At 51.7% G+C, this 57671-nt stretch carries 52 protein-coding genes and 1 pseudogene (1 of these 53 running past the window's edge); 14 read left to right on the plus strand and 39 right to left on the minus strand.

What is annotated here, in order from left to right; translation table 11 throughout:
- The first annotated feature begins 399 nt into the window (after positions 1–399).
- Both FCS97_RS16535 and FCS97_RS07390 read left to right on the plus strand, forming a co-directional pair.
- The gene (locus FCS97_RS16535) at positions 400–552 is read left to right on the plus strand and encodes a hypothetical protein (RefSeq protein WP_156799567.1); all 153 of its coding nucleotides are present in this window, start codon (positions 400–402) and stop codon (positions 550–552) included.
- Positions 549–971 (plus strand): DUF3135 domain-containing protein, encoded by a 423-nt coding sequence (locus FCS97_RS07390; protein WP_138517827.1) that lies wholly within the window; start codon positions 549–551, stop codon positions 969–971. Before FCS97_RS16535 ends, FCS97_RS07390 begins: the two co-directional genes overlap by 4 nt.
- Here the strand turns inward: FCS97_RS07390 and FCS97_RS07395 are convergent.
- The gene (locus tag FCS97_RS07395; RefSeq protein ID WP_171035219.1) at positions 943–1653 is read right to left on the minus strand and encodes an SIMPL domain-containing protein; all 711 of its coding nucleotides are present in this window, start codon (positions 1651–1653) and stop codon (positions 943–945) included. The two genes, FCS97_RS07390 and FCS97_RS07395, sit on opposite strands and share 29 nt — an antisense overlap.
- Positions 1654–1764: 111 nt before the next feature.
- Between FCS97_RS07395 and FCS97_RS07400 the strand changes: the two genes are divergently transcribed.
- On the plus strand, positions 1765–2844 hold the full coding sequence (locus FCS97_RS07400) for an AI-2E family transporter (protein WP_138517829.1): 1080 nt from the start codon (positions 1765–1767) through the stop codon (positions 2842–2844).
- Between the two features lie 40 nt (positions 2845–2884).
- On the plus strand, positions 2885–4114 hold the full coding sequence (purT, locus tag FCS97_RS07405; protein ID WP_171035251.1) for a formate-dependent phosphoribosylglycinamide formyltransferase: 1230 nt from the start codon (positions 2885–2887) through the stop codon (positions 4112–4114).
- A gap of 107 nt (positions 4115–4221) precedes the next feature.
- On the opposite strand, the gene FCS97_RS07410 is transcribed toward purT, so the two are convergent.
- The 13 genes from FCS97_RS07410 to FCS97_RS07470 form a co-directional block, all read right to left on the minus strand.
- Positions 4222–5820 carry an ABC-F family ATPase gene (locus FCS97_RS07410; RefSeq protein WP_138517831.1) on the minus strand — a complete coding sequence of 533 codons (1599 nt, stop codon included), beginning with the start codon at positions 5818–5820 and terminating at the stop codon, positions 4222–4224.
- 89 nt (positions 5821–5909) lie between these two features.
- Positions 5910–6878 carry an LD-carboxypeptidase gene (locus FCS97_RS07415; protein WP_138517832.1) on the minus strand — a complete coding sequence of 323 codons (969 nt, stop codon included), beginning with the start codon at positions 6876–6878 and terminating at the stop codon, positions 5910–5912.
- A gap of 25 nt (positions 6879–6903) precedes the next feature.
- Complete coding sequence (locus tag FCS97_RS07420; RefSeq protein ID WP_212746457.1) at positions 6904–7674, minus strand: nucleoside deaminase; 771 nt, start codon at positions 7672–7674, stop codon at positions 6904–6906.
- A 94-nt stretch (positions 7675–7768) separates the two neighbouring features.
- A complete protein-coding gene (locus FCS97_RS07425; RefSeq protein WP_138517833.1) occupies positions 7769–8752 on the minus strand; it encodes a branched-chain amino acid ABC transporter permease in 984 nt (327 codons plus the stop codon).
- Positions 8753–8765: 13 nt separating this feature from the next.
- Positions 8766–9650, minus strand: a complete 885-nt coding sequence (locus tag FCS97_RS07430; protein ID WP_138517834.1) for a branched-chain amino acid ABC transporter permease — start codon at positions 9648–9650, stop codon at positions 8766–8768.
- Between the two features lie 73 nt (positions 9651–9723).
- Positions 9724–10929 (minus strand): ABC transporter substrate-binding protein, encoded by a 1206-nt coding sequence (locus FCS97_RS07435; protein WP_138517835.1) that lies wholly within the window; start codon positions 10927–10929, stop codon positions 9724–9726.
- A gap of 45 nt (positions 10930–10974) precedes the next feature.
- Positions 10975–11697 carry an ABC transporter ATP-binding protein gene (locus tag FCS97_RS07440; protein WP_138517836.1) on the minus strand — a complete coding sequence of 241 codons (723 nt, stop codon included), beginning with the start codon at positions 11695–11697 and terminating at the stop codon, positions 10975–10977.
- Positions 11697–12467, minus strand: coding sequence for an ABC transporter ATP-binding protein (locus FCS97_RS07445; protein ID WP_138517837.1), 771 nt, complete (start codon positions 12465–12467; stop codon positions 11697–11699). The genes FCS97_RS07440 and FCS97_RS07445 overlap by 1 nt, the downstream gene beginning before the upstream one ends.
- Positions 12468–12662: 195 nt before the next feature.
- The gene (gene guaA / locus FCS97_RS07450; protein WP_138517838.1) at positions 12663–14285 is read right to left on the minus strand and encodes a glutamine-hydrolyzing GMP synthase; all 1623 of its coding nucleotides are present in this window, start codon (positions 14283–14285) and stop codon (positions 12663–12665) included.
- Between the two features lie 56 nt (positions 14286–14341).
- Positions 14342–15334 carry a GAF domain-containing protein gene (locus FCS97_RS07455; RefSeq protein ID WP_138517839.1) on the minus strand — a complete coding sequence of 331 codons (993 nt, stop codon included), beginning with the start codon at positions 15332–15334 and terminating at the stop codon, positions 14342–14344.
- Positions 15335–15360: 26 nt separating this feature from the next.
- Positions 15361–16821, minus strand: coding sequence for an IMP dehydrogenase (guaB, locus tag FCS97_RS07460; RefSeq protein WP_138517840.1), 1461 nt, complete (start codon positions 16819–16821; stop codon positions 15361–15363).
- 89 nt (positions 16822–16910) lie between these two features.
- Entirely contained in the window at positions 16911–17267 is a 357-nt protein-coding gene (locus tag FCS97_RS07465) for an RnfH family protein (RefSeq protein ID WP_138517841.1), read from the minus strand.
- Complete coding sequence (locus FCS97_RS07470; protein ID WP_138517842.1) at positions 17267–17710, minus strand: type II toxin-antitoxin system RatA family toxin; 444 nt, start codon at positions 17708–17710, stop codon at positions 17267–17269. Before FCS97_RS07470 ends, FCS97_RS07465 begins: the two co-directional genes overlap by 1 nt.
- Before the next feature lie 101 nt (positions 17711–17811).
- On the opposite strand from FCS97_RS07470, the gene smpB reads away from it, so the two are divergent.
- Positions 17812–18261, plus strand: coding sequence for an SsrA-binding protein SmpB (gene smpB / locus FCS97_RS07475; protein ID WP_105029104.1), 450 nt, complete (start codon positions 17812–17814; stop codon positions 18259–18261).
- A 17-nt stretch (positions 18262–18278) separates the two neighbouring features.
- Here the strand turns inward: smpB and FCS97_RS07480 are convergent, their stop codons facing one another.
- From FCS97_RS07480 to ppsA, 3 genes are read right to left on the minus strand one after another with little or no spacing between them, the layout of a single operon-like run.
- Complete coding sequence (locus FCS97_RS07480; RefSeq protein WP_138517843.1) at positions 18279–19184, minus strand: SPFH domain-containing protein; 906 nt, start codon at positions 19182–19184, stop codon at positions 18279–18281.
- A 46-nt stretch (positions 19185–19230) separates the two neighbouring features.
- Positions 19231–19653, minus strand: coding sequence for an NfeD family protein (locus tag FCS97_RS07485; RefSeq protein ID WP_138517844.1), 423 nt, complete (start codon positions 19651–19653; stop codon positions 19231–19233).
- Positions 19654–19668: 15 nt separating this feature from the next.
- Entirely contained in the window at positions 19669–22017 is a 2349-nt protein-coding gene (gene ppsA / locus FCS97_RS07490) for a phosphoenolpyruvate synthase (RefSeq protein ID WP_246066115.1), read from the minus strand.
- A gap of 196 nt (positions 22018–22213) precedes the next feature.
- On the opposite strand from ppsA, the gene ppsR reads away from it, so the two are divergent.
- Positions 22214–23050: a posphoenolpyruvate synthetase regulatory kinase/phosphorylase PpsR gene (ppsR, locus tag FCS97_RS07495; protein ID WP_171035220.1), complete on the plus strand. Its 837-nt coding sequence runs from the start codon at positions 22214–22216 to the stop codon at positions 23048–23050.
- Positions 23051–23056: 6 nt separating this feature from the next.
- On the opposite strand, the gene FCS97_RS07500 is transcribed toward ppsR, so the two are convergent.
- The 17 genes from FCS97_RS07500 to rpsB all read right to left on the minus strand — a co-directional run bounded on the left by FCS97_RS07500 (position 23057) and on the right by rpsB (position 40119).
- Positions 23057–24730, minus strand: a complete 1674-nt coding sequence (locus tag FCS97_RS07500) for a cryptochrome/deoxyribodipyrimidine photo-lyase family protein (protein WP_212746458.1) — start codon at positions 24728–24730, stop codon at positions 23057–23059.
- Between the two features lie 47 nt (positions 24731–24777).
- Entirely contained in the window at positions 24778–25599 is an 822-nt protein-coding gene (locus tag FCS97_RS07505; protein WP_138517846.1) for a TrmH family RNA methyltransferase, read from the minus strand.
- Positions 25600–25607: 8 nt separating this feature from the next.
- Positions 25608–26264 carry a ribonuclease HII gene (locus FCS97_RS07510; protein ID WP_138517847.1) on the minus strand — a complete coding sequence of 219 codons (657 nt, stop codon included), beginning with the start codon at positions 26262–26264 and terminating at the stop codon, positions 25608–25610.
- Positions 26257–27426, minus strand: a complete 1170-nt coding sequence (gene lpxB / locus FCS97_RS07515) for a lipid-A-disaccharide synthase (RefSeq protein ID WP_138517848.1) — start codon at positions 27424–27426, stop codon at positions 26257–26259. Before lpxB ends, FCS97_RS07510 begins: the two co-directional genes overlap by 8 nt.
- Before the next feature lie 3 nt (positions 27427–27429).
- The gene (lpxA, locus tag FCS97_RS07520) at positions 27430–28218 is read right to left on the minus strand and encodes an acyl-ACP--UDP-N-acetylglucosamine O-acyltransferase (protein WP_138517849.1); all 789 of its coding nucleotides are present in this window, start codon (positions 28216–28218) and stop codon (positions 27430–27432) included.
- An 11-nt stretch (positions 28219–28229) separates the two neighbouring features.
- Positions 28230–28679, minus strand: a complete 450-nt coding sequence (fabZ, locus tag FCS97_RS07525; RefSeq protein ID WP_232222716.1) for a 3-hydroxyacyl-ACP dehydratase FabZ — start codon at positions 28677–28679, stop codon at positions 28230–28232.
- A gap of 37 nt (positions 28680–28716) precedes the next feature.
- Entirely contained in the window at positions 28717–29802 is a 1086-nt protein-coding gene (gene lpxD, locus FCS97_RS07530; RefSeq protein ID WP_138517850.1) for a UDP-3-O-(3-hydroxymyristoyl)glucosamine N-acyltransferase, read from the minus strand.
- Between the two features lie 9 nt (positions 29803–29811).
- Positions 29812–30333, minus strand: coding sequence for an OmpH/Skp family outer membrane protein (locus FCS97_RS07535; protein WP_138517851.1), 522 nt, complete (start codon positions 30331–30333; stop codon positions 29812–29814).
- Between the two features lie 20 nt (positions 30334–30353).
- Entirely contained in the window at positions 30354–32660 is a 2307-nt protein-coding gene (gene bamA / locus FCS97_RS07540) for an outer membrane protein assembly factor BamA (RefSeq protein WP_138517852.1), read from the minus strand.
- Positions 32661–32711: 51 nt separating this feature from the next.
- Entirely contained in the window at positions 32712–34055 is a 1344-nt protein-coding gene (rseP, locus tag FCS97_RS07545; RefSeq protein ID WP_138517853.1) for an RIP metalloprotease RseP, read from the minus strand.
- A gap of 13 nt (positions 34056–34068) precedes the next feature.
- A complete protein-coding gene (dxr, locus tag FCS97_RS07550; protein ID WP_138517854.1) occupies positions 34069–35268 on the minus strand; it encodes a 1-deoxy-D-xylulose-5-phosphate reductoisomerase in 1200 nt (399 codons plus the stop codon).
- A gap of 8 nt (positions 35269–35276) precedes the next feature.
- Positions 35277–36119 (minus strand): phosphatidate cytidylyltransferase, encoded by an 843-nt coding sequence (locus tag FCS97_RS07555; RefSeq protein ID WP_138517855.1) that lies wholly within the window; start codon positions 36117–36119, stop codon positions 35277–35279.
- Between the two features lie 24 nt (positions 36120–36143).
- Positions 36144–36932 (minus strand): undecaprenyl pyrophosphate synthase, encoded by a 789-nt coding sequence (locus FCS97_RS07560; protein ID WP_138517856.1) that lies wholly within the window; start codon positions 36930–36932, stop codon positions 36144–36146.
- Between the two features lie 7 nt (positions 36933–36939).
- On the minus strand, positions 36940–37500 hold the full coding sequence (frr, locus tag FCS97_RS07565; protein WP_138517857.1) for a ribosome recycling factor: 561 nt from the start codon (positions 37498–37500) through the stop codon (positions 36940–36942).
- Between the two features lie 66 nt (positions 37501–37566).
- On the minus strand, positions 37567–38277 hold the full coding sequence (pyrH, locus tag FCS97_RS07570) for a UMP kinase (RefSeq protein ID WP_138517858.1): 711 nt from the start codon (positions 38275–38277) through the stop codon (positions 37567–37569).
- A 115-nt stretch (positions 38278–38392) separates the two neighbouring features.
- Positions 38393–39283 carry a translation elongation factor Ts gene (gene tsf, locus FCS97_RS07575; protein WP_138517859.1) on the minus strand — a complete coding sequence of 297 codons (891 nt, stop codon included), beginning with the start codon at positions 39281–39283 and terminating at the stop codon, positions 38393–38395.
- Between the two features lie 80 nt (positions 39284–39363).
- The gene (rpsB, locus tag FCS97_RS07580; protein WP_138517860.1) at positions 39364–40119 is read right to left on the minus strand and encodes a 30S ribosomal protein S2; all 756 of its coding nucleotides are present in this window, start codon (positions 40117–40119) and stop codon (positions 39364–39366) included.
- 196 nt (positions 40120–40315) lie between these two features.
- Here rpsB and map point away from each other — a divergent pair.
- Both map and FCS97_RS07590 read left to right on the plus strand, forming a co-directional pair.
- Positions 40316–41134 (plus strand): annotated as a pseudogene (map, locus tag FCS97_RS07585) (type I methionyl aminopeptidase); the annotation flags it as partial.
- Positions 41135–41183: 49 nt separating this feature from the next.
- Positions 41184–43745 (plus strand): [protein-PII] uridylyltransferase, encoded by a 2562-nt coding sequence (locus FCS97_RS07590; RefSeq protein WP_425460744.1) that lies wholly within the window; start codon positions 41184–41186, stop codon positions 43743–43745.
- 30 nt (positions 43746–43775) lie between these two features.
- Here FCS97_RS07590 and FCS97_RS07595 read toward each other — a convergent pair whose 3' ends face one another.
- The 5 genes from FCS97_RS07595 to smc form a co-directional block, all read right to left on the minus strand.
- Positions 43776–44522, minus strand: a complete 747-nt coding sequence (locus FCS97_RS07595) for an S-methyl-5'-thioinosine phosphorylase (protein ID WP_138517861.1) — start codon at positions 44520–44522, stop codon at positions 43776–43778.
- Between the two features lie 3 nt (positions 44523–44525).
- Positions 44526–45401 (minus strand): UTP--glucose-1-phosphate uridylyltransferase GalU, encoded by an 876-nt coding sequence (gene galU, locus FCS97_RS07600; RefSeq protein ID WP_138517862.1) that lies wholly within the window; start codon positions 45399–45401, stop codon positions 44526–44528.
- Between the two features lie 76 nt (positions 45402–45477).
- Positions 45478–47472, minus strand: a complete 1995-nt coding sequence (ligA, locus tag FCS97_RS07605; RefSeq protein ID WP_138518216.1) for an NAD-dependent DNA ligase LigA — start codon at positions 47470–47472, stop codon at positions 45478–45480.
- Between the two features lie 74 nt (positions 47473–47546).
- A complete protein-coding gene (locus FCS97_RS07610; protein WP_138517863.1) occupies positions 47547–48629 on the minus strand; it encodes a hypothetical protein in 1083 nt (360 codons plus the stop codon).
- Positions 48626–52153: a chromosome segregation protein SMC gene (gene smc, locus FCS97_RS07615; protein ID WP_138517864.1), complete on the minus strand. Its 3528-nt coding sequence runs from the start codon at positions 52151–52153 to the stop codon at positions 48626–48628. The genes FCS97_RS07610 and smc overlap by 4 nt, the downstream gene beginning before the upstream one ends.
- Positions 52154–52337: 184 nt before the next feature.
- Between smc and queF the strand changes: the two genes are divergently transcribed.
- The 6 genes in view from queF to FCS97_RS07645 are tightly spaced (at most 15 nt apart) and all read left to right on the plus strand, a layout consistent with a single transcriptional unit that may run on beyond the window.
- Positions 52338–52757 carry a preQ(1) synthase gene (gene queF / locus FCS97_RS07620; RefSeq protein WP_040513619.1) on the plus strand — a complete coding sequence of 140 codons (420 nt, stop codon included), beginning with the start codon at positions 52338–52340 and terminating at the stop codon, positions 52755–52757.
- Between the two features lie 12 nt (positions 52758–52769).
- Entirely contained in the window at positions 52770–53954 is a 1185-nt protein-coding gene (gene dapC / locus FCS97_RS07625) for a succinyldiaminopimelate transaminase (protein WP_138517865.1), read from the plus strand.
- Between the two features lie 14 nt (positions 53955–53968).
- A complete protein-coding gene (dapD, locus tag FCS97_RS07630) occupies positions 53969–54799 on the plus strand; it encodes a 2,3,4,5-tetrahydropyridine-2,6-dicarboxylate N-succinyltransferase (RefSeq protein WP_138517866.1) in 831 nt (276 codons plus the stop codon).
- A gap of 15 nt (positions 54800–54814) precedes the next feature.
- Positions 54815–55159, plus strand: coding sequence for an ArsC/Spx/MgsR family protein (locus FCS97_RS07635; RefSeq protein ID WP_138517867.1), 345 nt, complete (start codon positions 54815–54817; stop codon positions 55157–55159).
- A complete protein-coding gene (gene prmB / locus FCS97_RS07640) occupies positions 55156–56070 on the plus strand; it encodes a 50S ribosomal protein L3 N(5)-glutamine methyltransferase (protein WP_138517868.1) in 915 nt (304 codons plus the stop codon). The genes FCS97_RS07635 and prmB overlap by 4 nt, the downstream gene beginning before the upstream one ends.
- A gap of 9 nt (positions 56071–56079) precedes the next feature.
- Positions 56080–57671, plus strand: partial view of an ABC-F family ATP-binding cassette domain-containing protein gene (locus tag FCS97_RS07645; RefSeq protein ID WP_138517869.1) — the 5' portion only. It continues 322 nt past the right edge of the window; 1592 of the gene's 1914 nt are visible here — the first part of the coding sequence; it begins with the start codon at positions 56080–56082; its stop codon lies off the right edge, out of view.

Consider the following 57671-nt stretch of genomic DNA (forward strand, 5'->3'; position numbering starts at 1 on the left):
TCGGTGTCCTATCCTGAGGTAGGCTAGAGGGTTACAAAAAATATTTCTTCTTTACAGATTTAATCGAAATAAATCAGCTCTTTACAGTTTTATACAAAAGATCGTTACAGTTTTAGTAGAACAGTCGCTTGCCTCCTGGGCCACAGCCAGCGGTGCGGCTACCCACGCACACAAACCCAGGAAAAAAGAAAAAGTCCAAGCGCTTTTCATAAACACCATTGTTGTTGTCATTCGATTGTTGTTACTGAAGAGTATTACTAAAACCAATTGCTGTGTTTGGCAGTACAAAGGTTAATAGCAACATTACTAGTCATCATGGGCCATCATTCAAGCGTTGAAGTAAACCGGGTAGAAAGTTTGGGAAAGAAATTTGAAACTCTCGCACTGGTTGACAGACTCATGGAAGAGAACGAAGCTCTTAGACGTGAGCTTAACCTAAAAACTGCCAGGTTAAGGACTCTGCAAAAAGCAGTGCATGCGTTTTTGATGGGAACCGACGATCAAGACAGCAACAAAGCCAAGCTCATTGAGCAAAGCAAGGAGCAGCCATGACACACTTTGATTTCAAGGAATGGGCCGATCTGTATCAGGTTGACCCGGTTGCATTCGAGCAGCGCCGCGAAGCGGTACTCGAAGGCTATGTGGCCAGCGTGGATTCTGAGCACCGCTTGGCGCTTGAGCAAACCTTGTTCAAGATCCGCATGATTCGCCAACGATCCAAAAGCCCACTTCAATCGGCGATGGAATCATCAAAATTGATGTGGGAGTCGTTTGGCAAATTGCGAGAGCAGGTGCAAAAGCTGGAGCAAGAGCTAAGCCCTGCCCCCCTGAAACAAAATGGTTTGCGCTTGATTGACGAGAATTACACTTCAGCAGCGGATACAGCCGCTGCTGAAGTGGAGCAAGCCGAGCCAGCTGCAAATATGGCTCGGGTTATTCCATTTACGGTTTCAGGCAAACGCGCCCATTAACTGAAACACTCACCCGGCTTGATCCAGCGGCCGGGGCCACTTCCATGCCTTTGCTCATCATGTCGGCCGATGCTGCATACATTCTTGGGTAAGACGGTGGGCCTTGGTTCTCATCGTTGATGGACACTTCACCCAAGGTATAGCCCGTTTTTCCAAAGCCTTTTGCAGCAACGGTTGCCTTGTTCTGAAATTCTTTCATTGCACTTTGCAGCAACTTTTCACGGCTTTGCTCAATTCGAGCTTCGCTTGGAAAGTATTCCAGATTGCTTAGCGTAAGACCTTCTGCAACATTCAGGTTTTTCTGGGCTTTCAACGCTTGCACCGGCATCTCGAAAGTGAGCGAGCCCACGCCTTGCCAGGTTTGAATCACATTGTTTTTTCCGTACTGCGGATAAGTTTGAATGTTGTTTTTCAGTTTGGCGATGTCTTTGTTTTTGGACAAATTGTTGATTGATTTTTCCAACACGGTGTTCACGGCATTCATTGCTTCATTGGCCGTGCCCGCCTGAATTTGTACCTGCCAATTCAGGCGCACCATGTCGTTGTCCACTTCTTCGCTGCTGATCGCGTTGAGGTTTACTGCAGGCGTTTTCTCGCACAGGTCTGCAAATGCAAGCGATGGTGCCAGCAAACCGACCGATGTACTGAACAAGGCGATTTGCAAGGTGTTGGATAATTTCATGTGTGGTCTCGTGAAAGTGAAATAACAGTCAATTTGCAATTCAGGCATTGCTACAATGATTGAACCACAAACAAGCATTCAAATAACGCGTAATCCGCACGACTGGCTGACATGGCAGAACACCTGAGACAACCGAAGTCCCTGATCAGCACACTTTTCACCGTGCTGATTTTGGTGGGTGCAGCAATCGTGTTGTCGCCCTTCCTGTTGGCAATTTTGTGGGCAGGCATAATTGCCACCGCATTTTGGCCGCTGCATTGTCGCATTCGCGGGCGCTTTCCCGGCAAGCCCAATGGCGCTGCATTTCTGACTACCTTGGTGGTGGCCTTCCTGTTGGTCGGTCCCATGATTGGTTTGATCGTGTTTATGGTTCAGGACATTCTTGAAATTACCACCTTCTTGCGACAGGCCGATGACTCCGGCGTTGCGGTACCCGACTGGCTACCCCAAATCCCGGTGCTGGGTGAAATGCTGGTGGCCAGCTGGAAAGAATATTTAAGTGTGCCAAAGCAAATTTCCGGACTGCTGCGTGAAACCCTCACCCAGCGTTTGGGCGATGTGCAAGGCACAGCGTCGGCTATTTTGTTGGAGTTACTTGGGCGGGTTGCAACGCTCTTTTTTGCTTTGTGGGTGTTGTTCTTTTTTTACCGCGATGGCTCCAGCATCAGTATTCGAATGAACCGAATTGGCACGGATTGGCTGGGGCAACGCTGGAAGCCGTATGTCTCCCACATGCCCCCTGCCCTGCGTGCTGCGGTTAACGGGCTTGTGATTGTAAGTTTTGCCGAGGCAGTTATTCTTTCGGTGTTGTTTGCGGCCTGTGGTGTGTATGCGCCTGTTCTCTTGGGCACAATCACGGCATTGATCGCCTTTATACCCATGGCTGCGCCGGGGCTGCTGGCTATATTGGGTATGATTCTGTTTTTGAGCGGTAACGGGGCCGAGGCCATTGTGCTGATTACTGCGGGCATGTTGGTGGTGCTGATTGCCGATTACCTGGTTAGGCCCTTGTTAATTCAAGGTGGCACCCATTTGCCATTTCTGGCCGTGTTGTTCGGTGTGTTTGGTGGCGTGATCACCATGGGCATTGTGGGCTTGATCATTGGCCCTGTGCTGCTGGTGTTGTTGGTGGTGTTTTTCGATGAAGCATCGCACGCGCATCACCACGACACACCCGAGTCCATCAATTGAGTAACGATTTGATCAAGCGAGTTTCACCATGACAAAAGCAATTCAGTTTCCATCACAAATTGGCACGCCCCTGGCACCAAATGCTTTAAAAGTGATGCTCTTGGGCAGTGGTGAACTGGGCAAAGAAGTGATTATTGCCTTTCAGCGCTTGGGTGTGGAAGTGATTGCTGTGGACCGTTACCCCAATGCGCCCGGGCACCAGGTTGCGCACCGCTTTCATGTAATCGACATGACCAATGCAAACGCATTGAAAGCCTTGATTGCTCAGGAGCGCCCCCACATTGTGGTGCCCGAAATTGAAGCGATTGCCACACCGGCCTTGAAAGAACTTGAAGCAGAAGGCGCAGTGCGCGTTGTGCCCACAGCCAATGCAGCATGGCTAACCATGAACCGTGAGGGCATTCGCCGCTTGGCGGCTGAAGAGTTGAATTTAAGCTGCTCGCACTATGCCTTTGCAGACGATTTCGAAACCTTGAAGCAGGCAGTAGAAAAAGGCATTGATGGCAAAAAGCCGGTGGGCTACCCCTGCATCATCAAGCCTGTGATGTCATCTTCTGGCAAAGGGCAATCCAAAGTGGACAGTGCCGGTGAGCTTGAGGCCGCTTGGGATTACGCAGGCAGCGCCGGGCGCGTCAACTCAGGGCGTGTGATTGCTGAATCGCTCATCGAATTCGAGTATGAAATTACCCTGCTCACCGTGCGCAGCCGCAACCCCAAAAGCGGTGCAATCGAAACAAGCTACTGCGAACCAGTTGGGCATATTCAGGTCGCCGGCGATTATGTTGAAAGCTGGCAACCCCAAGCCATGAGTGCAAAAGCATTGGACGAGGCCCGCAAAATGGCTGACCTTGTCACCACGGCCTTGGGTGGAACAGGCTTGTTTGGTGTTGAAATGTTTGTGAAAGGCGACCAGGTTTGGTTTTCTGAAGTAAGCACCCGCCCTCATGACACAGGCATGGTCACTATGATTACGCAGTGGCAAACCGAATTTGAATTGCATGCGCGCGCCATTTTGGGTTTACCCGTGGACACCAGCTTGAAAACACCAGGTGCCAGCGCGGTGATTTACGGTGGGGTGGACAAAGTAGGCATTGCCTTCGAAGGTGTGGCTGATGCGTTGGCCGAGCCCGGCACGGATGTGCGTTTGTTTGGCAAACCCGAGTCGTTTGTGAAACGGCGAATGGGTGTTGCCTTGGCGCGCGATGTGAATGTGGAAGAAGCCCGCGCGAAGGCGAAGCGGGTTGCTGCGAAAGTAAAGCCTATTGGTTGACTTGTTTGGCTTGTGTCACTGCCCGTTTGGAACTGACCTGCTGTGGGGCTGCCTATGGCATGCCCGTCTGCCTTGATCAAGCCCGCAGAACGAGTGGCCATCCTTTATTAATTCAGCCCCAAACTCTCGCGGTATTCCTCGTAGGTACCACGATAATCGGTAATGCCGTCTTCACGCATTTCAAAAATGCGCGTGGCAATGCCTGATACAAACTGGCGGTCATGCGACACCACAAACACCGTGCCCTCGTATTTTTCGAGCGCATACTGTAGCGATTCGATCGATTCCATGTCCAGGTGGTTGGTGGGTTCATCAAGCAGCAACACATTGTGGCGACCCAGCATCAGGCGACCAAACACCAGTCGGTTCTTCTCCCCACCGGAACATACCTTCACTTGCTTGGAAATTTCATCGTTCGAGAACAGCAAACGCCCCAAAATGCCGCGAATGGCTTGGTCATCGTCACCTTCCTGCGAAAAGCGTTCCGTCCATTCACGCAAATTCAGAGGCACGTTGAATTCGTCGCTCACGTCCTGTGCCATGTAACCCAGGTCTGCATTTTCCGACCATTTCACTTCGCCGTAAGTGGGCGCCAATGCTTTCGCCAGCAGCTTCAACAGTGTGGTTTTGCCCATGCCGTTGGCACCCACAATGCCCACCTTGTCGCCCGCCTCTACCATGATTGAGAAATCGCGGATCACCTTGTTGTCGCCATACGCTAGGCTGACATTGTCCAATTCAACAGCCAAGCGGTGCATTTTCTTTTTCTGCTCAAAGCGTATGAATGGATTCTGGCGTGAGGAAGGTTTCAGGATCACAGTGTCTTGCTTGATTTTCTCAATCTGCTTTTGACGTGATGTGGCCTGGCGTGCCTTGGACTTGTTGGCGGCAAAGCGGCGTACAAAGTCTTGCAAATCTGAAATACGTTCTTTGGCGCGCGCATTCGATGCCTGTGCGCGTTCACGGGCCTGTGCTGCGGCCAGCATGTAATCGTCGTAGTTGCCAGGTACCACTTGCAAGGTGCCGTAATCCAGGTCAGCCATGTGGGTACACACTTCGTTCAGAAAGTGACGATCGTGGCTGATGATAATCATGGTGCTTTCATACTGGTTAAGCACGTTTTCCAGCCAGGCAATGGTGTTGATGTCCAGGTTGTTTGTGGGTTCATCCAGCAACAACACATCGGGTTTCGAAAACAGCGCTTGTGCAAGCAACACCCGCAGTTTCCATCCAGGGGCAATTTCACTCATTGGGCCATTGTGGCTGTCCAAGGGTATACCTGCACCCAACAACAGTTCGCCAGCGCGTGCCTCGGCTTCATAGCCACCAAACTCGGCATACACCGCTTCCAGGTTCGCGGCGCGCATGTAGTCATCATCCGTGGCCTCTGGGTTGGCGTACAAGGCGTCGCGTTCAGTCATGGCGGCCCACATTTCCTTGTGACCCATCATGACCACATCGAGCACGCGGTGATCTTCAAATGCAAATTGATCCTGGCTTAGCTTGCCCAGTCGAACATTGGGCTCAATGACAACGGTGCCGCTGCTGGGCTCCAGGTCGCCGCCCAGAATTTTCATGAAGGTGGATTTTCCGCAGCCGTTTGCGCCAATCAAGCCATAGCGGTTGCCATCGCCAAATTTCGCGTTGATGTTTTCAAAAAGCGGCTTGGCGCCGAACTGCATGGTGATATTGGCTGCGGTGAGCATAAGTATTGGAAAAGTCAGTGATTTTTAACGAAGGGGGCATTATACATGCCCAAGCTTCCGGTGCGCTGAGTGAGTGCTCTGACTAAGGCCTAGCGAAGGTTTTGAACCAGGCGTGCGCCGAGTTTGCTGGGCCCTGCTTCGATGGTCAAGGTGCCCTGCCCGCCTTGAAACCAACAGGCCTTGGGGGTGCAGTGCCCAAACGGGAAATTCAGCAGCACTGGCACTTGTTTCAACTGGCTTCGTACAAATTCAGCGGCACTGCTCAGGGTGTAACCATTGTCATGCGTGCCCGGTTTGGGTTCACAAAAGTTGCCAAGCACAATTGCCTGTTGTTGGGCCAACACACCAGCGTGCAGCAATTGAAGCAGCATGCGTTCAATTTTGTAGGCGGGCTCGTTCACATCCTCAAGCACTAAAATGCCACCGGGCACACTGGGTAGCCAAGGCGTTCCCAGCAAGCTGCACAGCAATGTCAGGTTGCCGCCCCACACTGGGCCTTCTATCGTTGCGGTATGGCCTTTGGTGTTGAGCCCGAAACAATCAACAGGCCATTCAATCTCGACAGCCTGTTCGTTCACAGCACGTAAAAAATGTTTGGCGGTTAAAGGGTCTGCGCCCTGCTCAGCGCCAAAATCAAAACAAGCCATGGGCCCATGCAACAAACTGACAGGCTCGGCGCCTGCTTTCATCAATGCCAGTTGCAGGCTGGTAATGTCGCTGTGGCCGCACAACAAGTGAGCCTTGGAATTCAACAGCGATGCGAGTTTCGGGAAATTCAACTTCGGCAACAATCGGCTTAAGCCGTAACCTCCGCGGGTGGCCATCAGCAGGCTGGGCGTGTCCAGTTTAAATGCGCTTTCCAGGCTGGCCATGCGTGTGGCTTCATCACCCGCAAAGCGCTGCACGCGCAGGCGTGCCTCAGGCATTTCCGAAACACAAAAACCGTATTGATTGCTTAAATGCCCGCAGGCGAGATCCAGCAAGGCTTCATCAATCAGTGCGCCACTGGGTGAAAACATGACAAGCTGATTCAGGGCATTGCGCTGTTTTGAGTTCAATTCAATTCCGGTTTCAAAAGTAAGGTCACAGGTACTGCTTCCAGGAACGCACAGGTTCACCGCTGAAATAATCGCACAAACTGGCCAGTATGGCGGCCTGTTGTGTGTGTTGACCTGCTTTCAACACGCTGCTTCGCTCAGCCAATGTTTCGCATACTTGCTCAAGGCCTGTCTGCAACAAGTCTTGCGGCACTGTAAACCCAAGTTGTGCAAGTTCCTCGATGGTTTGCTTGTTGGCATTGGGCAAGTGCAGCAGGCTGCCCAGGTCAGCAATGGTTTGCTCTCTTTGTTTGCGGCGTGCCTTAAAAAAACTGCCCAACAATTCTTCGCTTTCCTGTGCCATGTAGCCAGTTTCAAAAACACAGGGGTGCCAGGCTTGTGCTTGTTCGTACACCAGCAACGATTGTTTCAAATCGCCGTTGTAGCGTGACTGTGCGCAACCCACCACCACCCTGCCAATTCGAGCATGCAAAATGGCGCCAATGCACATGAGGCAAGGCTGAAGCGTGACGTACAAAGTGGCCTGCGCCCCCAAACGGTAGTTACCCGCGGTTTGACAGGCCTGTCGAATGGCCTGTATTTCAGCATGCGCACAGGCATCATTCAGGGAAACAGGCGCATTGTGTGCTTGGGCAATGGCTTTCCCATCCATCACTATGGCTGCGCCAATCGGTACTTCGCCGCCCAGTGCGGCAAGCTTTGCTTGCTGCAACGCAAGTTCCATCCAAGGCATGTCCTCGGCCTGTCCTTGGTGCGTCAGTATCGAAAATTTTCCGGGCAGCTTGCTGGTCTGCATAGTCTTCAAAGTAAGCCGAATAAAGTGTTGTCAGTTTGACATAAAAAAAACCCGGCACCAGGCCGGGTTTCTATTCTGTGGGCCGCTTCAGCTTTTACTGGTCAGCCTTGAGCAATCTGCGTTGATTCCACGCAATGATTTCACCGACAATTCCTCGCCTGAAAGCCAGCACCACCACAATGAAAATAAAGCCGGTCACGATGGTGACCTGTTCGCCTAGCGAGCGGAACCAGGCAATATCGGTTGTCACCGCCATCCAGGTGCCAAATTCACCGATGCGGTTTTCCAGGGCAATAATGACAATGGCGCCCACAATGGGGCCTGCAAGTGTGCCCAATCCTCCAACGAGGGTCATCAGCACCACCAAGCCAGACATGGTCCAGTGCACATCAGTCAGTGTTTCAAACCCCAGCACCGAGGCTTTTGTGGCGCCTGCCAAACCCGACAAAGCGGCTGACAACACAAACACCAGCAACTTGTATTTGTCCACGTCGTAGCCCAGTGAAATGGCGCGTGGTTCATTTTCCTTGATCGCTTTCAGAACTTGCCCAAAGGGCGAATGCACTGTGCGAACAATCAGGGCGTAGCCTGCGATGCAAATGGCCAATACGACGAAGTACAAAGTAAGGTCGTCACTTAGATCAACAACACCAAACAAGGTGCCGCGGGGTATGCCCTGTAAACCATCTTCACCGCCAGTAAACGGTGCCTGCAAAAAGATGAAATACAGCATTTGTGCAAGGGCCAGTGTAATCATCGTGAAGTAAATGCCTTGCCGCCGTATGGCCAAAGCACCCATAACCAAACCAATGAGCGCTGCGAATGCAACGCCTGCCAACAGGCCAAGCTCAAAGGGCATGCCCAGATCGCGAATGACATAGCCTGCAATGTACCCCGCACCGCCCAAGAATGCGGCATGGCCAAAAGACAAGAGGCCTGTGTAGCCAATCAGCAAATTGAATGCACAGGCAAACAGTGCGAAACACAGCAGCTTCATCAGCAGCACCGGGTACATGAAAAATGGTGCAGCCAAGGCGAGAATGATTGCCGCAATGGCGATAATTGTATTTTTGTTCATCGTGTCAAACCCTTTATTTCTCGCGACCGAACAAACCGGCCGGGCGAATCATGAGCACAATGGCCATGATGATGAACACCACTGTGGCTGACAATTCTGGATAAAACACACGGGTCAATCCTTCCACAATTCCCAAGGTAAGCCCGGTGATGATTGAACCCAGAATGGAACCCATGCCTCCAATAACCACTACCGCAAACACCGTGATAATGAGGTTGGACCCCATCAGCGGGGAAATTTGAATGACCGGTGCAGCCAGCACGCCTGCAAAGGCGGCCAATGCCACGCCAAAACCATAGGTGAGTGTCACCATGAGGGGTACGTTAATGCCAAAGGCCTCAACCAAGCGCGGGTTTTCAGTGCCAGCACGGAGCAGGGCCCCAAGCTTTGTTTTTTCAATCATGATCCAGGTGGCAAAACAAACCACCAGCGAGGCCACCACAACCCAGGCCCGGTAATTGGGCAAAATCATGAAGCCCAAATTGGTCGCACCCTGCAAGGCTTCTGGCACGGTATAAGGTTGACCTGAAACACCATAGATCGAGCGGAAAATTCCTTCCAGCATCAAGGTAATGCCGAAGGTCAGCAAGAGGCCATACAAGTGGTCCAGCTTGTAAAGCCAGCGCAACATTGTTTTTTCAATCAGTATTCCGAAGGCGCCCACCAACAAGGGCGCAAGCAACAGCATCACCCAATAATTCAGGTTGAAATAGGCCATGCCCATCCAGGCGAAAAACGCGCCCATCATGTACAGCGCGCCGTGTGCAAAGTTGATCACATTGAGCAAGCCAAAAATAACAGCCAAACCCAGCGACAGCATGGCGTAAAAAGAGCCATTCACGAGACCAAGCAGCAGTTGCCCCAAAAAGGCCTGCAAAGGTATTCCAAAAATTTCCATAAGTACGAGTCCAGCATTTGCCCCCGTGGCAATCAAACCTCGGGGGCATTGGTCTTATTGTGGTTTTACTGAATTACTTCCACAAAGCGCACTTGGTCTCTGCTTTGGTGGTGAACGCCTGTTCGCCCGGAATGGCCTGTACAACCTTCAGGTAATCCCATGGTTTTTTGGATTCTTTGGGGTCTTTTACCTGCATCAGGAACATGTCATGAATCATGCTGCCATCGGCACGGTAGTAGCCGTTCTTGGCGTACATGTCGTTCACCTTCTGCTTGCGCAGGGCTTCCATCACTTTGGCACCATCATCGCTGCCCGCTGCTTTCACCGCATTCAGGTATTGCAGGGTTGCTGAGTAATCGGCTGCCTGCAAGCTGCTGGGCATCTTCTTCATTTTGTCGAAGAAGCGCTGCGACCACTTTCTGGTTTCATCGTTTTGATCCCAGTACCAGCTGTCCGTGAGGTACATGCCCTTGGTTTGGCCCAATCCCAAAGCGTGTACGTCATTGATGAACATCAACAGACCGGCAAGCTTCATGCTGCCGGTAACGCCAAATTCATTGGCTGCCTTGATGGAGTTCACGGTGTCGCCGCCCGCATTGGCCAAGCCCAGAATTTGAGCGCCCGAGGCTTGTGCCTGAAGCATGAAACTTGAGAAATCAGATGCAGACAGCGGGTGGCGAATTGCACCCTTCACAGTACCACCGTTGGCTTTCACCACGGCAGTGGTGTCAGTTTCAAGCGAGGTGCCAAAGGCATAATCAGCGGTCAGGAAGTACCAACTTTTACCGCCCTGCTTCACCACCGCTGAGCCGGTACCTTTGGCCATTGCCACGGTGTCGTAAGCATAGTGAATACTGTAGGGGTTGCATTCTTCATTGGTAATGCGCGCTGTACCTGCACCAATGACGAAGTTGGGCTTTTTCTTTTCATCCGCTACTTTGGCCATGGCCAGCGCTGTACCCGAGTTGGTGCCGGAAATCAGCATGTCCACGCCCTCCCGATCGAACCACTCCCGTGCCTTGCTGGCGGCAATGTCAGCCTTGTTTTGGTGATCGGCAAACACCAGTTCAATTTTCTTGCCGTTCAAAGTGCCACCAAAATCAGCGATCGCCATTTTAACCGCCTCTACACCGCCGGGGCCGTCGATGTCGGCATACAAGCCAGACATGTCAGTGATCACACCAATCTTGATTGTGTCGTTGGAGTACTGTGCCTGGGCCGAGCCAGCAGCAAATGCAAAAAGCGCGGCCAGACCGGTTGCGATTGGTTTTAATTTCATCATCATCTCCTTTGGTTTAAGTCCAATCCCTTGAAAGGTTGGTTTTTATACGCCCAGCAGCGAATGCAGCACGGGCATTTTTTCATCGAGTTCCGAGGCGGCAAATGCCTCCACAATCTGGCCGTGCTCTACCACGTAGAACCGATCGGCCAGGGGTGCAGCAAAACGGAAATTCTGTTCCACCATCACAATGGTGTAGCCTTTGGATTTCAGGGTGGTAATCATCCTTGCAAGGGCTTGAACAATCACGGGCGCAAGCCCTTCTGAAATTTCATCAAGCAACAACAGTTTGGCACCGGTTCTCAAAATGCGTGCAACTGCCAGCATTTGCTGTTCACCACCCGACAAACGCGTGCCCTGGCTTTTCTTGCGTTCAGCCAGATTGGGAAACATCTCGTAAATTTCGGCCACACTCATGCCCTTGTCGGTCTTTGAGACAAAAGGAGGCAGCATCAAATTTTCCTCTGCCGACAGCGAGGAAAATATCCCCCGTTCTTCCGGGCAGTACCCAACACCCAGGTGGGCAATTTTGTGGGTGGGCATGTTGATGGCTTCGGTGCCGTTGATTTTGATCGACCCTTTGCGTGAACCAGTCAAACCCATGATGGCACGCAGGGTGCTGGTGCGCCCTGCTCCATTTCGTCCGAGAAGCGTGACAACCTCCCCGGTTTTAACAGTCAGGTTCAGGTTGTGCAGAATATGCGATTCACCATACCAGGCGTTTAAATCCGATATTTCCAGTGCATTGCTTGTTGCTGTGTTGCCCATCAGTGCGCACCCTCCAGTACGCCCGTGCTGGAACCCATGTAGGCCTCCATCACCTGTGGGTTACGCGACACCTCCTCATAACTTCCCTCGGCCAGTACCGCGCCGCGCTGAAGAACCGAGATGCGATCGCTAATGCCTGCCACCACATTCATATTGTGTTCAACCATCAAAATGGTTCTGCCTGTCGATACTTTTTTAATCAGTTGGGTTACACGATCCACATCTTCATGACCCATGCCTTGTGTGGGTTCATCCAAAAGCATCAATTCGGGTTCCATGCCCAGGGTTGTGGCAATTTCAAGTGCACGTTTGCGGCCATAGGGCAGGTCCACGGTCAGGGTGTCTGCAAAGCGTTCCAGATCAACCAGAGAAAGCAAAGCCATCGCTTTGTCGTTCAGCACAGAGAGTTTCTTCTCGCTTTTCCAGAAATGAAAAGAATTGCCCAGAGGACGTTGCAAGCCAATGCGTACGTTTTCAAGCACGGTGAGGTGCGGAAAAACCGCGGAAATTTGAAACGACCGAATGATGCCCTGCCTGGCAATCTGGGCTGGTTTGGCACTGGTGATGTCTTTGCCGTTAAACAAAATTTGACCCGATGTGGGGGCTAAAAATTTCGTCAACAAATTGAAACAGGTTGTTTTACCTGCGCCGTTGGGGCCAATCAAGGCATGAATATGGCCACGTTGTACTTTTAAATTCACATCGCTGACCGCAGTGAATCCCTTGAATTCCTTGGTCAACGCCCTTGTCTCCAACACTACTTCTGCCATGGGTTCTCCATGTTGTCATTGTCGTTATGCCAACTGATGCCGGGCTGCACCAATGGTTAAATATCGTCAATGATGGTGGCATGTGTGTTTTCATTCTGGAATTAGGGCAAACCTCACCCCCTGAATGCAAAAAAGCCCGCATGTGCGGGCTCTCTTGTAAGGCTGAAGTAAGTGACTGGTTTCGCCGTGGGTGGCTTATTCCCATTCAATGGTCGCTGGCGGTTTTCCAGAGACGTCGTACACCACGCGATTGACGCCTTTTACTTCGTTGATGATGCGGTTGGAAATGCGCCCCAGCAATGAGTACGGAAGGTGGGCCCAATGCGCGGTCATGAAGTCTTGAGTTTGTACGGCGCGAATGGCCACCACATATTCGTAAGTACGGCCGTCGCCCATTACTCCCACTGACTTCACTGGCAAAAATACCGCAAAAGCCTGACTGGTCAGGTCGTACCAGCTTTTGCCAATTTGTTCATCGGTACACAATTCCGCTGCTGCGTCTTTGGCGGTGGCTTTGGTGTTACGCAATTCTTCAATAAACACGGCATCTGCACGTTGCAAAATTTCGGCATACTCAGCTTTCACTTCACCCAGAATACGAACGCCGAGGCCAGGGCCCGGGAACGGGTGGCGGTACACCATTTCAGGATCAAGCCCAAGTTCTACGCCAAGTTTGCGCACTTCATCCTTGAACAGATCGCGCAGGGGCTCAAGCAGTTTCAGGTTCAGCGTGTCGGGCAAGCCACCCACATTGTGGTGGCTTTTAATGCTGGTGGCTTTGCCGGTTTTTGCACCCGCTGATTCAATCACGTCCGGGTAAATGGTGCCTTGAGCAAGCCACCTGGCGTTGGCGCGCATGCCCGCCTCGCGCTGGAACACATCCACGAATGCTTTGCCAATAATTTTGCGTTTTGCTTCAGGGTCGGTGACCCCTTTAAGCTGTCCCATGAATTCTTCGGTGGCATTGACATGCACCACGCGCACACCCAAATGTTTGGCAAAGGTTTCCATCACCTGCTCGCCTTCTTTGAAACGAAGCAAGCCATGGTCTACAAACACGCAGGTCAGTTGATCACCAATCGCCTTGTGGATTAACGCTGCTGCAACTGAAGAATCAACACCACCCGAAAGGCCCAGAATTACTTCATCACTGCCCACCTGGGCACGAATTTTTTCAACTGCTTCATCCACAAAACTGGGCATGGACCAGTCACCTTTGCAGCCGCAAATGTCGCGCACAAAACGCGCCAATATCTCCTTGCCCTTTTTGGTGTGAGTAACCTCAGGGTGAAACTGCACGGCATAGAAACCGCGTGTTTCATCGGCCATGCCAGCGATTGGGCATGAGGGTGTAGACGCCATTAGCTTGAAATTGGGTGGCAGTTCTGTGACCTTGTCACCGTGACTCATCCATACATTCAACAGGCCGTGGCCTTGCTCGTTGGTTTCGTCTTCAATGCCATCGAACAACTTGGTGTGGCCGTGGGCACGAATTTGAGCATGGCCAAATTCCCGCACTGTACCCGCTTCAACTTTGCCGCCCAGTTGCATGGCCATGGTTTGCATGCCGTAGCAAATGCCAAGCACGGGTACACCCAGATTGAACACCAGTTCTGGGGCTCGGTCGGTGCTCTCTTCATAAGCTGACTGGTGGCTACCCGACAAAATAATGCCTGAGGCACCATAATCTTTGATCCGCTCCGGTTCAACGTCGCAGGGCAAAATTTCACAGAAAACGCCGCATTCACGCACACGTCGCGCAATGAGCTGTGTGACCTGTGACCCGAAGTCGAGTACCAAAATTTTCTGATGATTCATGAGGTGTTCTTTGAATGTCTTAAAAGTAATTGACCCAAGGCAATGTTGTGCCGGGTTTAGCTAAGGCTTAACAAGCGATCAACCGCCTGCACTGCCGTGCATTGAAGCTCGTCGCCGGACAGGCTGAGAAAGTTGATGTCCACATCAACCAGTGCCTTCACGCCATGAGTTTCGAGTGTGGTTTCACGGAAGCTGGTTTTTAGCTGTTCCAGCAAACGGGCGACCTCTGAATCGGTCATGCCCGAACCAACAGCCACAAATGCATCTGCGCCCAACGAACCTATGCTCGAACCATTGGGCAAGGCATCGCGAATGATGGACGCGGTGAATTTGGTGAAATCAACGATTCGGTCGCGACCGAACCGGTTCAAAATCAGATCAAATGAACTGAGTTTGACGTGCACCAAGGAAAGATTTTCTCGCTTGCGCAAAGCGTGTTCCAGTTCTTTGTCCAGCAGTGCCTCAAAGCCACGCCTGTTCCATGAGCCCACAATTGGATCAATCAGCAGTGACCTTTGGTTCTCATTGAGTGAGCGTACAAATCGTGTCACCACATTGTCGTCTACCGGCTTTGCAATTTCCGCTTCAACCAGGCGAGCAAAATCGCGTAGATCCTGCCTGTCTTCTTGGGAAAATGTGCGTGGTACGCTGTCAATTACGCAAAGCGTACCAATGGTGACACCGAATGAATCACGAATGGGTTGACCTGCATAAAACCGGATTCTCGGCCCATCCAAAACCAATGGGTTGTCCATAAAACGCGGATCAAGCAAGGCGTTTTCCACAACCAACGGTTCATCACTCAAAATGGCATGTCCGCAGAACGAAACTTCACGATCTGTAGAGCAGGCGTTCAGGCCTTGTAGCGATTTAAACCACTGAATCTCTTTGTAAACAATGGTGACCAGGGCGGTGTCAATATCAAAGTGCCGACAAACCAAACGCGTGATGCGATCAAACCGGGCCTCGGATGGGGAGTAAATCATCCCCAGGTTTTGGATCGCCCGTGTTCTTTCTGCTTCGTTGTCTGGAATGTCAGGTTTTTGCATGGCTGCTTCGCTGTATTCAGGCTTTGTTAATCGACATGGTAGTTCGGTGCTTCTTTGGTAATTTGAACGTCATGCACATGCGATTCCCGAATGCCTGCCGATGAAATTTCCACGAACTCGGCTTTTTCATGCATCTCGGAAATTGACCTGCAACCCACATACCCCATGGATGAACGAACACCGCCCACCAGCTGGAAAATAATGGAAAGCACAGAACCTTTGTAGGGCACTCGACCTTCAATACCTTCGGGCACCAACTTGTCCGCATTGTTGGCTGGGTCCTGGAAGTAGCGGTCGGCAGAGCCCTGCGTCATTGCGCCCAGTGAACCCATGCCGCGATAGGCCTTGTAGCTACGCCCTTGGAACAACACCACTTCACCGGGTGCTTCTTCGGTGCCTGCAAACATGCCACCCATCATGGCGCAGCTGGCGCCAGCGGCCAGTGCTTTGGAAATGTCGCCGGAATAACGAATACCACCGTCTGCAATCACGGGTACGCCAGTGCCTTGCAGGGATTTGGCCACATTGGCGATCGCGCTGATTTGAGGAACACCCACACCAGCGACAATTCGCGTTGTGCAAATAGAGCCGGGGCCAATGCCCACTTTGACACCGTCTGCACCATGTTCCATCAGGGCAATGGCTGCACTGGCTGTTGCAATGTTGCCGCCAATCACATCCACTTGCGGGAAGTTCTGTTTCACCCAGCGAACGCGGTCCAGTACGCCCTTGCTGTGGCCGTGGGCTGTGTCAACCACAATCACGTCCACACCGGCTGCCACCAGTTTTTCCACACGTTCTTCCGTGCCATCGCCGACGCCCACGGCAGCGCCCACGCGCAGCTTGCCGTGAATGTCTTTGCTGGCCCAAGGGTGTTCAGTGGCTTTTTGAATGTCTTTGACCGTGATCAGGCCTTTCAGGCTGTTGTCTTCACCCATAACCAACACGCGCTCCAGGCGGTGTTTGTGCATCAGGGCTTTGGCTTGTTCCAGGCTGTCGTCTTCCGACACGGTCACCAAGCGTTCGCGCGGGGTCATGACATTGGAAACCGGCTGATCCAGTTTGGTTTCGAAACGCAAGTCGCGGTTCGTGACAATACCCACCACTTTGCCATTCTTGACAACAGGCAGGCCTGAAATTTTGTGTTGCTGTGTAAGTGCAATAACCTGACGAACGGTCAGTTCAGGCTCAATCGTAATCGGGTCGCGAAGTACGCCAGATTCGTGGCGTTTCACTTTGGCCACCTCGGCCGCTTGCTGCGTTGCTGTCAGGTTCTTGTGAACAATACCGATTCCACCTTCCTGTGCCATGGCAATGGCCAACCTGGCTTCAGTCACTGTGTCCATGGCGGCGGACACCAGAGGAATGTTCAGGCTGATGTTTCGGGTCAGTTGGGTAGACAGGGATGTGTCTTTTGGAAGAACGTCTGAAAACGCAGGAACCAGCAATACATCATCAAACGTTAACGCTTTCTGCGTGACACGCATGCAATTTCTCCTTGCGCAAAAGCGAATTATAAAGGATACCCAGCATGCCTGTTTTAGTTTGCAAACAGAAAAACCGGGGAAATTAAAATTTAGGGCATGGTTTTTGATTGCTTGCGGCTTCGGCGCTCATATTTGGCCAATTCTTTCTGGCGTTTCGTCAGCACTTTGTGTTGGGCACGCCTGCGGCGGCTTTCCATGGGGTCGAAGCTCAGCCCGTCGAGAATCTCGATCCGGTCGCCAGGGTGCAATATTGTGCTCTCTGTCGCATACAATCCGTACACAGCGACCGCACGCTCCTTGAACAGGCCTGTAATCCGGTCTTCGTCCAGGCCTATGGCACGCAACGCCTGCTCTAGGGTGGTTTTTTCAGGCAAATCCAAAGGGGTTGGGCTAGACGTGAGTACACCGCCATCGCCGGGACGAAGTTCCAGCCAGTGCACGATCATCACCCTGCCCCAGTGCTGTGAAGTGATTCTGCCCGTTTGATGAAAGAATCTACAAAACTATTGGCCAGGCTTGTGAAAACAGGCCCAACCAATTGTTCAAGCACCTTGCTCGAGAATTCGTAAGTCAGCTTGAAATGCACTTTGCAAGCCTCAGGTGTGAGTTCAATGAAATGCCATGTGCCCTCAAGGTGGGTAAAAGGCCCTTCCACCAGGCTCATGTGGATTTCCTGATGCGGTGTCAGGGTATTCATGGTGCAAAAGCTTTGTTTGACACCTTTGAAGGCAATTTCCACGGTTGCTTTCTCGGTGTTTGAGTCGACGGGCTCAACGCTTCCTGCGCCGCACCACGGCAAAAACTGGGGATAATCGGCCACCGCCCGCACCAAATCGAACATTTGTTGCGTGGAAAAATGAACCAACACGGACTTTTCTACAATGGCCATGAATGCTGAAGGGTTTGTTTCCCGCTGGGAGAAAGGATTAAACTCTCTATTTTAGCGTTTTTCACGCTGCGCCGCACCCAAAGGACGTTTTCGCCGAATTCATGAGCATTATTGACAACAAAAAAGCAGGTTTTGATTACTTCATTGAAGAGAAGTACGAAGCGGGTATTGTGCTGGAAGGCTGGGAAGTCAAATCCATTCGCGATGGTCGTGTGCAAATCAAAGAAAGCCACATTGTGGTTCGCAATGGCGAGTTGTGGCTGTTGAACTGCCATATTTCGCCATTGACCAGTGCATCCACCCACGTCAACCCGGTGAACACCCGCACACGCAAGCTATTGATGCACAAGAAAGAAATTAATCGCTTGATTGGCAAGGTGGAGCAAAAAGGTTATTCACTCGTGCCACTTAACCTGCACTTCAAAAACGGTCGGGTGAAAGTGGACATGGCCCTGGCCAAGGGCAAAAAGCAACACGACAAACGCGATACCTTAAAAGACAAGGACTGGAAGCGGGAACAGGAACGGTTAATGAAGATTCACCGCACCTGATCCAACTAACCGGGCAATCACTTGCCCTGCTTCACGACCTGCATCGCCGCAGCCACCATGGACCCCATATTGGACAGGTCGCCTGGCAGTATCAATGTGTTGCCCACTTTGGCCACACCTGAAAACGCCTCAATGTATTGCTCGGCCACTTTCAGGTTGACGGCCTCCATACCACCGGGCTCGGCCACAGCGGCAGCCACTTTGCGCAGTGCCTCGGCCGTGGCTTCGGCAATTTCCTTGATCGCGCCAGCCTCACCCTGAGCACGGTTGATGGCTGCAATTCGATCACCTTCCGATCGGGCGATGGCCGATTCACGCTCGCCATTGGCGATGTTGATTTGTTCCTGTTTGCGGCCTTCCGACGCGGCAATCAGGGCACGCTTTTCACGTTCTGCTGTGATTTGAGCCTGCATTGAAAGTAAAATCTCACGTGGTGGTGTTAAGTCTTTGATTTCATATCGAAGAACCTTCACACCCCAGTTCATGGCTGCTTCATCAAGTGCCTGAACAATTGCCGCGTTGATCATGTCGCGCTCTTCAAAGGTTTTGTCCAGTTCCATTCGACCAATGATCGATCTCAAGGTGGTTTGTGCCAGTTGCGTAATCGCGCTGATGTAGTCGCTGGAACCATAGCTGGCCCGCATCGCGTCCGTTACCTGAAAATACAGAATGCCATCGACCTGAAGCTGGGTGTTGTCTTTGGTAATACACACCTGGCTGGGTACATCCAGCGGAATTTCTTTCAGGGAATGTTTGTAGGACACACGCTCGATGAAGGGAACCAGAAAATTCAAACCGGCCTGCAAGGTTCGGTCGTACTTGCCAAGGCGTTCAACCACCCACGCGCTTTGCTGCGGCACAATGCGCAAGGCTTGACTGACGAACACAATCGCCAGTATCAATATGACAATTGAAACTTCCATGAATTTTCTCCTTAGATTCGCAGGCCTGGCAACGTGGCCAGACCGATTACGCGTGTGTGGATACGCTTTTGACTTTCAGGACATTGCCCTGAACATCGACAATTTGATGCAGGCCTGTTACAGGCGTGCTGTCTACACTTTCAGCAGCCCAGTTGGCTCCGCGGTAGTGCACATTGGTACGCCCGCCCGCATTCCAGCTTGAAATTTCAAGCTTGTTGCCAATGTCGAGCAAATCATGTTGTTTGTCGGTTTTGCTTCGTTTGATCGAACGGTTGCGAAGTAAAAGGCTGCCAGCCACCGCGAACACGGCGGCTGCGCCAATTTGAATCTCAAGACCGTAGCCCAGGTAGGCCATCAATGCGCCAACGGCTGCACCCAAGGACACCATGAGCAGGTAGAACGTGCCTGTGGTGATCTCGGCAATCAACAAAATACCCGCCAATACCAGCCACAGTGAAAAATTGCTCAATGGTGTTGCTCCTTTTTACTTTTTGTTGAACTTGTCAGCCAGCTTTTGCCAAGTATCAATCACGGTGTCGGGGTTCAGGGAAATGGATTCAATCCCTTCGCCGGCCAACCACAATGCAAAGTCAGGGTGATCGGAAGGCCCCTGCCCGCAAATGCCCACATACTTGCCTTTGGATTTGCACGCCTCAATGGCCTTGCTCAACAAGGCACGCACGGCAGGGTCACGTTCGTCGAAATCAGCTGCAAGAATATCTAGGCCTGAGTCTCGATCCAGGCCCAAGGTCAGCTGGGTCAAATCGTTGGAGCCAATCGAGAACCCGTCAAAATACTCCAGGAACTGGTCAGCCAGCACCGCATTGGACGGCACTTCACACATCATGACCACTTTCAGGCCGTTCTCGCCACGCTTCAGCCCGTTGCGGCCCAGCAGGTCTACAACGCGTGCAGCCTGGTTCAAAGTACGCACGAACGGAATCATGATTTGAACGTTGTCCAGGCCCATTTGTTCCCGAACACGCTTTAGGGCCAGGCATTCCATTTCGAAACACTCGGAAAATTCTTCTGAAATGTAGCGGGCTGCACCGCGGAAACCCAGCATTGGGTTTTCTTCTTCGGGTTCATAACGGCTGCCACCAATCAACTTGCGGTATTCATTCGATTTGAAATCGGACATGCGAACAATCACAGGCTTGGGATAAAACGCTGCCGCAATGGTTGCGACGCCTTCAGCCAGTTTGTCGACGAAAAAGGCAACGGGGCTGGCATGGCCGCGGGCCACACTTTCCACGGCTTTCTTCAAGTCGGCATCCACATTGGGATAATCCAGAATAGCCTTGGGGTGAATGCCAATCGCATTGTTGATAATGAATTCAAGGCGGGCCAAGCCAACACCCTTGTTGGGCAATTGGCAAAACTCAAAAGCCAATTGCGGGTTGCCCACGTTCATCATGATTTTTACCGGAATTTCAGGCAGTGCACCACGTTTCACTTCGCTGACTTCCGTTTCCAGCAAGCCTTCGTAAATATAGCCTGTATCACCTTCCGAACAGCTCACTGTCACAAGCATGCCTTCAGTCAGTTTCTCTGTGGCATCGCCACAACCCACCACGGCTGGAATACCCAGTTCACGGGCAATAATCGCGGCATGGCAAGTGCGGCCACCACGGTTGGTGACAATGGCAGCAGCACGTTTCATGACGGGTTCCCAGTTGGGATCGGTCATGTCGGTCACCAGAATGTCGCCAGCCTGTACGCGGTCCATTTCAGAGGAATCATTGATCACCCGAACGGAACCTGCGCCAATCTTTTGACCAATCGCTCGGCCCGAACTCAAAATCGCTGAATTGCCTTTGAGTTTGTAGCGCAATTGCACGTCATTGTCTTTCTGCGAGTTCACGGTTTCCGGGCGGGCTTGCAAAATGTACAGCTTGCCATCGATGCCGTCTTTGCCCCACTCAATGTCCATTGGGCGGCCGTAATGTTTCTCGATAATCATGGCGTATTTGGCCAACTCGATTACATCGTCGTCGTTCAGTGAATAGCGGTTTCGTTGCTCGGCAGGAACATCCACGGTGCGCACGCTTTTGCCGCTTTCTTTCAGCGCGTCAAACTCCATCTTGATCAATTTCGATCCGATTTGACGGCGAATAATGGGGTACTTACCCTCAGCCAAGGTGGGCTTGAAGACATAAAATTCATCCGGGTTTACAGCACCCTGCACCACTGTTTCACCGAGGCCGTAGCTGGAAGTGATAAATACCACCTGATCAAAGCCGCTTTCAGTGTCCATGGTAAACATGACGCCTGAAGCTGCCTTGTCGGATCGAACCATGCGCTGCACACCTGCGCTCAGGGCAACATCAGCGTGGGCAAAACCTTTGTGTACACGGTATGAAATGGCGCGGTCGTTGTACAACGATGCGAACACCTCCTTGATTTTCTCAAGCACATCTTCAATACCGGTCACGTTCAGGAAAGATTCTTGCTGACCCGCGAAAGAAGCATCAGGCAAGTCTTCGGCTGTGGCTGAGGAGCGAACCGCCACAGAAATATCGCCACCGCTTTGCGCCATCATGGTGGCGTACGACTCACGAATTTCCTTTTCTAGGTCGGCAGGCAGGGGGGCGTCAATCACCCATTGGCGAATTTCGGCACCGGCTTGGGTCAGTGCGCGAACATCATCCACATTTAGGGCATCAAGCTTGGCGTTGATGCGCTCAACCAGATTATTGGCTTTCAGGAATTCACGAAAGGCATGGGCCGTGGTGGCAAAACCGCCGGGCACGCGCACGCCTGTTTCGGCCAATTGGGAGATCATTTCGCCCAAAGACGAATTTTTACCGCCGACAGTTTCTACATCTTCCATTCGAAGTTTTTCGAATGGGGCAACAAGAGCTGTTGGGCTAACTCCTTGATTTGTTGACATTGATTCACCTTGTAGTTCAAAAGAAATAGTGAATGGCGCGATTTGGGCGCACGCGCATCGACTATTTCCCCTGATTTCTTTTTATGATTGTAACTGTAACCCGACCTTTTGCCACCGCTACACACAGGATTGATTCATGTCAGAAAATGTAAGCCAGGAACGCACCGTGGTATTTGTGTCAGACGGAACAGGTATTACCGCGGAAACCCTTGGCCACTCGGTCTTGTCACAGTTCGAAGGCATTCGTTTCAAACAAATTCGTATCCCCTTTATTGATTCAGAAGTGAAGGCAATCTCAGCGCGCCAAAAGATCAATGACATTGCAAAATACGATGGTCAAAAGCCGATTGTTTTTAGTACTTTGGTGAACTCGGTCATTAACGACGTGGTGAAACAGGCCGATGGCGTGTTCATGGATTTGTTCCTCACTTTCGTAGAGCCTTTGGAAAAAGAGCTGGATATCAAGAGCACTCACCGCATTGGACGTTCACACACCATTGCAGACAATGAACAATACAAGAATCGAATCGAAGCAATCAACTACACCCTTGCGCATGACGACGGGCAAACCCACAAAGACCTGCAAGCCGCCGATGTGATATTGGTTGGGGTATCACGTTCAGGTAAAACACCCACGAGCCTGTATTTGGCTATGCAATATGGCATTAAGGCCGCGAACTACCCTTTGATACCTGAGGATTTTGAACGGGGTGAATTGCCAACCGCCCTACCCCCATTCAAAGACAAAATTTTTGGACTCTCGATTTCACCTGAACGCTTAAGCGAAATTCGCAACGAGCGTCGACCAGGCAGCAAATACGCATCACTGGAAAATTGCAGGCAGGAAATTAAAGCGGCTGAATTCATGATGCGCCGCGAGGGCATTAGCTGGCTGAGCTCGACCAGCAAATCGATCGAAGAAATTTCAACCACGATTTTGCAGCAGTTGAATTTGGGCTCGCCGATTTATTAAACGCGCTTAAAACAAGCTTTGTTGTGGGTCAATTTGTACAACAGGCTCGCCAATTTCTTTTTTCTTGCCGCGTGGCGCAGGCGTGCCATTGCGGTTTGGATTTCTCGAGCCGTGTTTTTCGTAAACGCGTTTTGATTCCTCCGCAAAACCTTTGCGATGCCTGAATTCGGTAATGTTCGCTCGCGCTTTGGCAATTGCCGTGTCCGGATCAACTATCGGCCAAGGGTAATCCTGGCCTAAAATGCAGGCACATTCTTGTTGAATCAGCTGTGGGGTATTCCAGGGTTCGCCTATCCACGGATCGGGAATATTTTTCAGCTCCGGTATCCAGCGCCGAATAAACACACCCTGAGGGTCGTGGTCTTTGGCCTGTTTCACCGGGTTGTAAATACGCAAGGTGTTGATGCCTGTAACACCTGATTGCATTTGAAATTGTGGGTAGTGAATGCCGGGTTCGTAGTCGAGAAATTCACGCGCCAACATGGGCGCAGTATGCCGCCAATCCAGCCACAACTGGTATGAAGCAAAAGCCACCAGCATGGCACGCATGCGAAAGTTGACCCAACCCGTGGCGCGTAGCATTCGCATGCATGCATCAACCATGGGAAAGCCGGTGCGTCCTTCGATCCACGCCAAAGCTTTGTGATTCTCTTCCGGTGTCAGCTCGGCAAAGTTGCGCATGTTGTTCAAACCGCGGTGCGCGGATCGATATTCAAGCTCAGGTTCGCTTTCCAGTTTCTGAATAAAATGGCAATGCCAGTGCAATCGACTTTCAAATGATTTCAGGGACTGTCGCCACTGCGTTTGAACCTTGGGTGGCAGTGCGCTTTCCGCCAGTTGTTGGCGAGCCTGGCCCAACACTTCAAGCACTTCCCGAATGGAAATTACACCAAAAGCCAGGTAGGGAGAGATGCGCGAGCAGGCTGATTCAGCGCTTAAGGGGCTGGACATCTCGAAGCGGTAATTCATTCCGCGTTCATTTAAAAATTCATTCAGACACGCATGCGCATGTCGCCGACCTCCGCGTTGGCGCAAGGCTTTGTCGCTTAATTGTTTTGGATAAAAGTGCGCAACGTGAGCCCATTGGGGCCAAAGTGATCGGTTCAATTGCGCACAGGGCAGTCCATTTTCTTCAAGCTTTTGTTGCAGGCTTTGCGGAAAATCAAACCAGGTGGCTTGCGAAAGCCCCGAGAAAACGGGTTTGGCTAATACTGGTTTGCGCATGGTTTCGATCCAAAGCTTGCCCCAGTCGTCTCGGTTTCCAAGCCGCCGCACTACTGCATTAGTCGGAAACTCAACCCAGGTTGTGGTGTGTTTTTTGCACCAGGATTTGATTTCTTTGTCTCGCTCAAAGCTGGCCCAGTTGCCCGTTTCTTCGTGGCTGTAAATGCTGAGTTGCTGGCAACACAACGCCAGTGTTTGCAAGGCAACAGGTGCATTGGCTTTGGCCAGCAGCAAAGGCACATGCTCGGGCAATTGCCCCGCTAATTCCTGCAAACATTCACGGGCAAATTCAAAATGTTGGGGAGCACTGTCGGGCTGCTTGATCAGTTTGGGTTCAAGGCAGTACAAGGCCACTACGCAACCATTGCTCTCCTGTGCGGCTGCAATTGCCGCATGCCAGGGGGCATGGTCGCTAAGGCGCAGGTCTTTTTTTAGCCAAACAAGGTGCAGGTGCATGCAGCAAAATCCAAATACCACTGTTTAAGTGTACAGTGTATTTGATTTTACCGCCTTTGCCGAAATTGTTCAAACAAACACACCGCACTGCTGCTGCCCACATTCAGGCTTTCTATGGTGTTGCTTTGTGGAATTCGAATGTGTTCACTGGCGCGGTCAAGCCAGGCTTGGCTTACACCCTGCCCCTCACTGCCAAAAACCCAAACACCCGCAGGTTTCAAATCGGCGTCGAACAAATCAATGCTTTTGGGGTGCAGGCTGGTTACCCGCACGGGTACTTTGAATGTAGCTGATGAAAGTGCTTTCAACAAATCCTGCTCGGGGTAAAGTTGCAAGGTAAACTGGGCGCCCATGCCCGCACGCAGCACTTTGTCGCTCCACACCCAGGCACTGTGGTCGCTCAATGCCACTTGCTGAACCCCGGCCGCAGCACAATTGCGCAACAAAGTACCCACATTGCCGGGGTCTTGAATACCGTCCAGCAAAACAACGTCCTGAGTCAAATTTAGGGCTGCACTTGCATTCACCGGTTTAAAAAAAATCATCGGTCCGGTGGGGGTGCTCAACTTGCTCAGCTTGGAATAAAGGGTATCGCTGAGCACCAGGCAGCGAACTTCCCCATTTTCAAGAACATCGCTCAGGGCTGACATGGTCAACCATTCGGGCTTGTTCAATAAACTTTGAGGAATCCAGATTGATTCAATGTCAACGCCCGGTAAATGCAGCAGCGTTTCAGCAAGATGCAAGCCTTCCGCTGCGGCCAAGCCACTGTTGCGCAAAGCATGGTTGGAGCTCAGCAATTTGATGGCCGCTTTCAACCGTTCATTTTGGGCTGATTCAATGTGCGTGAAATTGCGTTCGTAACTCATGGTCGCCTTTAGAACGACAAGTTCTGTTGCATCCGTTCCAATGCCTCACGCACCGGCCTGAACGATTTTCTGTGAAGCTGCGTAGCCCCATGTTCTGCGAGCAAAGCCATGTGGCGCGCAGTGGGGTAGCCCATGTGAATGTCCAGTTCATATTGCGGGTATTGCAGCGCATGGGTTTTACACCATTCATCTCGGGCAACTTTGGCCAGAATGGATGCGGCTGAAATTGCAGGAACTTTGGTATCGCCTTTTACCACAGCGACTGCCTGATAATCCCATTTGGGTAACTTGTTTCCATCCACCGCAATCAAGCATTGCTCGGGTTTCAGTCCGGCTTGTTCAAGCACTGAATCTACGGCACGCCACATGGCCAACAAACTGGCTTGCAGTATGTTCAAGCGATCAATTTCTTCAACTGTGGCTTGGGCCACTGCACAGGCCTTCGCTTGTTGTTGAATTGCCGCCGCCAGAATGTCGCGTTTTTTCGGGCTAAGGGTTTTTGAACAGGCCAACCCCTCTACCGTGTTGGGTTGGTCCAGCAAGGCCGCACCAGCCACCACCGGGCCACACAGGGGGCCGCGGCCGGCTTCATCCACGCCAATCACCTGTAAGCCACGTTGCAAAGCATAAGCCTGAATTTCTGACCATTCCTGAAACTTAGCCATTCATCACCTGCTGAATGACGCGGCTTGCAATTTCTCCTGAAGGCTTCAACAAACGCTGGTGCTGTTCTGCAAACAGAGTTTGAAGGCGGTCACGGTTGGCATCGTTGTCGAGTTGAAACAGTGCTTTTTCCGCCAGTGCAAGCGGTGTCGCATCGTCTTGCAGCAGTTCGGGCACAGCAAATTCATTCAGCAAAATATTGGGCAAACCCACGAAGGGTTGGTAGCCCTTGCCTTTCATCATTTGGTAGCTTATCCAGGGCATCTTATAGGCAATCACCATGGGTTTGCGGTACATCATGGCCTCGAGTGTCGCGGTGCCGCTGGCCAGCATCACTGCGTCAGCCGCAGCCATACATTCATGAGACTTGCCCTCAATCAATGTCCAGCGGTCCAGCAATTGGGGCGGAATCATGGTTCTGAACATGTCCAGCAATTTGCTGGCCGGTGGCATCGGGGTTACGAACCGCAAGCCCGGTTTTTGCTTGAGTAATTCCACGCAGGCTTGAACGAATTCAGGGCCAATGTGTTTGACCTCGGCACTGCGACTGCCCGGCAATACTGCAAGCAGTTGCCCTTCAGTTTGCAAGCCAAGTTTGCTGCGATAGGCCAATGGGTCGATTGTTTCGGGTACCAGTGCCGCCATGGGGTGGCCAATGTAGGTGGCCGAGATTCCTTCTTTGGCTAAAATTTCAGGCTCGAACGGAAATATGCACAACACATGGCTGCAGGCAGCTTTTATTTTGTGGATGCGCTCCATGCGCCAGGCCCAAATGGATGGGCACACCACATGCACCGTGGGCACCCCACTTTCACGCAAGGCAAGTTCAAGGTTCAAGTTGAAATCGGGGGCATCCACAGCCACAAATACTTTGGGGCGATTGTCTACTGACCAATGCTGAATCAGGTTCTTGCGCATCTTCAGCAAGCGCGGCAAGTGGCGCAAAACCTCGACATAGCCGCGCACCGACAACTCTTCAGAGCCATGTAGGGGCTTTACACCCAAATCGCGAAGCTTGGGCCCCGCAATGCCCTCCATGGCCAGCGTTTGGGTTTGTATCAGATGCGCAATGGCCAAGGCACCTATCCAGTCTCCTGAGGCCTCGCCCACGGCAATGGCCAGGTCCACAGGAGTGGTGGAATATTGTGTGCGGGTATACGCCATGGCTTAACGAATAATGCCGCGGGTGGCTTCGTCAAGAAATGTCTTCATGTAAGCAAGGTGTTGCTTTGCATCGTCGGGCGCAGCGGTGGTCAGCGAATCAATTGCTTCCTTGGCTTCAGCGATGCTTAACCCCTGGCGATAAATTGCCTTGTAGGCCCGTTTGATGTTCAAGATTGCATCGGGTGAAAACCCCCTGCGCTTTAAGCCTTCCGAGTTGATGCCTGCCGGCGCTGCCGGGTAACCCGCTGCCATGACAAAGGGTGGTACGTCTTGCATCAGTTTGGTTTGAAAGGCAGTCATGGCATGGTCGCCCACGCGAATGAATTGGTGCACGCCGCTCATGCCGCCCAGAATAACCCAGTCGCCAATAATGACGTGACCGGCCAGTTGCACGCTGTTGGCGATGATGGTGTTGCTACCAATGTGGCAGTCGTGCGCAATGTGCACATAGGCCATAATCCAGTTGTCATTGGCCATGGTGGTTTTGCCGCCATCTTGCACTGTGCCGGTGTTAAAGGTGCAGTATTCGCGAACAGTGTTGCGGTCCCCAATAATCAGTTTGGTGGGTTCGCCTTTGTATTTTTTGTCTTGTGGGTCGCCGCCAATGGTGGCTGAGCCATGAAACACATTGTCTTCACCAATGGTGGTGTGGCCGCTGATGATCATGTGCGGGCCAATTTTGGTACGGGCTCCAATTTTTACATTGGGTCCGATGACGGAGAACGGACCTACTTCCACTGTGCTGTCGAGTTCAGCCTTGGGGTCAACAATCGCAGATGCATGTATGGGCATTAACGTGTTCCTTACACTTCGCGGGCCGTGCACATCAAGTCAGCAAGCGCGACCACATTGCCATCCACAAGCGCTTTCGCAGCGTATTTCCAGATACCGCGCGAAACACGCTCCACCTGAACATCCAGCATCAGTACATCACCAGGCACCACCGGGCGTTTGAATCGACAATTGTCGATTCCCACGAAGTAATACACCAGGTTTTTGTCGGGCGCTGCTTCCATGGATTTGAACGACAAAAGGCCTGCAGCCTGTGCCAACGCTTCCATGATCAACACACCCGGCATCACCGGATGAATCGGAAAGTGACCGGGAAAAAAGGGCTCGTTGTAGCTCACGTTTTTCTGAGCCAGAATTCGAACATTGGGTTCGAGTTCAAGCACTCGATCCACGAGCACAAAAGGGTAACGGTGCGGCAAATTTTCCAAAATGCCTTTGATGTCCATAACTGGCGTATTCATAGCTTCTGAGTTCACACTTTTAAATTTGGGTTTATTGTTATTTCAGCTTGTTTTTCAACTCACGCACATCACTGCGCAGTTTTAATAATTGTTTGAGAGTCACCGCAGTTTTCTCCCAATCCTTGTGTTCTTGCAGTGGGAAAATTCCAGTGTAGGCGCCCGGCTCCTTGATGCTGCTCATGACCACTGAGGCCCCGGAAACATGGGTACCATCCGGAATATTGAGGTGACCAAACACCATGGCCGCCCCACCCACCGTACAGCGCGCACCAATACTGGTACTGCCTGCGATACCCACGCAGCCAGCCATGGCAGAGTGATCCCCTACCGTGACATTGTGAGCGATCTGGATTTGATTATCCAGTTTTACCCCAAAACCAATCAGGGTGTCGTCCAGCGCACCCCTGTCGATGGTGGTGTTCGCACCAATCTCAACATGGTCAGCAACAAGTACCCGGCCTACCTGCGGAATTTTGACCCATGCTCCTTTTTCATTCGCAAAGCCAAAACCATCCGCACCGATCACTACCCCAGCGTGCACAATGCAATGCGAGCCTATCGTGCATTCGTCGTACACCGTAGCATTCGGATAAATGCGAGTATTGGCCCCCACTTCAACATGGTTGCCCAGCACCACGCCTGCTTCAATTCGACTGCCATCACCCACTTTGGCATGGGCACCGATCACGCAATTTGCTGCAATCATGGCGCTGGGCGCAATGGTAGCGCTTGGGTCTACAACCGCACGCGGATGAATGCCGGGTTGTGGCTTGAATTCACTGTGGGCCACCCACCATTGTTGTAATTTGGCGTAGTACAGGTAGGGGTCGCTGACCAGCCATGCCACCGGAGTAGTCACGGTGCCTGAACTTTCTTTCAAAAATTGGCAAAGGGATTCAAACTGCGATTCGCGGACCAGAACCACTGCCGCTTTCGTAGAAAGCAGTTGATCGCGAAACTTGGGATTGGCCAGAAAGCCGAGGTGCTTTCCCCCGGCTTTTTCAAGTGGCTGAATTCCGGCAAGCTGTATGTCGCCAGAGACCACAGAATCATCACCAAACGAAGCCAGTCTGCCGCCAAATTGCTCAAGCAAGGTGCTGAGCTTCGTCTCAATGAAATTCATTGACGCGATTTACTTCGCATTGTCCAAGCTGCTGAGCACTTGGTCAGTGATGTCGATGCGCTTGTTGGCATAAACAGCTTCCTGGAAAATGATGTCGTAATTTTCCTTTTCTGCGATTTGACGGATTACACGGTTTGCGCGCTCCACCAACTCACCCACCACTTGGTTTTTGCGTTGGGCCAGATCTTCTTCAAACTCGCGACGCTTGCGCTGGAAATCACGGTCCATCTCTGCCAGGTCCCGTTGACGACGAACCTTCTCGGCCTCAGGCAGGGTAATGGCGTCTTTGTCGAGTTTGGTGGCCTCGGCCTTCACCTTGGTGGCCAAGTCTTCCAGTTCTTTCTGGCGCTTGGAAAAGTCACGTTCGAGCTTCTTTTGAGACTCAACAGCAAATTTGGAATCGCGCAAGATACGCTCGGTGTTTACAAAACCAATTTTGGTCGCTGCTTGGGCGTGGGACATGGTTGGCAACACAACAGCCAGCGACAAAACACCACCAATCAACAATTTTTTCACACTATTCAAAACCATTCTCCAATATTTGTTCGAATTTAGAAGCCTGTACCAATCGTGAACTGAACACGTTGGGTTTCGTCCTGTGGCTCGCGGTTCAGCGGTACACCCAAGCTGAACTTCAATGGCCCAACTGGGGACAACCAGGAAATACCGACACCGGTTGAGTAGCGCAATTCTCCAAACTTGACTTTCTCATTGGTCTGGAAAACATTGCCCGCGTCCAGGAATGTAAATGCCCGGAAGGTGCGGTCTTTCGACATACCCGGAATCGGGAAGAAAAACTCTGCATTGGCAATAACGCGCTTGGAGCCGCCAATGGGTACATTGTCCGCATCACGAGGGCCCAAGGTGGACGAGCGATAACCACGAACCGTGCCAATACCACCGGCGTATACATTGCGGAAAATCGGATAAGGCGAGTCACCCAGACCGAAACCACCAGTGATTTCGCCATTCAGCGCCAAGGTGTAAAGCTTGCCAATCGGAAAGTAGAACTGTTCCTGATAGGTTGTGCGAATGAATTCCTGATCGCCCAATGGTGTTGCATATTCAGCGGTCAATCGGGTTACCCGGCCACGTGTTGGCGCAATGGCTGAATCTCGAGAATCAAACGAGTAGCCCGCATTCAACAATACCGCATAGCTTGAATTGCCGAAATCATTGACATAGCGACGGAAACGGTCAGGGCTGAATTGCCCAACTTCAAGATCTGTACCTTCGTAACCAGCACCGAATGAAATTCGCTCGAATTCACTGATTGGGTAGCCAAAACGCAGGCCTGCACCAGTGGTTTCAATGATGTAGTCACCCAGATTCAACTCGCTGGGGTCGGTGCGGCGGTTGTACACCTCGAAACTGCGTGAAACACCATCAATGGTGAAGTACGGGTCTGTTTGTGAGAATGAAATTGTGCGGTTCACCTTGCTGGTGTTCAACTCCAGGCCCACCGTTTTACCAGTTCCAAACAGGTTTTGCTGCTGAATGGCGGCTGATAGCACCAAGCTGTCAGTACTAGAAATACCGGCACCCAGCAAAAGATTGCCTGTCGGTTTTTCCTCAACCTGCATGTTCACGTCGATTTGATCCGAGGTGCCTGGTACGGGTTGGGTTTCGATATCAACGTTGGAGAAATAACCCAAGCGGTCAACACGCTCTTTGGACAACTGAATTTTCCGGGAGTCGTACCAGGAAGACTCAAATTGACGGAATTCACGGCGAATAACTTCGTCTTTGGTGCGAGTGTTGCCACCCACGTTCATGCGACGAACATACACACGTTTGCCGGTGTCCACGGCCATGTTGATGTTCACCACGCGTTTTTCGCGGTCAAGATCGGGAATCACGTTGGCATTTGCAAATGCATAGCCGTAGTTACCCAAGCGGTCTTGAATGGCTTTGGAGCTATCAGTCAACAACTCGCCATTGAAGGTTTCGCCTTTTTTCATCTTGATCAGGGAACGCAATTCATCATCGCGACCCAGCAACTGACCAGTCAGTTCGATGTCACCGAAGGTGAATTTCTGACCTTCCTTGATGGTGATGGTAATGAAAATGTCTTGCTTGTTCGGCGCAATTTGAACCTGGGTATTTTCGATGTTGAAATCGGCATAGCCGCGGTTCAGGTAAAAAGAGCGCAGCTTTTCAATGTCGCCGCTTAACTTTTGCCTTGAATACTGATCATTCTTGCTGTACCACGACATAAAGCCGCCGGTGCTGAGTTCAAACTCCTCAAGCAACTCCTCTTCCTCAAAGTCCTTGGCACCCAGAATTTTAAGCTGCTTGATGGATGCAGACTCGCCTTCATCCACGTTGAATGTAATTCCAACACGGTTACGGGCCAGCTGATCCACCCGGGTTTGAACCTGCGCACCGTATTTGCTGCGCGAAAGGTACTGGCGCTTCAATTCTTGCTCGGCCTTGTCAAGCAGCGACTTGTCAAAAATGAGGGATTCGCCGATACCGACACCCTTCAGCGCCTCTTTCAGCGTTTCTTTGTCAAATTCTTTCGTGCCGTTGATTTCTACGGAAGCGATTGCCGGGCGTTCAACCACGGTTACCACCAACACATCGCCTTTTGCAGAAATTTTGACATCTTCAAAAAAGCCGGTTGCAAAAAGCGAACGAATGGCCTGCAAAGCTTTTTCGTCGGTAAATGTGTCACCCACGCGAATAGGCAGGTAACTAAATACCGTGCCCGCCTCAGTGCGGCGCAAGCCCTCTACCTCGATGTCTTTCACCACAAACTGGGTTGCCTGGGCATGCACAACACCCACCGACAAAGCACAGGTGGCCACGACTGGGTAAACCAAGCGCGCTGGAAACAGAGTACTTCTTATTGTCATTCAGATCGTTCCTACCAGCCCCGTCAGGCTGGAACCAATATATGAAGGCCTTTAGAAAATTAGCCTTTGAATATCATTAAAAAAAGCAACACTGGTCAATATGCCAATCAGCAAAATACCCAGTTTTTGACCTCGAATTTGCCAAACTTCATCGACTGGCTTGCCTATGACGATTTCGGCCAAATAATACATCAAGTGCCCACCATCCAAGAGGGGGATCGGCAAAAGATTCAAAATGCCTAGGCTAACAGAAACCATGGCCAGAAAACCGAAAAAAGGAAGAATCCCGAGGCTCGATGATTGTCCTGCTGCTGAAGCAATGGAGACTGGCCCGCTGAGGTGCTCCCACGACAAGTCGCCTGTCACCATTTTACCCAAAGCGACCAGCGAAAATACGCTGACCTCCACCATTCGACCGGTGCCTTCAACGATCGATTCGAGTGGATTCAGTGGATTGTTCACGATCACCGACTCGCCGCCGATCGACAGGCCCAGACGACCAATGGTTTCGCCATTTTCAAGTTGGGTTTTCTCAGGCACGGCCAGCACAGTGATGTCTTGATCGTTGCGGCGAATGCGCACGCTGGTTTCCTGTGCGGGGCGGTCTTTGATCAGGCTGGTAAATTGGGCCGATGTTTCAACAGCAATACCATCGACGCTGAGCAACTGGTCATTGGCAAGAAACCCTGCCGCAGCAGCAGCACTGCCCTCGCCCACAGCCCTGACCAGCACACTTTTTTCGATGGGAGAAAAACCAAGTTCACGCGCCAATGAGGGGCCCAATTCAGCATCCACCTCGGCGGACGGAACTGGATCCAGAAACAGCTCGTAGCCCCCGCGATTCACTTTGATCGACAGGTCATCCCGGAAAAGTCTAGCCTTGATCAAGGCCCAAGACACTTCATTCCAGTTCTTGGTCTGGTCGCCATTGACTTCCTTGATTTCATCGCCTCCCATCAAACCCGCGTTGGCGGCAATTGAATTTGGGGTTGGCTCGGAAACCTGCGTGGCGAGACCCATGGGCTGCATGTAAGCCAAAAAGCCGTAAATTAACGCAGCCAGAATAAGATTCGCCAAAGGGCCAGCCAAAACAATGGCAATGCGCTGGCCAACGGGTTTGCGGTTGAATGCTTCTGAGAGATCAATGTCGTGGCCCTTCAAGCTGTCCGGGTCTCGTTCGTCGAGCATGCGCACATACCCGCCCAAGGGAATCCAGGACACAGTCCATTCCACTTTGGTTTTTCGATTGATCCATCTGAATATGGGTTTGCCAAAACCGACCGAAAACCGGATTACGCGCACGCCATAAAAACGGGCCACTGAATAGTGGCCATATTCATGAATGAAAACCAGTATGCCAAGGGCAATCAGGAACGAAACAATTGAATTCAGCATTTAAATCCTGCGTTTAAAACTTTCCAGTGCATTCGGTTGCAAAAGCACGCACTTCGCTGTCCAGTGCAAAAGCATCGTCCAGGTTGGCAATCGACGTTGAAGCAAAACGGGCCATACACATCTGCGTCAGCTTCACAATGTCCATATAAGCAATCTTTTCATTCAAAAACAAGTCCACGGCAATTTCATTGGCTGCATTGAACACTGGCGCCATGGTGTCGGGTTTTTCAAGCACTTCAAAAGCCAACTTCAACATGGGGAAACGACTCAAGTCGACTTCCTCAAAGTCCAGCTTGCCCAAGGCTGCCAAATTAAGGCGTGGCGAGCCCGACTCAATTCGGTCTGGAAGGCCCAATACATGCGCAATCGGAGTTCGCATGTCTGGGCAGCCCAGTTGTGCCAACATGCTGCCGTCTTTGTATTCGACCAGCGAGTGAACAATCGATTGCGGGTGAACCAGCACGGACAGTTGACTGGCAGGCAAACCGAAAAGCCACAACGCCTCGATCAACTCCAGGCCCTTGTTCGCCATGGTGGCACTGTCTACCGAGATTTTTCGTCCCATCACCCAGTTCGGATGTGCAATGGCTTGGGCAGGACTGACTTGAGAAAGTTCCGCAAGGTTTTTGTTTCTGAAAGGGCCTCCAGATGCAGTCAGAACCAGTCTTTCAATGCCAAACTCGCCCGCCCTGCTCAAATCGTAATTGGCAGGCAAGCACTGGTAAATCGCATTGTGCTCAGAATCGACAGGCAAAATTGTGGCGCCCGAGCGCAAGCAGGCCTGAATCATGAACTGCCCGGCAAGCACGAGCGACTCTTTGTTGGCCAACAGCACCCTTTTCCCGGCCTGCAAGGCACTAAGCGTTGGTTTAAGGCCGGCAGAACCCACAATGGCAGCAACCACAATGTCGACTTGGTCGCTTTGGCAAAGCAGCTCAAGATCACTTTGACCGCCAATTTCGGGAATGTAGCCCAGTTGCTCGCAAAGCCTGGCGCTGTAACCCAAGGTGTGCCACTGATCCAGTGCATCGGGGTCACAAATGATCAATGCTTGGGGGCGGTGCGTACAGGCTTGCGCAAACAACAGTTCAATGTTTTTGCCAGCAGCAAGACCATAAACCTGAAAACGTTCAGGGTGCCTTGCGACCACGTCAAGGGTGTTGACACCAATGGTGCCCGTGGCACCCAGAATTAGTAGTTTTTGCAAATCCATTGTCCAACTCAAGCCACAATTGCACTGACCAGCAAAATTGCCAGGGGCAGCACGGGCAGCTGCGCATCTATTCGGTCCAGTACGCCGCCGTGGCCTGGCAACAGCTGACTGCTGTCCTTCAGGCCTGCCCTGCGTTTCAGCATGGACTCAAACAAGTCACCTACCACGCTGTAGGCGCTCAACACCACCAGCCAGAATGTGAATACCATGGGATGCCACCGGTCAAAGGCCATGGCCTGCCAGGTCTGCTCCAGCTCGGGATAAGTGCCGGCCAGAAAAACGACAATCCAGCTGAGTGCCACCACGCTGAATGCACCCCCAATTGCACCTTCCCAACTTTTTCCCGGTGAAATTCGGGGAGCAAGTTTGCGTTTGCCAAATGTTTTTCCGAAGAAATAGGCAAAAATATCGGCTGCAAAGCAAATAGCAATGGCACTTAGCAGAAATACAATGCCGTGGGTTTTGGTGATCACCAAGGCCAAACCCGCCGCACCGATCAGCACATAGCCTACAAAGCCGTACAGGTTTTTGTTGGCCAATATGCCAACAGACACGTTGCGCAGGCACCAGGGTGCAAAAGCAACCCAGAATATGCTGGCCAGGGCAAGCAAGGGAAACGCTTGTGTTTGAAGATTGATCAGGCGCTCAATCACGACACAGAGTACACCGCCAGCAATGGCGTAAACCACAGCCTTCCCGGGTTCGAAAAGGCCCAGCCTGGCCCACTCCCAAAATGCGCCAACAAGCACTGTCAATACGAAAAGATTCCAGCCGATTTCGCCGCCATACAACAGAACCACCAGCAACACGATCAGCAGGACTACAGCCGTGATCACACGCGTTCTAAGCATGATTTGTCTCAATTAGGAACTTGGTCACTGGGCGGATTGCCGAACATTGGCCACAGGCGGCTGAATTTGTTCGGAGGTTCGACCAAAGCGTCGTTCTCTGTTGTTATAGGAATCAATGGCCTCCAGCAACATCGGTTTGCCGAAATCTGGCCAAAATTTGTCCGTGAAATAAAACTCAGTGTACGCCAACTGCCACAACAGGAAATTGGATACCCTTTGTTCCCCGCCAGTGCGGATAAACAGATCAGGTTCTGGACTGCCCTGTAGGCACAGGTGCCTTGAAAGATCGGTTTCCGAAATTTGGTCCGGATTGTTTGCCAATTCCGGATTGCTTTTCAGCATGTTCTTGGTGGCCTGGAGAATATCCCACCGACCACCGTAATTGGCCGCTATGTTTAGAAACAAGCGGTTGTTGTCTTTGGTGAGTTCTTGAGCCGAGGCAATCGCTGCCTGCAGTTCAGGCTCAAACGCCGTGGTGTCGCCAATAATTCGAAGGCAAATGTTTTCCCGGTGCATGGCCTCGACGTCTTTGCGCAAGACGCGTATGAACAAACGCATCAGCAAGGTGACTTCCTCGGGGGGCCTGCGCCAGTTCTCGGAGGAAAAGGCAAACAGGGTGAGGTGTTCCACGCCAAGCTCGCAACAGGCTTGAACGGTGCGCTTGACCGCATCTACACCACGCTTGTGCCCCGCGAACCGGGGCATGAGGCGACTTTTTGCCCAACGGCCGTTTCCATCCATCACGATTGCGACGTGCTTTGGAATGTTGGATGTGCTGGGCACATCCAGAGTTGAGCTGGTGTAGACGGTCATGAATGACTTAAACCGTCATGATTTCGGCTTCTTTGGACTGTAATACCTGATCGACTTCAGCCACAAATTTGTCGGTCAATTTTTGAACGTCGGCCTGTGCGCGGCGCTCGTCATCCTCAGAAATTTCTTTGTCATTGACCAAGCGTTTCAACGCCTCGTTGGCGTCACGACGCAGATTACGAATGGCCACCTTGGTTTGCTCGCCCTCGCCTTTGATGAACTTGGTCAACTCTTTACGACGCTCTTCAGTGAGCGCGGGCATTGGCACGCGAATGGTTTCGCCCATGGACGCCGGGTTCAGGCCGAGGTCAGATTCACGAATGGCTTTTTCCACGGCGTTGGCCATGTTCTTTTCCCACGGCTGAACCACGATGGTGCGCGCATCAGCAAGGCTCAGGTTGGCAACTTGCGATATTGGAACCATGGAACCGTAATAATCAACCTGTACGTGGTCCAAAATGCCAGTGTGGGCACGGCCAGTGCGTACCTTTTGCAGGTCGGTTTTCAGGGATTCGATGGATTTCACCATCTTTTCTTCAGTGGTTTTTCGAATGTTTGCAACGCTCATGATTAAACTCTCACTGCCTTGTTGGATTAATTAGTGGATCAATTAGTCGATTGAATGGCCAGTTAGTTACATGTGCACCAAAGTGCCCTCGTTTTCACCCCCAACGGCGCGGTGTAATGCGCCCGGCTTGTTGATGGAAAATACCCGAATAGGAAGCTTTTGGTCGCGACACAAGGCAAACGCAGTGGCATCCATGACTTCAAGATTCTTGGAAATCGCTTCGTTGAATGAAATTCTCTCGTAGCGGGTTGCGGTGGGGTCTTTGTTGGGGTCAGCGGTGTAGATGCCGTCCACTTTCGTGGCTTTCAGCACCACCTCGGCGCCAATTTCCGAACCACGCAAGGCAGCCGCAGTGTCGGTTGTGAAAAATGGGTTGCCTGTGCCGGCCGCAAAGATGACCACTTTGCCTTCTTCAAGGTATCGGATCGCTTTGGGTCGAATGTAGGGTTCAACAACCTGCTCAATGTTCAGCGCCGATTGAACCCTGGCCTCAACCCCGGCACGCCGGAAAGCGTCTTGCAATGCCAATGCGTTCATCACAGTGGCCATCATGCCCATGTAGTCGGCAGTGGCTCTGTCCATGCCGGCTGCACCGGGGGCAATTCCCCGAAAAATATTGCCACCACCAATAACAACTGCCAACTCCACACCCGATGCGGAGACTTCTGCAACTTCAGCAACCATTCTTTCAATGGTTTGACGGTTGATGCCGTAGGAGTCTTCGCCCATCAGGGCTTCGCCTGACAATTTGAGTAACACACGTTTGTATGCTGCCATTCAAGCCTCTTGTTGGATCATTGTCAGGATTCTATAACGTAAAGCACAGAACTTCGTAGACGTGCAAATAAAAAGGGGCTTCCCGTGTCGAGAAACCCCTCTTCAAACCAAGGAATTAACGGCCTGCGGCAGCGGCTGCAGCTTGTGCGGCAACTTCAGCAGCGAAATCGTTTACCTTCTTTTCAATGCCTTCGCCGACGATGAACAGGTCGAAGCCGTTGACTTCGCTGCCTTTGCTCTTGAGCATGGCTTCAACAGTCAATTTGTCGTCTTTCACGAAAGGCTGGGACAACAGGGCAACTTCTTTCAAGAACTTCTTGATAGAGCCTTCAACCATTTTTTCTGCGATGTCGGCTGGCTTGCCAGACTCTTCAGCCTTGGCCTTGGCCACAGAACGCTCGCGGTCGATGTCTTCCTGTGGAACGCCACTTTCGTGCAAGGCCTTGGGTTTTGTTGCGGCGATGTGCAAGGCAACGTCTTTGCCCACGTTTTCATCAGACCCGGTGTAATCAACCAGCACACCGATTTTGCCACCGTGAATGTAGGAGCTCAGGCTGCCTTTGGCTTCAACGCGCTTGAAACGGCGTACGGACATGTTTTCACCAATCTTGCCGATCAAGGCGGCGCGAACAGTTTCAACGGTGCCTTCGCCCAAGGGCAATGCAGCCAGCGCTTCAACATTGGCTGGGTTGTGGTCGGCGATCAGCTTGGCTACATTGGCTACAAATGCCAGGAAGTCGTCGTTCTTGGCCACGAAGTCAGTTTCACAGTTAACTTCAACGATTGTTCCCAACTTATTGGAATCATTAATATAAATCCCAACCAGGCCTTCAGCGGTCACCCGTGTGGCCGCCTTGCTGGCCTTGCTGCCCAACTTGACGCGCAAAATTTCTTCAGCCTTGTCCATGTCGCCAGCGGCTTCGGTCAGGGCTTTTTTGCATTCCATCATTGGTGCGTCAGTTTTCTCGCGCAGTACTTTAACCATTGCTGCTGTAATTTCAGCCATTGATTTTCTCCTAAAGTCGGATTCTGAATTAGATAAAAAAAAGGGGCGACTGATCGCCCCATTGGAAGGCAAAGGCCTGATTAGCCTTCAGCTCCCTCTTCAGACACTTCAACGAAGTCGTCGCCGCCTTTGATGGCTTCAACCACATCGTTTACAGCCTGGTCGCGGCCTGCCAGTACGGCATCGGCTACGGAGCGGGCATACAAACGAATGGCGCGGGCGGAGTCATCGTTACCGGGAACAATGTAGCTAACGCCTGCTGGCGAGTGGTTGGTATCCACAATGCCAACCACTGGAATGCCCAGCTTTTCAGCTTCAGTAATTGCAATTTTGTGGTAACCCACGTCGCACACGAAAATTGCATCAGGCAAGGTGGGCATGTCTTTGATGCCACCAATTGACTGGTTCAGCTTTTCGAGTTCACGGGCAAACATCAAGGCCTCTTTCTTGGACATGCGCTCAGTGCCGCCATCAGCGATAATGGCTTCCATGTCTTTCAGACGCTTGATGGATGTTTTTACGGTTTTGAAGTTGGTCAACATGCCGCCCAACCAACGCTGGTCAACGTAGGGCATGCCACAACGCTGCGCTTCTTCGGCGATGATTTCCTTAGCCTGGCGCTTGGTGCATACAAACAGGATGTTGCCGCGATTGGCTGACAGACGCTTCACGAATTTCAGCGCGTCGTCGAGCATTACAACGGTTTTTTCCAGGTTGATAATGTGAATTTTGTTACGATGGCCGTAGATGAAAGGGGCCATTTTTGGGTTCCAGAAGCGTGTTTGGTGGCCAAAGTGGCAACCAGCTTCCAGCATTTCGCGCATTGATGCTGCCATGAATTTCTCCAGTATAGACAGGGTTAAATGGGTTTGTACTGGGCCAGTGTTGGGTTAACAACCCCAAATAACTAGCACCCTGTCGCACAAACCATTAAATTTACTCTTATGCGTTAACTAACTAAGTAGTTAGCCTTAGCGCCAGAGCAGCCGAAGATTATACTCGGTTAAAATACGTTAGCTCAAGCAGGAATCAAACAAAACCATGGATATTGTGATTAAAAACGAGCACGACATTGAAAAAATGCGTGTGGCTGGCCGTTTGGCCTCGGAAGTTCTTGATTTTATCGGTCCACATGTCGTGGCCGGCATTACTACCGAAGAACTCGACAAACTGTGCCACGATTACATGGTGAATGTGCAGGGCACCATTCCCGCACCGCTGAATTACGCACCTCCGGGTTACACCCCCTACCCCAAATCAATTTGTACTTCGGTCAATCACCAGATTTGTCACGGCGTGCCGGGCCCAAAGAAGCTTAAGAACGGCGACATCATCAATATTGACATCACCGTGATCAAAGACGGTTACCACGGCGACACCAGCCGTATGTTCATTGTGGGCGAGGGTTCACTGGCTGCAAGACGCCTGTGTGAAATCACCTTCGAGGCGATGTGGATCGGTATCGAGCAGGTTCGACCTGGTGCAACCTTGGGCGACGTGGGCGCTGCCATTCAAAAGTTTGCGGAAGGATTTGGCTATTCCGTAGTTCGGGAATTTTGTGGCCACGGAATTGGAACAAAGTTTCATGAAGAACCGCAGGTATTGCACTACGGCAAGCCAGGCACTGGCGTGAAATTGCAGGAAGGCATGATTTTTACAATCGAACCGATGCTGAATGCGGGTCGCAGGGAAATCAAGGAAATGCCGGATGGCTGGACTATTGTGACCAAAGACCACAGCTTGTCTGCGCAATGGGAACACACGGTGTTGGTGACAGCCGATGGCTATGAAATTTTGACACAGTCTGCTGGTACACCAGCGAATCCACGTTTGAAAACACAGGCGGCGTGACTTGAGCAACAAACCGGCAACAACTGCTGAAACTTCATCTTCACTGGACTTGAACGCGGTGCGGGTGAATATCAAAGACCGGTTGAAAAGCCAGGCGCATCAATGGCTTACGCCTTTTGACCAGAATACGCCCGCATCAGGCGTAGAAGCTGCCCTGAAAAAGCGCTGTGTGTGCGTAGACGAAGCCTTGGTGCGCCTGTGGAACGCCATCGGCATGCCCAGGCAATACAGTCTGGTTGCGGTGGGTGGCTACGGCCGAGGTGAGTTGTTTCCGTTCTCCGATGTGGATGTACTGATTCTGATCGATCAGGAGCCCGATGAAGTCAATACCGAGAAGCTGGAAACTTTTTGCGGCTCGGGATGGGACATTGGCCTTGAAATCGGGCACAGCGTAAGAACAAGGGATCAATGTATTGAGGAAGCCGGCAAAGACATCACGGTTCAAACAGCACTTGTCGAGTCGAGATTATTGACTGGCAATGCCAATTATTTCAGTGAGTTGACTGATAGTTTGAATAGACTACTTGATGTCAAAACTTTCTTTCGCAAGAAAACCCTGGAACTTCGACAACGCCATGCCAAGTACCAGGAAACACCCTACAGCCTTGAACCGAATTGCAAAGAAAGCCCGGGTGGGCTGCGTGACCTTCACGTCATTTTGTGGGTTTGTCGAGCCGCACACTTGGGCAATAGTTGGGCAGAAATGGCCCAAAAAGGCCTGATTACTCCGTTTGAGGCTGCGAAGTTACGAAACAACGAGCGAACACTCAAGAAGATCAGATACCAATTGCATGTCACTACTGGTCGCCGTGAAGACCGGCTTGTGTACGATGTGCAAACCCAACTGGCGGAGTCTTTGGGTTATCGGCCCACCGCTGCAAAACGATCCAGCGAACAGTTGATGCAGCAGTACTATTTGGCTGCCAAGGCTGTGATGCAGTTAAATACCATCTTGCTTCAAAACATTGAGCTGTCGATATTTGGTGCCAATGCTGAGCCCGTGGTAATCGATGAGGAGTTTCAAGAAACCGATTCTTTGCTCGATATTCGCGACGACGAGGTGTTTGCCCGAAACCCTTCCGCCATGCTTCGCGCTTTTATCGTGATGCAACAAAACCCGCGATTGAAAGGCATGAGTGCCCGAATGCTGCGTCAGCTTTGGCACAGTCGGGTCAAAATCAACAGCGATTTCAGGAAAAACCCGGTGAACAAAGCCTTGTTCATCGAGTTTTTCAAGCAACCGCAAGGCATTGTGCACGAATTGCGGCGCATGAATGAAACCAGCGTACTGGGGAGATACCTGCCGGTTTTCAGGAAAATCGTGGGACAGATGCAGCATGATTTGTTTCATGTTTACACGGTAGACCAGCATATTTTGACTGTGGTGCGCAATTTACGCCGCTTCACCATGGCAGAGCACGCCCACGAATACCCCTACTGCAGCCAATTGATGGCCAATTTTGATGACCATTGGTTGTTGTACATTGCAGCTTTGTTTCATGATGTCGCCAAGGGACGTGGCGGCGATCACAGCGTGTTGGGTGAAGTGGATGCCCGAAAATTCTGCAAAGACCACGGACTGAATCAAGAAAATACGGATTTGGTGGCTTTTCTCGTGAAACACCACCTGACCATGTCGAACACCGCCCAGAAAAAAGACTTGTCAGACGTTGAAGTATTGAAAGAATTTGCTGCGCTTGTAAAAACGCCCAGAAACCTGACAGCCCTTTATTTGCTAACTGTGGCCGATATTCGCGGCACCAGCCCGAAGGTTTGGAATGCCTGGAAAGGCAAGTTGCTGGAAGACCTGTACCGCCTGACCTTGAAGTATTTGGGTGGCGAGGCCCCGAACCGGCGGCAAATGCTTGCAGAGCAACAGGCTGAGGCGCGCAGAATTTTGCGTCTGTATGCGCTTTCGGATGACGTGCAGGACAAACTGTGGGCCCAGCTGGACGTGTCGTATTTTTTACGACAAGGCCCAAGCGACATTGCATGGCACACACGGCACCTTTACTGGCGTGTTGATGCCGAACAACCGATTGTCAAAGCACGCCTTTCACCGATTGGCGAGGGCCTGGAGTTGCTGGTGTATACCCGCGATGAAATGGACCTGTTCGCGCGTATTTGTGGGTATTTTGATTCAAAGAATCTGAGCATTCTGGATGCGAAAATTCACACCACTGCGCATGGCTATGCCCTGGATTCTTTTTTGATTCAGCATGACAGTCACAATGAGTTTTATCGTGAAACTTTGTCGCTGCTGGAGGCAGAGCTTCAGGACCGGCTCATCAAACGCCAGCCACTGGAATCGCCAGTATTTGGGCGAATGTCCAGGCAATCCAGACACTTTCCGGTGCGCCCTTCGGTTGATTTGAAGCCCGATGAAAAAGGAAATCAGTATTTACTGACCGTGTCAGCCACCGACCGCACAGGCTTGCTTTACTCCATCACGCGACTGCTGGCGCAATACAAAGTCAGTGTGCAAGCCGCCAAAATTATGACTTTGGGCGAACGGGCTGAGGATACTTTTCTGCTTTACGGCCAGTCCTTGAATTCAGGAAAGCTGCAAATTCAGCTGGAAGCTGAACTTCTCGAATTGCTGTCAATCTGAGCGAGATGAAAGGGTCAGCCTGCTGCCCTTTCATTCATCATGCAGTTGCACCATCGATTTGATGATTCCCATGACACGCCCCATTCCTTCGTGAACAGTCTTGCTGATTTGGGCATGCGAAATTTCTTGGGCGCTCTCGCCCACCCCGGCTGCCTGGTTCACCACCAAGGCCAAATGTGCATACGGTATTTCTAGCTCGCGAGCAAGGCAGGCTTCTGGCATGCCCGTCATGCCAACAATATCTGCACCATCGCGCGCCAGTCGTTTAACTTCCGCTGCGGTCTCCAGGCGCGGGCCCTGGGTGCAGGCATAACAACCGCCCTGCACCACTTGCTCTCCCACCGAATCGGCTGCCAGGCAGAGTGAAGTTCGAAGTGCGTGGTCGTAAGGCCATGTAAAGTCGATGTGTTGCACCGCCTCGTTGTCACCTTCAAAAAAGGTGGCATGACGCCCGTGTGTGTAGTCGAGGATTTGATCGGGCACCACCAACTGCCCAGGCTTTAGATCCGGGCGAATTCCACCCACGGAGGCCACGGACAAAATACCGTCGATATTCAGTTGCGACAAAGCCCAGATATTGGCCCTGTAGTTGATTTGATGCGGAGCAATAGTATGCCCGTAGCCGTGGCGAGCCAGAAACACAATTTCGTGGCCCGCGAGGATGCCGATTGTAAGCGCGCCCGATGGTTCACCATAAGGTGTTCGTTGAACCTTTCGCATGGTGATTTCGAAGCCTGGCAATTGGCTTAAACCACTTCCTCCCAACACTGCATACATGATTTACTTCCTGTTGTTTAGGTATTGCGCAAACTCGGCTGCCACCTCGTGGTGTTTCAGGCCCAGTTCAACTGTGGCTTTCAAATAGCCCATCTTGGAGCCGCAATCAAATCGGGTGCCGTTGAAGCGATAAGCCAAAACAGGTTGATCTTCAAGAAGCGAGGCAATTCCGTCCGTCAACTGTATTTCTCCGCCAGCGCCTTTGCCGGTTTTTCGGATGTGGTCGAAAATTTGCGAGTTCAATACATAACGCCCTACCACTGCAAGGTTGGTGGGGGCGTCTTTGGGGTCGGGTTTCTCAACAATTGCATTGACCCGCTCGGAGCGATTGTTCCAGGGTGTACTGGAAACAATACCGTACGATTTGGTCTCTGCTGGGTCGACCTCTTGTACCGCCAGCACACTGGCATGTTCACGCTCGAATACCTTAACCATTTGGTGTGTTACAGAGGGCGTGCCTTTGTCCACATCCATCAGATCATCGGCCAGCAACACAGCAAAGGGTTCTGTGCCCACCACGGGCTCTGCGCACAGCACTGCGTGGCCCAGCCCCAGGGGCTCCATTTGGCGTATGTAAATACAGTTCACATGGCTGGGTACAATATTTTTTACAATCTCAAGCAGTGCGGTTTTTCCGCGAGCCTGCAACTCCGCTTCAAGTTCATAGGCTTTGTCGAAGTGATCCTCAATAGAACGCTTGCTTCGACCAGTAATGAAAACAAGCTCACTTAAACCCGCTTCCAGTGCTTCTTCAACCGCATATTGAATCAGTGGTTTGTCCACCACGGGCATCATTTCTTTGGGGCTTGCCTTGGTAGCTGGCAAAAAACGGGTGCCCATACCCGCAACAGGAAACACTGCTTTTCTAACTCGGGTCATGATTGCTCGCTCCGTAATTGAACAATAGAGAAATAAAATAATAAACGCAGTAATGATTTCTGCTCAATTTTCCTGATTAAAGCATACCTTGAAATGTATTTTCATCAAGCACAGTGACGCCCAGTGCTGCAGCCTTGTCCAGTTTGCTGCCAGCGGCTTCTCCTGCCAACAAATAATCTGTTTTCTTGGACACTGAACCTGTCACTTTGCCGCCACGCGCGACAATCAATGCCCCTGCTTCGTCGCGACTATATTGACTCAAGGTGCCTGTCAGTACGAATGTTTTTCCAAAAAATGGATGTGATTCGTCGGCGGTTTGGGTTTCCTCCGTGGGCCAGTGCAACCCAAGCGAAATCAACTCTCGTACAACGTGTTGATTGGCAGGCTCATCAAAAAATTGTCGTATCGATTCAGCCACCACGGGGCCAACATCATTGACTTCAAGCAACTCTTCCACTGTGGCGCTCATCAGCCGATCAACATTCTTGAAGTGCGCCGCCAAATCGCGGGCTGTGGCTTCACCAACATGCCGTATTCCCAAACCGAATAGAAACCTGCCAAATGTGGTTTGTTTGGCGTTTTCAATGCTGTCGAGCAGGTTGCGTGCTGATTTTTCGCCCATGCGTTCAAGCTGAACCAAGTCATCAAATTCAAGGCGAAACAGGTCGGCCGGAGTTTTTACCCATTCCTTGTCGACCAATACTTCAACCAGCTTGCTACCCAGGCCTTCAATGTCAATGGCGCGACGGTGTGCAAAATGAATAATGGACTGGGTAAGCTGGGCTTTACACACCAGGCCACCGGTGCACCGGAAGGCAGCTTCGCCCTCCTCCTTGCGAACCAGTGAGTTGCAGATTGGGCAGTGCGAGGGCATGACAAATGCAGTGCTGCTAGCGCTGCGCTGGTTACCGGGAAAGGGTAAAACCTCTGGAATCACATCACCCGCGCGGCGAACCAAAACCTGGTCGCCCACACGCAAATCCTTGCGCTGGATTTCATCCAGATTGTGCAAAGTGGCGGACGACACCACAACACCCCCCACCTTCACCGGTTCGAGTTTTGCCACCGGGGTAATTGAACCTGTTCGGCCAACTTGAACTTCAATGTTCAGCAAGCGGCTGAGCACTTCATCGGGCGGAAATTTGTGGGCCACCGCAAAACGCGGCGCTTTGGCCACGTAACCCAGTTGGTCCTGAAGATCAAAAGAATCTACCTTGTACACCACCCCGTCAATTTCAAAAGGCAAAGTGCTGCGACGCTCGCCCACACTGCGATAGAAGGTCAACAGTCCTTCTGCACCCGTGGCCGTCTGGCTAAGTTCTGAAACAGGCAGGCCCATGTTTGCCAACCATTTCATCATGGCTGATTGACTCTTCAACTCACGCAACTGTTCTCGTTCCAAGGCTGCGCCGTAGCAGTAAAAGCGCAAGGGTCGACTGGCCGCAATTTTGGGGTCTAGCTGCCGAATGGTTCCTGCCGCAGCATTGCGCGGGTTTGCAAATACTTTTAGACCTTGCTCGGCCTGCCGCTGATTCATTTGCAGGAAATCTTTTTTGGTCATGAAGATTTCACCGCGAATTTCGAGGTGTGCTGGTATTGCATTGCCTTTTAACTTAAGGGGCAAACTGCGAATGGTCTTAACGTTGGCAGACACATCTTCGCCCACGGCTCCGTCGCCACGGGTGATGGCTTGTTCAAACAGGCCATTGGTGTAGTGAATTGAAATCGCAAGGCCATCGAACTTGGGATCAACTGCGTAGGCAATGGTGGTGTCGGCAGGCAGGTCGGCGAGTTCTTTGACTCTTCTGTCAAACGCAAGCACATCGCTGTCTTCAAATGCATTGCCCAGCGACAACATGGGCACGCGGTGCTTTACCTGCTCGAATCCGTCCGCTGGTTTGCCACCGACACGTTGTGTGGGTGAATCGCTTTGAATCAGTTCGGGGTGTGTATTCTCGAGTTGTTGGAGTGAAAGATAAACCTTGTCGTACTCGGAGTCTGGCACTTCAGGTGCGTCGAGAACATAGTAGGCGTGTTCCCAACGGTTCAGCTGTTCAATCAGGCGACGCATGGCGATGATCGGTGACTCTTCCCGAGAACCGGAACTGTCACCACCATCGTCGCCTTCAAACAAATCCAGATTGGTCATGAAAACAGAATACGAGCCACAGGTGCACCAGGTTTGAAGCCTGAATCCGTCAAATTGCGAACCCGTTCAATCAACTGGTTGTAGATGCCCTCGATGGCCTGTGTACTCAAGGTTCGGCCAGAGTCGTCCATCAGCGGCGCGCCAAATTTTTCATTCATGCCATGACAAACAGTGACGATATCCCCCAATGCCTTGATGGGCTCAGCAGAATTGGGCACATCAATGCTAAAACTCAGCAATCGTTTGCCTGGCGCATTGTGAATCACCATGCTGGCCAAAGTGCCCGACTCATCATTGAGAAACCACTGGTGGCCTTTTTGCACCCAGCCGGCGACTGCCAGCATGTCAACCGCGGTACTTTCCTGAACAGTTTCTGGCAACAGGCAGTGCAATCCAAGCAAAGTATCCAGGGCGGCGGCGGCTTGGTCCAGCGTTTCAGCCTTGGCCACCACTTCTTTCATTTCGGGGAATTCAATGTCGGCATTCTGGTCTTCAGCAAATCGCCTGAATTTTCCGAGTACCTCAGAAAATTCGATTGAAGTGAGCGGACCTTTTCGGTTGGCAATTTGAACGCTGGCTTTGAAAGATTTTGCAGTGCCTGCATAGGGGCTGGCTTTGAACCACAACGTTTCAGTACTTTCACCAGCATCGGGGCTGGCAGAATAAATAATTCGCTTGCGGTTGATTTGCTCAAGCCCATCAACCAGCGCTTTCCAGGTGTTTGCGTCCTTGTCTTCGTCGAATCGAATAATGAAATCTGCAAACAACCTTTTGTCGATGGTCATTTGTGGTTCGTTTTGCAAATGGCTGTCGCTTTGACTTGCATCAGGGGACGCTTCACCATTTGTTTCATCAAATTCTGGGGAGGACTCAAAGCTTTGCGATCCCGAAAATCCTGGCTCTGTGCGTTCAAATCCAGCTTTGGCGGTGCCAGAGTTCAAGAGTGGGTCTTGATCGGTTTCACCAAAACGTTCACTGGCCTGTTTGCGCAGCCGATAGTCTTGCCACCAGTTGTAAGCGATCATGGCAGCAATGCCACCACCACCAACAATCAGCAGGGTTAGTTGTAAATCGTTCATACGGTTTCTGTTGCCATTTTTTCTGCAGCGGCCAAGTCAACGGCAACAATGCGGGAAACACCTTTTTCCTGCATCGTGACGCCGATCAACTGCTGCGCCATTTCCATGGCGATTTTATTGTGGGAAATGAACAAAAACTGGGTTTGTTCAGACATTTGTTTGACCAAGCGGGTAAAGCGCTCGGTGTTTGCATCGTCCAGCGGTGCGTCAACCTCGTCGAGCAAGCAAAACGGCGCGGGATTCAATTCAAAAATTGCGAAAACCAGTGCCGTGGCCGTCAGCGCTTTCTCGCCGCCCGACAAAAGATGAATGGTGCCGTTTTTCTTGCCTGGGGGTTGGGCAAACACCTGCACACCAGCATCCAGAATTTCGTCGCCGGTCATGACCAATCTTGCCTCGCCACCACCAAACAACTTCGGGAACAGGCGTGAGAAATGTCCGTTAACAACGCCGAAGGTTTCGGAAAGAAGATCGCGTGTTTCTTTGTCAATTTTGCGAATCGCATCCTCAAGGGTTTCCATGGCTTCCATCAGGTCACCGGCCTGTTGGTCAAGGAATGATTTTCTTTCGGTTGCGGCAGCCAGTTCGTCCAGCGCAGCCAGGTTGACCGCGCCCAACTCTTGCATGCCGTTGGTAAGGCGGGTTACCTCAGCCTGAAGCACGGATGCTTTGGGAGGTACCTCCATGGCAACGAATTGCTGACCCAATTCGTTTACATCGGCCTGTACTTCATCCATCAAATTCTTGTATTGCTCAATCGTCAGATCGGCGGCCTGAATTTTTAAAGCGAGGTCTTGAACTGCATCCCGCAGGGGGTCTGCCTGTTTGTCACTTTCTTTCTCTGCACGTTCAAGTTCAGAAACCTTGGCCATAATCTGTTCAAGCGCATCGCGAGAAACTGCCACTTTTTCTTCGGCAATCACTCTTTCTTCCAGCGCAGCTTGCAAAGCTTCCTGGCCTTCTGTTTCCGAAAGCCCTTCTAGTTCAGCCAATGCCAATTGCTTTCGCTGCTGAATTTGCTGAATCTGGCTGCTTGCAAAGGCAATGTCGCGTTCGCATTCACGTTGGCGTGATTCCTGATTGCGAATATTGAATTCGGCATCCTGCTTCTTACGCAAAGCACTTTGTACTTGCGCCTGTTTGTCGCGCAAGGCTTGTTCAGCTTCCGTTACTTTGTCTTTCTGGCTTTCCAAAGCGTCGCTGGCCACAGCAAGCTGTTCATCCAGTTCAGCGTATTTGTCTTCCGACTCAAGCAAAATCGCCCGCTGTTCCTCCAGCTCACTTTGAAGCAAGGCCAGGTCCAAGCCAATTTGCTCGCGGCGACTGTCAGCCCTGCTTTGCTGTTCTTGAAGGCGAATCAGTTGTACCTGGGCCTCGTGCAGTCGCTTGGTTAAACTTTCAACCAGGTTGCGTGCTTGCACCACATTGGCTTTCATTTCACCGGTGCGCAATTGCAGTTGATCGCGCTTGGCCATGGATTCATTTTTCAGCATGTCGAGCGCGCGCACTTCAGTGCGCAAGGCTTCAATTTGCTGTTGGCGCTCAAGCCGACCGCTTTGGGCGTTGTCGGCGGCGTAGAAAGACACGCCCGTGGCGCTGACACAATGCCCCTGTGGCGTGAAAATGCGTTGGCCCGGTTTCAGTGTTTTGCGTTTGGCCAGTGCTGCCGGTAAATCTGGTGCCAAAAGGTAGCCAGCCAGCGACTGAATCAAAGACTGTTGAACGGAAGAATCTGAGCTGCGCACCAAACTGGCGAGGTCTTCGGGACCAACATTGAGATTCAGGCCTCCGCTGTTGCTGGCTGATTCCATGAAAGCGACTCGCGCAGGAGGTGGCTGTTTGGCAAAACCCTCAACCATGTCCAGAGTTCGTACCTGAAAGCTGTCCAACGATTCACGCAACGCCGATTCAAGCGCCCTTTCCCAACCACGCTCCACCTGCAGTTTGCCCAACAAACGCGGGGTGTCGCCAAGGCCGCTGCTTTCTACCCAAGGCTTTAATTCAGCACTTTCTGCCAGTTGCTCATTCAATTTTTCCAGTGCTTGCAGCTGGGCCTGCGCATTGGCGTGCTTGTCTCGCTCGGTGTTGAATGCTGCCTGAATGTGGTCAAGCTCTGCACTGCCCGTAGCCAGCTTGCTTTCAAATTCCGCAAGATTGCCTGTGGCGTCACCAAGCTCCCGCTCCAGGGACTGAACCCGCGATTGAACCTCATCCAGTTCATGCACGGAAGGCGCTGCAATTTGTTGTTTTTCACTTTCCAGTCGATCCAGCTTCACTTGAATCGTGCTTTCGGCGCGGCTGGCCGATTCTTGCTGGGAAGAAACCTGGCTAAGTGCCTGCTGAATTTGCATCACGCCTGAACGTTTTTGATCCACGGCCGAACGTGCGGCCTGTAATGCAAGTTCAACTGGCTCTACAGCCAACTCGGCTTCTTCAAGTGCGATGATTCGTTCTTCCAGTTCGGCTTGCTGCTCTTCCGTGGATCCACTGATTTCTTCCAGTCTCGCCTTGGCATCTTCCTCGCGCACCGTCCAGTTTTGAATTTCAAGTTCAAGCTCGGCCACGCGGGCACCCAAACGGGCGCGCGATTCGGCCATCACGCGCAAATCAGCCTCGAGGCGGCTAACCTGTCGGTTGGCCTCAATCCACTGAGTTTGGTCGTTTTCAAGCTGCTGCTGGGCGTCCACCTGTTTTTCACGTACGGCAAAAAGCTCGGTTTGGGTGCTGATGGACTTGGCTTGAATGGCTTCAAGGTCTGCCTTGGCACGTTCAAGCTTGGCCTGGCCCGTGTTTTTCTGTTCCAGTGCCTCGGAATATCGGATATACCAAAGTAGGCGCTGCTTGGTGTTTTTGGCCTCTTCAAGTTCCTTGAACTGGCGGGCCACGGTGGCTTGTTGCTCCAGTCGCTCAATCTGGCTGGTCAATTCGCGAAGAATGTCCTCGATTCGCGTGAGGTTGTCGCGGGTATCGGCCAAGCGATTGCCAGTTTCCCTGCGACGCTCCTTGTACTTCGACACACCCGCAGCTTCTTCCAGAAAAATTCGCAGCTCTTCTGGGCGGGCTTCAATAATGCGGGCAATCATGCCCTGACCGATAATCGCGTAAGCGCGCGGCCCAAGACCAGTGCCCAGGAAAATATCCTGAACATCGCGACGGCGAACCGCCTGCTGGTTGATGTAATACGTTGAAGCGCCATCGCGTGTGAGCACGCGCTTTACTGAAATTTCAGAATATTGGTTCCAGCTGCCGCCAGCGCGGCCTTCAGCATTGTCAAACACCAGTTCAACGCTGGCGCGCGAGGCTGCCTTTCGGTTGGTGGAACCATTGAAGATCACGTCTTGCATGGACTCGCCACGCAACTCGGACGCCTTGGATTCGCCCAAAACCCAGCGGACCGCATCGATGATATTGGATTTGCCACAGCCGTTCGGCCCCACCACGCCCACCAAATTACTGGGCACGGCAAAGGACGTCGGTTCAACAAATGACTTAAAGCCAGCTAAACGAATGTGAGTTAATCGCACGATGAGGTGGAAATGAGACCAATAGAACGAATAAAAACTTCAACCCACGGGAACTTGAAAACCCGCTGACCTTATAATAGCAAAGCCTTTGCGCTTTACGCCGGGCCCCCGCCCTTAGTTGGCAGGATGATTGATTTGTTTAACGCCACAGTGGCCCAAGGCCCCATCGGCTCAAGAGAGAAGCATGAGTAACAAACCCAGCCGCGATTTACAGACTTTTCCGAATCCAAACCCGGATCGCCCTTACCACGTTCACATTGAAGTGCCTGAATTTACATGCCTTTGTCCACTAACAGGCCAACCCGATTTTGCCACTTTGGTGATCGACTACCTGCCTAATCAAAAGAATGTGGAGCTGAAAAGCCTGAAAATGTACATGTGGAGCTATCGCGAGGAAGGTGCTTTCCACGAGGCAGTGACCAACAAAATCCTGGACGACCTGGTGGCCGCAACCGACCCCCGCTACATGAAATTGACCGCAAAATGGTATGTTCGCGGTGGTGTGTACACCACGGTGGTGGCTGAACACCGCCATGCCAGCTTTCAGCCCCTGCCGAAAGTTGAACTGGACTCCATTTCAACCATGAACCCTACTCGTGGTTAAACAGCAATTGCGGTGAACCCATTGAAAAACCTCGACAAACTTCAACCTTACCCATTTGAACGCCTGAGGGCCTTGTTCGCTGGCAGTCAGCATACGGGTGGCCTGACGCACGTTAATCTGTCAATCGGCGAGCCGAAACACCCGACACCGGAATTGATCAAGCAGGCCTTGATTGACAACCTGGATGGTTTGGCGGTTTACCCGGGGACACAGGGTTTACCGGTTCTCAGAAAGGCAATTTCGGACTGGATCTTGCGTCGTTTTGATGCTTTGGTCGACCCTGAAACCCAGGTTTTACCAATTTTAGGCTCGCGCGAGGCCTTGTTTTCATTCGCCCAGGTTGTGTTGGATGGTTGTGAGAATGACAGTTGCGTTGTTTTTCCCAACCCCTTCTATCAAATTTACGAAGGCGCCACTTTTCTTGGTGGTGCAAGCCCTGTATTTGTCAACATCGATCCGGCAACTGGTTTGTCGAACTTTCATGCCTTGAGCCCAGATGTTCTGGCCAAAACAAAGTTGATGTATGTGTGTTCACCCAACAACCCCACAGGTGCGGTGTATTCGCTGGAAGATTGGCAAAAACTGTTTGATTTGGCCGATGAATACAACATCGTGATTGCCTCGGATGAATGTTATTCAGAAATTTACCTCGATGGCACCGCTGCGCCGATTGGCGGGCTTGAAGCGGCAAGCCGCTTGGGGCGGTCCGATTACAACAATCTGATTGTATTTTCCAGCCTGTCCAAGCGCTCAAATGCCCCCGGCCTGCGCTCGGGTTATGTGGCTGGCGATGCCGACCTGATCAAGGCGTTCCTTCGTTACCGCACCTACCATGGTTCAGCCATGTCGACCACCATTCAAATGGCCAGTGTGGCCGCCTGGAATGATGAAGAGCATGTGGCGGAAAACCGCCGTTTGTACACCGAGAAGTTCAAATCTTTCAGCGCCATTCTTGAAGGCAAGCTTGAACTGCATATTCCACCCGCCGGCTTTTATTTTTGGGCCAATGTGGGGCAAAGCGATACAGGGTTTGCGAAGGAGTTGTATGAGCAAGCGCATGTTACCCTGTTGCCCGGAAGCTTTTTGGGCCGCGAGGTGAATGGATTTAACCCCGGCAGCAACCATGTGCGGATTGCGCTGGTGGCCAGCCTGACCGAATGCAACGAAGCCGCAAACCGAATTAAAAATATTCTCTGACACAGGAAATCACCATGACAACAAATCATCAATCCATTATCGAAGCCGCTTGGGAAAACCGTGCAGACATTTCCCCCGCGTCAGCCCCTGCTGAAGTTCGCGCCGCCGTTGGCGACGTACTTGAAAAGCTGAATTCTGGCGAGTTGCGTGTCTGCTCCAAAGAAAGTGGTGAGTGGGTGACCCACCAGTGGATCAAAAAAGCAGTGCTGCTTTCCTTCCGCCTGGAAGACAACAAACCCATGGCGGCAGGCGGTTTCACCCAGTTTTACGACAAGGTGCCCACCAAATTTGTGGACTACACCGAAGAGGATTTCAAGAAAGGCGGTTTTCGTGTGGTGCCTCCCGCTGTGGCGCGACGCGGCAGCTTTATTGCCAAGAATGTGGTGCTGATGCCCAGCTACGTGAACATTGGTGCATACGTGGACGAAGGCACCATGGTTGACACCTGGGCCACTGTGGGTTCTTGCGCGCAAATTGGCAAGAATGTTCACCTGAGCGGTGGCGTGGGCATTGGTGGCGTTCTGGAGCCCCTGCAGGCCAACCCCACAATCATCGAAGACAACTGCTTTATCGGCGCACGCTCTGAGGTGGTGGAAGGCGTGATTGTCGAGGAAAACTCCGTGATTTCCATGGGTGTTTATATCGGTCAAAGCACCAAAATTTACAACCGTGAAACAGGTGAAGTCACCTATGGCCGTATTCCTGCCGGCTCCGTGGTCGTTAGCGGCTCATTGCCCAGTGCCTGCGGCAAATACAGCCTTTATTGCGCTGTCATCGTGAAACGTGTGGATGCGAAAACACGCGCCAAAACTGGTATTAATGAATTGCTGCGCAACGCAGAGTAAGGAGAACCCGACAGGATGACAGCCAAGGTATACGGAATTCCAAACTGTGGAAGTGTAAAAAAAGCCATTGCTTCCTTGAAGGATCAAAACGTGGACATACTGTTCCATGACTTCAAAAAGCATGGCGTACCTGCACAGCTGCTGGACGAATGGATAGCCACCTTCGGATTGGACAAAGTCATCAATCGAAAAGGCACCACCTGGCGTGGGTTGGACGAAGGAATGCAGGGCAAAGCCGATTCACCTGAAGGTGCGAAGGCCCTTCTGCTCGAATACCCCAGCATCATCAAACGCCCGGTGGTTGAATTAAACGGCGTACTCAGCATTGGTCAAACCGACTTCAGCGAAGGCAATTCATGAACCAGGATCATGCCGCACACATTGCGGTCGACCCCAAAGAACTTCACACCGTGCGCGATTGGGTGCGGTTTTACGTGAGCGAAATGCGCCGTGGTCAGGTATTTTTTGGGCATGGTTCCAGCAATGCTTTTGATGAAGCGGTTTACATGGTGCAGTCTGCACTCTGCTTGCCAATTGGCGACATGGGGCCGTTTTGGGATGCGCGTGTTACAGCCCATGAATCCAATCGCTTGATCCGGTTTATTACGCAACGCGTGGTAGACAGAAAGCCCGCCAGTTACATCACTGGCGAAGCCTGGTTGCAAGGGCATTCCTTCAAGGTCGATGAACGCGTCATTATTCCGCGTTCCTTCATCGCCGAACTACTGGCCGATCAGCTAACACCCTGGGTGAATGCTCCAGAAATGCCGTTCGACATATTGGACATGTGCACAGGATCTGCTTGCCTGGCAATTTTGGCGGCTTATGTGTTTGAAAATGCGCAGGTTGACGCTGCCGATTTGTCGCCTGAGGCCTTGAGTGTTGCGCGTGAAAACATTGAATTGCACCACATGAAGCAACGCGTAAATGCCATTGAATCCGATTTGTTTTCGAATCTGAATGGCAAGAAATACGACTTCATCTTGACCAACCCGCCTTATGTCAATGAGGCCTCCATGAAAAAGCTGCCTCCCGAATACCTGCACGAGCCACGCATGGCTTTGGCCGGCGGAGACAGTGGCATGGACCTTATTCAAGACATTCTTGAGCAAGCCCCGAAGCACTTGAAAGACGGTGGTTTTCTGGTGGTAGAACTTGGCAATGAAAAACTGCATTTCGAGGCAGCTTTCCCGCATTTAAATCCCATTTGGCTTGAAACCTCGGCAGGTGACGAACAAGTGTTTTTGCTCAACAAAGAAGACTTGGTCTAAACCCACTCAATGATTCAAATTAATAACCTCAGCATTGCGCGGGGCAGCAAGCCCATTCTCACCAATGCTGAACTCACCCTGTTCCCCGGTGAAAAAGTCGGTCTGATTGGTCACAACGGCGCAGGCAAATCCAGTTTTCTAAGTGCCCTTCTTGGCGAGCTTCATATTGATCAAGGCAGCATCGACTTGCCCAAAGTGTGGCGGCTTTCCTGGATTGACCAGGAAGTGACTGCAAACCACCTTAGCGTGATTGATTTCGCACTTGAGGGAGACCGCGCCCTGCACGAAGTTCGACAGAAAATTCATGCTGTTGAAGAAAGCGGCGACATGGAGCAACTTGGCCATTTGTATGAACAGCTTGAGAACCTGGACGGTTACACGGCAGAAGCACGCGTGGCCACCATTCTTCATGGCCTAGGTTTTAAAACCGAAGACTTGCAACGCAAGGTGGGCGAGTTTTCTGGCGGCTGGAAAATGCGTTTGAACCTGGCCAAGGTGCTGGGCTCCAGGGCTGATCTTATTTTGCTGGACGAACCCACCAACCACTTGGACATCGAAGCTGTGGTGTGGCTAGAGCAGTGGATCAAGCAGGTCAATAGTACGGTTATTCTGGTGTCTCACGACCGCGATTTTCTCGATGAAGTGTGTACCCACACCGTGCACCTGAACAATGAAAAACTGACCAAATACACTGGCGGATATTCCGCATTTGAACGTGCATTTGCAGAGCGTGCAGACCAGGTCAGCCAGGCCAATAAAAAGGCCGCGGGCGAAATGGAGAAACTGCAGAAGTTTGTGGATCGTTTCAAGGCGAAGGCCAGCAAGGCGAAGCAAGCACAAAGCCGGGTGAAGCGACTTGAAAAAATCAAGTTGATTGAAACATTGCAGGTCGAACCCCATGTGGCCATTCCGTTTATGGAACCGCACAAAAGCCCAGACCCTCTGGTGGTGTTGAATCGCAGTGATTGCGGCTATGCAGGCGTAGCCCCTGTTCTGAAAAGCATCAGCCTTGAACTTCGCCCCGGCGACCGTATTGGCCTGTTGGGCGCCAACGGCAACGGCAAAACCACCTTGGTTAAAACCTTGGTAGGCGAACTTAATATGTTGGGTGGTGAAAGGGTTGAAGGCAAAGGGTTGGTGTACGGCTACTTCGCGCAAGATCAAATTGAATCGCTTGATATGAATGCGACACCCTTGCAGCACATGTCGCGCCTGGAGCGGCAAATTTCCGAGCAAAAAGCGCGAGAATTTCTGGCGCGCTATCACTTTCGGGATGACAAGGTGCGCCAGTTGGTGGGCAGCTTCTCGGGTGGCGAGAAATCAAGACTGGCACTGGCACTACTGGCCTACAAACGCCCCAACCTATTGCTGCTGGATGAACCCACCAACCACCTTGACATTGCAACGCGCCAGGCCTTGGCCAGCAGCTTGCTGGAATTCGAAGGTGCTTTGGTTATGGTGTCTCACGATCGGCATTTGCTTGAATCAATCACAGATCGTTTTTGGCGTGTACACCAAGGGGCCGTAACCGAATTTGATGGCGACCTCGACGATTACGCCGAGTTGTTGCGCAAGGAAACCAATGCAGAAAACCGCAACGC

Source organism: Limnobacter alexandrii, from assembly GCF_005871185.1.
Lineage (GTDB): Bacteria > Pseudomonadota > Gammaproteobacteria > Burkholderiales > Burkholderiaceae_B > Limnobacter > Limnobacter alexandrii.

Coding starts and splice junctions, on each gene's coding strand:
- FCS97_RS07400 (WP_138517829.1), top strand. CDS start 1,765: ATGGCAGAACACCTGAGACAACCGAAGTCCCTGATCAGCACACTTTTC.
- FCS97_RS16535 (WP_156799567.1), top strand. CDS start 400: ATGGAAGAGAACGAAGCTCTTAGACGTGAGCTTAACCTAAAAACTGCC.
- FCS97_RS07480 (WP_138517843.1), bottom strand. CDS start 19,184: ATGGAAGTTTCAATTGTCATATTGATACTGGCGATTGTGTTCGTCAGT.
- lpxD (WP_138517850.1), bottom strand. CDS start 29,802: ATGAATTTCATTGAGACGAAGCTCAGCACCTTGCTTGAGCAATTTGGC.
- FCS97_RS07510 (WP_138517847.1), bottom strand. CDS start 26,264: ATGGCTAAGTTTCAGGAATGGTCAGAAATTCAGGCTTATGCTTTGCAA.
- smpB (WP_105029104.1), top strand. CDS start 17,812: ATGAGCATTATTGACAACAAAAAAGCAGGTTTTGATTACTTCATTGAA.
- FCS97_RS07535 (WP_138517851.1), bottom strand. CDS start 30,333: ATGGTTTTGAATAGTGTGAAAAAATTGTTGATTGGTGGTGTTTTGTCG.
- queF (WP_040513619.1), top strand. CDS start 52,338: ATGAGTAACAAACCCAGCCGCGATTTACAGACTTTTCCGAATCCAAAC.
- FCS97_RS07395 (WP_171035219.1), bottom strand. CDS start 1,653: ATGAAATTATCCAACACCTTGCAAATCGCCTTGTTCAGTACATCGGTC.
- rseP (WP_138517853.1), bottom strand. CDS start 34,055: ATGCTGAATTCAATTGTTTCGTTCCTGATTGCCCTTGGCATACTGGTT.
- dxr (WP_138517854.1), bottom strand. CDS start 35,268: ATGGATTTGCAAAAACTACTAATTCTGGGTGCCACGGGCACCATTGGT.
- pyrH (WP_138517858.1), bottom strand. CDS start 38,277: ATGGCAGCATACAAACGTGTGTTACTCAAATTGTCAGGCGAAGCCCTG.
- FCS97_RS07500 (WP_212746458.1), bottom strand. CDS start 24,730: ATGCACCTGCACCTTGTTTGGCTAAAAAAAGACCTGCGCCTTAGCGAC.
- FCS97_RS07635 (WP_138517867.1), top strand. CDS start 54,815: ATGACAGCCAAGGTATACGGAATTCCAAACTGTGGAAGTGTAAAAAAA.
- FCS97_RS07425 (WP_138517833.1), bottom strand. CDS start 8,752: ATGAACAAAAATACAATTATCGCCATTGCGGCAATCATTCTCGCCTTG.
- FCS97_RS07560 (WP_138517856.1), bottom strand. CDS start 36,932: ATGACCGTCTACACCAGCTCAACTCTGGATGTGCCCAGCACATCCAAC.
- FCS97_RS07610 (WP_138517863.1), bottom strand. CDS start 48,629: ATGAACGATTTACAACTAACCCTGCTGATTGTTGGTGGTGGTGGCATT.
- guaB (WP_138517840.1), bottom strand. CDS start 16,821: ATGCGTGTCACGCAGAAAGCGTTAACGTTTGATGATGTATTGCTGGTT.
- lpxB (WP_138517848.1), bottom strand. CDS start 27,426: ATGGCGTATACCCGCACACAATATTCCACCACTCCTGTGGACCTGGCC.
- dapD (WP_138517866.1), top strand. CDS start 53,969: ATGACAACAAATCATCAATCCATTATCGAAGCCGCTTGGGAAAACCGT.
- FCS97_RS07505 (WP_138517846.1), bottom strand. CDS start 25,599: ATGAGTTACGAACGCAATTTCACGCACATTGAATCAGCCCAAAATGAA.
- FCS97_RS07455 (WP_138517839.1), bottom strand. CDS start 15,334: ATGCAAAAACCTGACATTCCAGACAACGAAGCAGAAAGAACACGGGCG.
- tsf (WP_138517859.1), bottom strand. CDS start 39,283: ATGGCTGAAATTACAGCAGCAATGGTTAAAGTACTGCGCGAGAAAACT.
- FCS97_RS07595 (WP_138517861.1), bottom strand. CDS start 44,522: ATGTATGCAGTGTTGGGAGGAAGTGGTTTAAGCCAATTGCCAGGCTTC.
- rpsB (WP_138517860.1), bottom strand. CDS start 40,119: ATGGCAGCATCAATGCGCGAAATGCTGGAAGCTGGTTGCCACTTTGGC.
- FCS97_RS07465 (WP_138517841.1), bottom strand. CDS start 17,267: ATGATCGTGCACTGGCTGGAACTTCGTCCCGGCGATGGCGGTGTACTC.
- FCS97_RS07430 (WP_138517834.1), bottom strand. CDS start 9,650: ATGGAAATTTTTGGAATACCTTTGCAGGCCTTTTTGGGGCAACTGCTG.
- ppsR (WP_171035220.1), top strand. CDS start 22,214: ATGTCAGAAAATGTAAGCCAGGAACGCACCGTGGTATTTGTGTCAGAC.
- guaA (WP_138517838.1), bottom strand. CDS start 14,285: ATGAATCATCAGAAAATTTTGGTACTCGACTTCGGGTCACAGGTCACA.
- FCS97_RS07445 (WP_138517837.1), bottom strand. CDS start 12,467: ATGGCAGAAGTAGTGTTGGAGACAAGGGCGTTGACCAAGGAATTCAAG.
- bamA (WP_138517852.1), bottom strand. CDS start 32,660: ATGACAATAAGAAGTACTCTGTTTCCAGCGCGCTTGGTTTACCCAGTC.
- ppsA (WP_246066115.1), bottom strand. CDS start 22,017: ATGGAAGATGTAGAAACTGTCGGCGGTAAAAATTCGTCTTTGGGCGAA.
- prmB (WP_138517868.1), top strand. CDS start 55,156: ATGAACCAGGATCATGCCGCACACATTGCGGTCGACCCCAAAGAACTT.
- FCS97_RS07470 (WP_138517842.1), bottom strand. CDS start 17,710: ATGGCCATTGTAGAAAAGTCCGTGTTGGTTCATTTTTCCACGCAACAA.
- FCS97_RS07420 (WP_212746457.1), bottom strand. CDS start 7,674: ATGCAGACCAGCAAGCTGCCCGGAAAATTTTCGATACTGACGCACCAA.
- FCS97_RS07440 (WP_138517836.1), bottom strand. CDS start 11,697: ATGGGCAACACAGCAACAAGCAATGCACTGGAAATATCGGATTTAAAC.
- frr (WP_138517857.1), bottom strand. CDS start 37,500: ATGAGCGTTGCAAACATTCGAAAAACCACTGAAGAAAAGATGGTGAAA.
- FCS97_RS07390 (WP_138517827.1), top strand. CDS start 549: ATGACACACTTTGATTTCAAGGAATGGGCCGATCTGTATCAGGTTGAC.
- ligA (WP_138518216.1), bottom strand. CDS start 47,472: ATGCGTCGCCTGATTGAACAGCTGAACCGTTGGGAACACGCCTACTAT.
- FCS97_RS07435 (WP_138517835.1), bottom strand. CDS start 10,929: ATGAAATTAAAACCAATCGCAACCGGTCTGGCCGCGCTTTTTGCATTT.
- fabZ (WP_232222716.1), bottom strand. CDS start 28,679: ATGAATACGCCAGTTATGGACATCAAAGGCATTTTGGAAAATTTGCCG.
- FCS97_RS07555 (WP_138517855.1), bottom strand. CDS start 36,119: ATGCTTAGAACGCGTGTGATCACGGCTGTAGTCCTGCTGATCGTGTTG.
- lpxA (WP_138517849.1), bottom strand. CDS start 28,218: ATGCCCATACATGCATCTGCGATTGTTGACCCCAAGGCTGAACTCGAC.
- galU (WP_138517862.1), bottom strand. CDS start 45,401: ATGACCCGAGTTAGAAAAGCAGTGTTTCCTGTTGCGGGTATGGGCACC.
- FCS97_RS07410 (WP_138517831.1), bottom strand. CDS start 5,820: ATGCTCACCGCAGCCAATATCACCATGCAGTTCGGCGCCAAGCCGCTT.